The organism is Serratia rhizosphaerae (genome assembly GCF_009817885.1).
Lineage (GTDB): Bacteria > Pseudomonadota > Gammaproteobacteria > Enterobacterales > Enterobacteriaceae > Serratia_B > Serratia_B rhizosphaerae.
Map to the genome: position 1 here is coordinate 3547764 of NZ_CP041764.1, position 57671 is coordinate 3605434.

The window sequence follows — 57671 nt, forward strand, 5'->3', positions numbered from 1 at the left end:
GTATGACGCGTCGCATCCGCTGGGGCTTATCGCCGGTGGTGCGCTGGCCAATCCGTTGGATGACGGCGCCGATATTCTACAGGGCAATACGCATAAATCCTTCCCGGGCCCGCATCGCGCGATCATTGCGACCCGCAGCGCTGCCTTGGCGGCGCGTATTCGCGACGGGTTGGATGCGGGTCTGGTGTCTTCGCCCAATTTACCTTGCTTGCTGCAGCTCTTCGTCACCCTGCGGGAAATGGCGTGTTTTGGTGCCGACTATGCGCGGCAGATGTGTCGCAATGCTCAACTGCTCGGGGCGCAGCTGGCGGATCTGCCGGGATGGACGGTGCTGCCGACACAGACCCATATGTTACTGCTGCAGGGGGATCAGAGCGCAGAGGCGGCCGCCAGCCTTAATGAACTGGGCATCCGGGTAAATAACAAAATGCGCTTTGGGCATCCCTGTTTGCGGTTGGGGCTGCAGGAGGTAACCCGGCTGGGAATCAGCGATGAGCAACTGGGCGCGCTGTCGGAGATACTGCGTCAGGCGTTGCTTAATCCGGCGATTGGCAGGCTGCGCCCGCGGGTACAAGCGCTGGGCATGCAGCTGCGGCAGGTGCATTACAGTTTTGATACCGAGGGGCGATGATGAAGGGCAATGCGTGTTTGATTATCGGCAATGTGCGCGAGGGGGAGTATGAAGGTCTGCTGGCGGATGGCGTTGAGGTACTCCTGCTGGCGGATACCAAACCGACGGCGAAAATCGCTGATGCGGCCCGTCTGCGGCCGGTTGCCCGCTATGATTTCTCTCAGGGCTATGGCGAGGAGCTACGCCGGTTGGTGGCGGCGTTGCATATGGAGTACGCCTTTACCAGCGTGTTGAATTTTCGGGAAAGCTATGTGGCGATTAGCGAACAAATATGCCAGGGGCATCCGGCACTGCAACATTTGCAGCGTTATGTTACCCGCACGCTGGATAAGTTGCAGCAGCGCGCCCGTTTTAATGCCAGCACCAACAGCGATTTACATGTGGTCTCACGCCGCGTCACGATGGAGGCGCTGTTGCAGCAGGCTGATACGCTGATCTGGCCCTGCGTGCTGAAGCCGGCCAGTCTGTACAGCAGCCTGTTCGTCAAATGTTTACACAGTGCGCAGGATCTGGCGCGCTACGCGCTGGAGGAGTGGCCGGAACTGCAGGCGTATGTTGCGGGGAAAAGCCGGGAAACCAGTGAATTACTGCTTGAGGAGTACCTGAGCGGCTCCAACCACTCCATTGACTGCGCCATTACGCCGGACGGCGAGATAACCACCTTTCCGATTGTCGATGTGATCGCCGGCGTGGATATTCAGCGGCCGGATTTCCACCATTTTGCCCGCTATTCGCCTTCTACGCTGCAAAGTCATGAGGAGACGGTGGCGCGTTGCCATCGGCTGGCTCGGGATGCCGTCGCAGCTCTGGGGCTGCGCGGCACTTTTGCGCATGTGGAGTTTATCCTTACCACCGCCGGCCCGCGCATTCTGGAGGTGGGAGCGAGACCGGGGGGCAGCCGTATCTATGTGATTCGCCAAGCCTGGGGCATTGAGATGGATGCGTGCTATCACCGCGCGCTCTCTGGCCAGCCGTTAAACTTACCGGATACGCCAGCGAGCGCTTTTGGCATCGCCACGCCGTTTGCGCGCCACAATATTGTCTGGCAGACGCTGCAGCATGAAGAGCAGATACGCCGGATTGCCGGGTTTCAGCAGTGGTATGCCTGGGTCACGCCGGGAGAGACGATCGGCCCGGTCGGTAACGGTTTCCAGAATTATGTCTACATTGAGTTTCGTCGACCGGACACCGCGGCGTTGCGAGAGTCGCTGCTGCAGGTGGCCCAAATCGACGTATACGGTGAGCGACGGCGCCCGGCGGTGATTGTGGTTGGCGGGCGAGACTCATCGATCAATTGGCCCGGCAGCGAAGAGTTTGATATGACGCTGATTCAGACCCCGGCTCAATTAACCCCTTATCAACGCCAGCATGCAGACGTTTTGCTGACGGAACGGCTGGACGATCTGGCGCATTGGCTGCCTGTATTGCAGGAGCGGCATCGACAGCGCCCCTTTAGCGCAATTGTTTCTTTCAATGAGTTGGGCCTGATGCCGGCGGCGCTGGCCGGTGAGCAACTGGGCATCTGCCATAACCCGCGTCGCAGCGTCGCGCAGAGCCGTGACAAACTGCTGTTTCGGCAGTTGCTTGCCGACGGTCCCTGGGCGCTGCCTGCCAGCCGGGTTCACGATCGCGCACAGGCGCTGGCCTTTGTGCAACGTTATGGTGCGTCCATTATCAAACCGATCGCCGGCTCCGGCAGCCAGGGCATTTATGCGGTAAATACTGAGCAGGATTTACGCGACATTCCGTTTGATGGCAATCAGCAGATTGAGGTTTTTGCCCGCGGTGATGAGTTTAGCGTGGAGACGCTAAGCCTGGATGGGGCGCACCGCATATTGGGCATCACACGAAAATATACCACCGGTGCGCCTCACTATGTGGAAACCGGGCACGATTTTCCGGCGTTGTTGTCGCCAGAGGATGAACGGCGAATCGCCGAGGCGGTGCTGTGGCTGCTGCAGGCATTGGGACACCGCTGGGGCCCTGCGCATACCGAAGTGAAATTGGACGGGCAGCATTTACAGTTTATTGAAACCCAAACGCGTTTTGGCGGCGATCAAATTTGGGAAATGGTCTGGGGCGTGACCGGTATACACCAGGCCGCCGCAACCATTGCGGCGATGGCGAAGGTGACGCTGCCGGCGACGCCCGCCGCGTATCAACGGATGGCGATCCGATTTCCGATCGCGGCGGAAGGGGGCGAACCACCGTCGCCGCTGCCGGCTGGGTGGCTGCTCCGCGCCGGCCTTCAGCCGGAGAAGTTTGGCAGGCCGGTGCGTTGCTCTTCGGAGCGCCACGGCTATTGGCTGTTTGGCTGTCAGGCATCGGACGAAACGGCGTTTCTCGCCGCCTTGGCCGATATGAATGTTAACCCTCAATTCAGCGAGTATTCCGATGAGTGATGTTCTCTACCATATTGAAGGCGAAATGCATGAGGAGTTTCCCGTTATCTCCTTTTCGACCAACGTATATGATAATCCAGCGGATATTTTCGATTCTATCGAACGTCTGGCGCAGTACTTCCAGGCGGTAGAGTTTGAAATTGGCGAAGCCGCAGAGGAGGTCTTCTGGCAGCTGGATAGCGAACAGCGTTTGGCGTTGGCGGCGAAAATTAAGGCGTTTACCACAGATCGTGGCGTGACCTTTACCGTTCATGCGGGCTGGTGGGGGAGACAGTATAACCTGTGTTCGCCGGACGCCGGGGAGCAAGCGCAGGCGATCGCGTGCCTGGACGCCGCCGTGCGTTTTTCTTTGGCGGCGGGGGCGAGCAGCGTGACTTTCCATCCCGGCTACAAGGATAAGTATGACAACACCACCTTGCTGAACTGCCTGATTACGGCGGTGAATCGGTTACAGGAGCAGGTTGACTGTCGCGGTATTGCACTGTGTCTGGAAAATATGGGCGGAGAGCGGCCTAAGTATCCGGTGTTCAGCGTGGAAGAGCATCTGCGTTTTCATCGTGAAACAGGCTGTTATATCACCATCGACGTGACGCACCTGTGCTCGCTGTATCCATACGGCGAGGCGCTGTTCGACGCCATCGCCCGCCTGGCGCCGGTGACGCGTCATCTGCATATTGCTGATTTACGGGGTACGCATCATCAGCATCTGCCGCTGGGGGAAGGGGATTTGCCGTTGAGCGATGTCTTGAACCGTTTTGCGGCCGGCGGCTATCGCGGCGTAGCGGTGGTGGAGGAGTTTATTCCCAAATACAGCACTGCCTTTTATCTTGAGAAGGCGCGCGAATACCAACGACGGCTGGAGTCCATGCGGCATGTCCCTGCATGAACAGCCACTGACGCGCAGCGGCGGCAAGCATGATTTTTTACGGGGTCTGGCAGACGCATCACCCTTTGTGTTCTCGCTGCTGTTGTCATTTACCGTCATTGGTCTGCTGGGGTACCAGCAGGGGCTGAGCGGCATACACTCGGTGATTTTTAGCGGCGCGCTGATGTCGGCGCCGTTACAAATGACCCTGCTGGAAGCGCCGCAGCAGTCGCTCTCGCTGCTCACCGTGCTGCTTTCCGCGCTGAGTATCAACCTGCGTTTTCTGGTGTTTACCCTCAGCCTGCGCAGCAGCCTGCGCGATGGCCCACTGCGTGGCTATATTCCCGCATTATTGGTGATGGCCAACGCCGCCTTTACGCTGATGTCGCTGCGGCGCGAGAGCGCGCCGCTGACGCGGGCCTACTGCAACACCGTCAGTTTTACGCTCTACGCCGCCGCCCTGTGCGGCACCCTGCTGGGCTACCTGTTCGCTTCACTGGCCGATCGCCATCTGGTGGAGCATATATCGGTGATTATCGCGATTTTCATTGCCTCGTCGTTGGGCAAACTGGCGCGCGATTATCATCAGCTGCTGGCGCAGGCTGTGGCGCTGCTGGCCTGTTTCGCCAGCGTATGGCTGTTTGGTGCCATCAATCTGCTGGCGATCCTGGCCATTACGCTGTTGCTGAGTTATCTCTATGACCGATAACCATTATTTTTGGGCCTTCATCCTCTGCTGCGCGCTGATCTCGGCGCTGTGTCGGTTACTGCCGTTATTAATTAACGTCGAGGCGCTGCCTGCGTCGCTGCAGTCGTTTATTGCCCGGTTGGCGAAATACATTTCCGTGGCGCTGCTGGTGAATATTCTTGTGGCCGCGGTGTGGCAACTGGGACAGCAGCAGGGTATGCATTACTCGTGGATCATTCCGGTGGCGTTGGCATGGCTGCTGGGCCTGACTCCGCTGAAGTCGAGCTATGCCTTCCTGATCGCTCTGGTCTGCTGGGGCGGCCTGCTGTGGTGGTGAAGCGCCGGCGCCGTCCGCGGCTGAGGACATTGGATCACGGCTACCAACGCGCCACGGCTTTCCGCCTGACGGGGAGCAGCGTGAGCAGCGCCAGCGCGACAGGGAGCAGCGATCCCCACAATACGGCATTCCAGCCAAACAGATTCAGCAGTGCGCCGGAGGAGAAGGAACCGATGATCATCACGCTAAACACCACGAAATCGTTCAGCGACTGCACCTGGGTTTTCTCTTCCGGACGGTGAAAATCAATGATCTTCGTCGATGCGCCGGTAAAGCCGAAGTTCCAGCCGATGCCCAGCAGGATCAGGGAAAGCCAGTAATGGGCAATATCGGTGCCGCTCAGCCCGGCGACAACGGACAGCCCGGTCAGCATCAGCCCTGCGGCGGCGACGGGCATCGATCCGAAGCGGTTAATCAGCCTGCCGGTAAAGAAACTGGGGCCGAACATGGCAATGACATGCCATTGAATGCCCAGATTGGCCGCCTGCTGAGAGATGCCGTGCATATGCATCGAGAGCGGCGCGGCCGTCATCAGGAAGTTCATGATCATATAAGTGACGGCGCCGCTGAAAACCGTGCGCAGAAAGCCGGGCTGGCGCACAATTTCCCGCAAAGGGCGGCCGCCGCTTTTGGCGGCGGCAACCGGCTCGGCGCTTTTAACCCCTGTCAGCACCCAGGCGGAGAGCGCGGCGACCAGCGCCTGCGCAACAAAGGTAATGGCAAAGGTATGGGATGGCCAGAGATCCATGGTGCCGGTGACCAGCATCGGACCGATAACGCCGGCCGCGACGCCGCCGCCCATCACCAGCGACAGCGCCCGCGCCCGCCGCGCTTTGTCCACGCCATCCGTGGCGGCAAAGCGGAACGACAGCGCCACGGCGGCGTAGGCACCTCCCAGAAAGGCGGCGAGACAGAATAGGGTAAAGGAACCGATAACGACCGCCAGCGCGGCGGCCAGTCCGGTCATCACCCCGGCGCCGGTGCCGGCCATAAAGGCCGCCTTTCGTCCGTATTTGCGAGCTAGCCTGCCAAACGGCAGGATACAGGCCGCCATTCCTAGTACGAACATGGTGATGGGGAAGGTGGCAAGCGAAGCATTAGGCGCGATGGCATGGCCGACAATCGCACCGGTGGCGTAAAACACCACCGAGTTCGCACCGGCCAGCGCCTGGGCAGTCGCCAGGCGCAGGATATTACGCTGCTGGTCTTTGAGCGGCAATGTGCTCTCTGTATGCATAATTAACTATCCTGGTAGATTGCCGGAGCGGCCGGGTACGCACGCGGCCTGCCTTCAGTTTCCATTAAAAAACGGCTTGCTGCACGTGTTATCAGCATGTGCATGCCGGCGTGGTCAGTGGATGACTGCGTCAGCCATACTTCGGCCGGCAGCGAAGTATGGCCGGGTTCTTTGTTCCAGGATGTTTATCCTACGGAAAAAGGAGCCCGTTATGTTTGCTATTGCTATCAAAACCACCGTGTCCGCGCGTTGTCTTGCTGCCTGGTTATTATCGTCGGGAGAGCGACATCATGACGGATTTTGACACCGCCACGCTGCTGCTTAGCGGCGCGGTTTTTCTGCTGGCCGGGCTGGTGAAAGGCGTAACCGGCATGGGGTTACCGACCGTGGCGATGGGGCTGCTGGGCGCGATGATCTCCCCGGTGGCCGCGGCAGGCATGCTGCTGCTGCCCTCATTGGTCACCAATATCTTTCAGCTGGCGGGCGGCGGCAACACGGCGGTGCTGCTGCGCCGGCTGTGGCCGATGCTGCTGATGGTATCGGTTGCCACACTTGGTACCAGCGGCTGGATTGCTGCGGGCGACAGCAGCCGCACGCAGCTGGCGTTGGGCGTAGCGCTGATTATCTACGGGGTGTGGACGCTGGCAGGGCGCATTTACGCCGTCTCCGCCCGTGCTGAAAAATACGGTTCTCCGCTTATCGGTCTGGTTACCGGCATGCTGACCGGCGGAACCGGGGTGTTTGTGATGCCGGCAGTGCCCTGGCTGCAGGCGCTGGGGCTGGAAAAGGATGAGCTGGTGCAGGCGCTGGGCATCTCTTTTACCTGCTCGACCCTGGCACTGGCGGCGGGGTTATGGTGGCACGGAGCCTTTCAGGTCGGATCGTTAAATATGTCGGCGCTGGCGGTGCTGCCTGCAGTAGCAGGATTGTTTGTCGGGCAGAAGCTGCGCCGCGTGATCTCACCGCTGCTGTTCCGCCGCTGTTTTCTGTTTTGCCTGATCGTGCTGGGGGCGGAGATGACGCTGCGTGCGCTCTGAGTACGGCCGCTTTCCTGCGTTTATCCCCGTAGATAGCCCTCCAGACTGCGGGTATCGTCAGGGTTGACCCGGCGCGCCAGTACCGGGTCGAAGAATACGGTGTTGCCTTGCGGATCGCTGAGTTTCAACACGGTATGATTGTTCAGTTCGAACCTGGCGTTAGGCTTTACGCCGGGAATATCCGGGCTGTCGCCCATGGCGATGGACAGCGGCGTATCAATGGTATGCAGCTCAACCTGATGGTGGCCGGCACTTTTCGCCAGCGCCTGAAACAGTTTGTTGATGGAATCTGCGTCGGCCTGTTGTTCGAGCGCGATGTCATAGATATCGCGCTGGCTTTCCGTCGGGTTGAATTTTATTGTCTGGCTGCGCTTGTTTTCGTCCGCCAGCTTCTGCAGCAGGCTCAGGGTGCTTTCTTTGCTATGGGTATGTTTGAATAGCGGGGCAAATGCCCGCTGGATGTGCTGGCCTGCCTCGTGCCGTTTCGTTTCCAGCCCCGGTTCAGGGAAGGTGTTGATGCCCGCCCTCATCAGCGCATCCATAATGCCTCTGCCATACACGGCGGTTTCCTGCGGGTGGCGCTCACGAATGTAGGCGGTTTCGTCGCCGGCGAGGCGGGTGGTGTCCAGGTAGTTTCCCATACTGTCACTGCGAAAAGGATTAACCGTCCGGCCCAGCAACGGATCAAAATAACTGCTATTGCCGTTCTCGTCGCTGATCTTTAACACCGCATGCTCAGTCAGCGGATGCTGCTCGCCAGGCCGATTAGCCGCCGGTACGCTGAGGTTGCCGGCGACGGAAAAGGCATGCGTCTGCGCCTTGAAGCCCGCCGCCTGCGCCATCACCAGATAGAAACGGCAGGCCGCCTTAGCATCGCCGCGTTTTTCCTGCATGGCGGCCAGCATATTGCCCGGGAATGTCGGATCGAATCGAAAAGCCGCGGTTTTTTTATCTTCCGCATGGAGTTTGTGCAGCAGCTCTGCGGCGTTTTTTTCCTGACCCGTCACGTTGTTAAACAAGGGTGCCATATTGCGCTGAAAGGTCTGGCCCATTCTTGTCGCGCTGGCGGCATCGTGTGGGCAGGCGGCGCTGCCTTCCCGCATCAGCCCGTCAAACAGCTTGCGGCCAAACGCCTCCCGGGCGGCGGCCACTGCCGGATCCGGTCGTTCCAACGCTTCTATCGGGTCGTTATCTTCGGCTATTTCCGAGTGTGAAGCAGGAGCCGTACCGGCCGGGTGCCGGAGCGCGGCGTGGTTTGCCATTATCTCTGCTTGCTGCGGCGGCGATGGCGCGTGCGCCGCCGAAGGTGCTGACGTTTTTACTGTCGCCGCAGGTGTATCAACATGCGCTGCCGGCGGCGTGTTCCCTTGCGAAGATGGCGGCGTTGCCTTGGCGTCTGTCGGCCGCTGCGGTTCCGCGCCGCTTGCCGGCACAGGGTGGCTGACGCAGGCGGGGTCCTGCGTACCGAGCTGGTGCACAATCTCATCCACCACAATATTCAGCAGTTCGATCAGCGGCCCGCGCGGATGGTTTTTGCCCTGCAGGCTTTCATGCTGCGGTAATCCGGTCAGCCCTTCGAGTAGCGCCTGGAGCAGGGCGCGCCGTTTACTTAACGGCTGCTGCCCTTGTTCGGTGGTATAGCCGGGTGGTTTGCCGTTTAACACCTCAAGCAGTCGCTTCAGTCCCAGCGTCTTGGCGGATGACTGATGCGCCGGCGTGGTTGAGGCCGCCAGCGGATCGATCTGCCAGTGAGGGGGATGGGCGCCGAATCTGACCTCGTCGCGATAGGCATGATTAAACGCAGCGCGGAAGGTGGCGCTGTGGGCGTAAGCCTCCTGCAGGCCGCTGGTTACCGTATGATGCAGTGCACGCAGCGTGCTATTGCCCTGTTTGGCGGCGGAGAGAAGCATCTCCGACAGTTCGCCGGGACGGAACTTGTGCGTGACGTCGTTGAGTTTGGCCGAGAATGCGTGGCGCAACGGACTCGGCTGGGTAAATTGCCGCATCAGCGCCGGGGAGTGTGCACTCAGCAACCGGTCGTGCGCGCGTCCCGCCATCTGGGACAAGCTGGCTAAGCCATGGCGCTGGTGGTGCAAACTCTGACTGATACCTCTTGCCGCTGCGCCAAGCAGCGCAGGATTAAACCCGACCATCAATTACCTCCGTTCGCTCCGTCAACGCTTCATCATTGCTATCACAGTGAGTAATCATTGTGCGGGGAGGGTTCCCTCAATGGCGCATCTTTATAACTGGTTGCTTGATCATTCCGGTATCGAAGTGACTGAATTTACCGCTAGGCGGTGTTCTATCAGGCGTTGTTGTGTGAAGGACATTAGCTATCTGGCGGTGCTGTGCAGCAGGTAATAGGCTTCGTCACCTTCGCCTCCCTGGCTGATAATGCGCCAGCCGTGCCGCTGATAAAACATCAAAGCCGGTTCGTTCCTGACCAGACATTTCAACGCGCCGGTGGTGCGGAAGGTGGATTCTGCCTGTTTTAGCAGGGTACTGCCTACGCCGCGAGTTTGTTGAGCGGGGTCGACATACAGGTTATGGATAAAATCTTCGGCCCGGTGAATGGAAACAAAACCCAGCGGTATGCCGTTTTCTTCGGCTACCCAGATCTCTTCTCCCAGCGTAGCGCGATCGAAATCTCTCGGTTGGTAATTGGCGGTGTCCCGCCAGTGAAAGGCGATTTTACGCGCGGCCAAATATAAGCGGCGCAGAAAGGGGCGATCGGATTCTTGATATGGCCGTATTTTCATCATGCTCCCTTGGTGACGGACGCGCGGTGATCCTGCGGTGTGGCACCTGAGTATGTCGGAATACCATGCCGTTGGCGAGAGATAAGAAAAAAGAGCAAATAGATTATTTGCTCTTGAATACGGACACGTTACCGGGCGGCGAGCAAAGCGTCGCCGGCCCGGTAGAAAGTGACGACGTTACTTGGTGTAACGACCTTCCCAGAAACCACGGACAAGGTTAAATACGCCGTCGGTGAAGATTTTGCCTACGCCTTTGGCCGCGTTGGTAAAGCTGGCGAGGATGGATTCAGCACCTTTGGAGATGGAACCAACAACACCGCCTAAGAGTCCACCGAGGATACTGTCGAGACCGGCACCACCTGATACTTCATTGACTTCAACGTTAGATAATTCTCTCATGGTTTATCCTTAAATATTAAATGAGGTAGATAAAAGAGCGGGAAAATTATGATTGCGGCTTGGCAGGCGCGCACTCATTCAACTCAACAGGTTTGCTGGACGAGGTGACGTTGCCAAACTTGTCAACGCAGCCCACGGTCCGATAGCAAGTCACTCCTGAGGTGGATGGGGATAGGCTATGGCTGACTTTACAGCCCCACGCGCCACCAATAACATTCGTTGCTTTGCCTTGCGTTAATTTCTGCATAATTATTAATTATCCTTGTTGGTTACTCTACGGATGACTCAACGCTATCCGAGTTGGGCCATTAAGACTTAGCGGTTTCGGCTGGTGCTTCCGGAGCAGGCTTACTTGGGCGGAAAGCATTGATGAGGGAATCCAGGAAGCCCATGCCCAGACCAACAGCGGTGCCGATAGAGTTGGCGATATTACCGACGATATTGCCAGCGATGCCGGTCAGGGTATTAACGCCTGCGTTGATGATATCGCTGATAATACCACCGAAAAAGCCGCCTGAAACTGCTTCAACTTCAACGTTAGATAATTCTCTCATGACAAATTCCTTTTTTATTAAAAATAAAAGAGTATGGGGTTAAATAAAATGGTGACACCTTGGTATGGAAAGCCAAGGTGTTATTTAATATTACCCTCTTTTCTTATCTTATAAATACTGTTTGCAGAATTTCGTTCGTTTTAAGGATAATTCTTGCTGGCTTGAAATAGGCCGTCTGGCTTTATCCTAAATTCACCGTATTTATATTTTTATGGGTGATAATTGAAATTTTATTTTCTGAGTTTTTAATGTTTCCGGCCGCAGGACGCCATGCATAAATCATAAACATGACGATGAAAGATTTGAATCCCGCCGGGTGCGGAGTATGATGTGGCCGCAGTCGCTATCCCTGCGGGATGCGCTGTCTGAGACTCGGGGTGCCCTTCATGTATGTGAAGGCTGAGAAATACCCGTATTACCTGATCTGGATAATACCAGCGTAGGGAAGTCTTGGCGTCCTGACCGGCGCCCGCCTTCTTTAACGCCGGTTGGGAGAACTATGATCGCTCGACCTGATGAATTGCCCGGCGCAACGGCCGCGGCCAGCTTACAGCTGCTTAAACAACATTCCCCGCTGATTCACTGCCTGACCAACGACGTGGTGCAAACGCTGACGGCCAACGTTTTGCTGGCGCTGGGCGCTTCGCCGGCGATGGTGATTGAACCGTCCGAAGCGACGCAGTTCAGCCGCCTGGCCGATGGCGTGCTGATCAATATCGGCACGCTGACCGCCGCCCGCGCGGAATCGATGCTGGCGGCGGTGGAGGCGGCCAATCAGGCCGCGACGCCGTGGGTGCTGGACCCGGTGGCGGTCGGCGGACTGACCTTTCGTACCGAGTTTGCCAACCGGCTGCTGACGCTGCAGCCGGCGGCCATTCGCGGCAACGCGTCGGAAATTATGGCGCTGAGCGGGCTGCAGGCTTCGGGGCGCGGCGTCGACAGCACGGCGGACTCTCTGGCCGCGCTGCCGGCGGCGCAACAGCTGGCGCAGCGCAGCGGTGCGATTGTCGCGGTCACCGGCGCCACCGACTACATTACTGACGGGCAGCGCAGCTGGGCGGTCGGCGGCGGCGATCCGCTGATGACGCGGGTGGTGGGCACCGGCTGTGCCTTATCGGCGGTGGTGGCGGCGTTTTGCAGCCTGCCGGGCGAGCGGCTGGACCACGTCGCCGCCGCCTGCCGGGTGATGGCGCACTGCGGCGCGGCGGCCAGCAAACAGGCCGGCGGCCCCGGCAGCTTTACCCCCGCATTTCTCGACGCGCTGTACCGCTGGCAGGGAGATGAATAATCATGAAACGCATCAATGCATTGACCATCGCCGGTACCGATCCGAGCGGCGGCGCCGGCATTCAGGCGGATCTGAAAGCCTTCTCGGCGCTCGGCGCCTATGGCGCCAGCGTGATCACCGCGCTGGTGGCGCAAAACACGCGCGGCGTGCAGTCGGTGTACCAGATTGAGCCGACGTTCGTTGCCGCGCAGCTGGATTCCGTGCTGAGCGACGTGCGCATCGACAGCGTAAAAATCGGTATGCTGGCCAATGCCGACATCGTGCAGGCGGTGGCCGAGCGCTTGCGGCATTATCAGCCGCCGTTTGTGGTGCTGGATACGGTGATGCTGGCGAAAAGCGGCGATCCGCTGCTGGCGCCGGAGGCGGTGGCGTCGATCCGGCGTGAACTGTTGCCGCAGGTGTCGCTGATTACGCCTAACCTGCCGGAAGCGGCGGCGCTGCTGGCGTGTCCGCCGGCGGATAATGAGCAGCAGATGCGCGAGCAGGGACGGGCGCTGCTGGCAATGGGTTGCCAGGCGGTGCTGATGAAGGGCGGCCATCTCAGTGAAGAGGAAAGCCCGGACTGGCTGTTCAGCCGCGGTACGGAGCAGCGCTTCAGCGCGCCTCGTGTCGCCACGCGCCATACGCACGGCACCGGCTGCACCCTGTCTGCGGCGCTGGCCGCCCTGCGTCCGCGTTATGACGACTGGCCGCAGACGGTGGCGGCGGCGAAGGATTACCTGCAGCGCGCGCTGCAGCAGGCGGACAGCCTGGAAGTCGGCCAGGGCATCGGCCCGGTGCACCATTTCCATGCCTGGTGGTGAGCCAACTTTTTCGCGCGGCGATGGTCTGAGTAGATGCAATGTCTTTGTCTATTTTCGGAGGGAGAATCACCATGACAGGAATGCATAAACGTCGTTATATGCTGCTGGGCGCGTTGCTGGCCGTCAGCGCCGGCAGCTTTGCCCAGCAGGTGGTGACCACGGCGGATCTGGTTCAGCAGCCGGGTTATCAGAGCAGCTGGCAGCAGATGATGAAAGGTCAGGCCCGGCTGCCGGGCTGGGCGCGTAAGGGCAGCGGCACTTCGACGCCGGCGGAGACGATCGGCTGGCAGGGGCAGCAGTATCAGGTTGGCAATATCTGTAAGCCTCACGATTGCGGCAATAACTTTTTGATCGTCGCCTTCAAGGCGGACAAGTCGCAGGCCTGGGGCGTGCGGGTTGAGGTGGAAGACCGGCCGGAAGCGGTGGCGCACCCCAAAAAGTACGCCAAATATCAGTGGCTCGGCAAGCCGGACAGCAATATGCAGGCGCTGCTGCGTCAGCAGTTTGAAAACAGCCCGGACTGGAAGTAAACCGATGTTTGCAGGGACGGGCGCGCCCGTCCCTGATGGTCAGCCGATGCCGGCCTGATGCAGGTCGTGCAGGTTCAGCGCGCCGACCAGTTCCCCCTCAACGTTGACCACCGGCGCGGCGCTGATATGCTGCTCGTGCAGCGCCTCCAGCGCTTCTCCCGCGCGCCACTGTTCCGGCAGGCGATAGCCGGGGCGGGTAATCGCCGGGCTGAGCGGATCCTCCAGCTTGTGGCCCTGCACCAGCCAGCGGCGCAGATCGCCGTCGGTGAAGACGCCCACCACTTTTTGCTGCTCGTCGCACACCGCCACCAGTCCCAGGCCGGTGCGGCTCAGCTCCAGCATCGCCGCCATCACGTCGGCGCTTTCCTGCACCTTCGGCAGACGATCGCCGGTGCGCATCAGGTGATGCACGCGGTTAAGCAGACGCGCGCCGAGGCTGCCGCCCGGGTGTGAACGGGCGAAGTCTTCGGCGTTGAAGCCGCGCTGACGCATCAGCGCCATCGCCAGCGCATCGCCGATCATCAGAGTGTTGACCGCGCTGGAGGTCGGCGCCAGCCCCATCGGGCAGGCTTCGCGCTCGACGCTGATATCCAGCACGCAGGCGGCACCCTGCGCCAGCGGTGAGGCGGTGCCGCCGGTAATGGCGATCACCGGGATCCGGCTCTCGGCCAGCAGCGGCAGGATCAGGTCCAGCTCTTTGGCGCGGCCGGAGTATGAAATAAAGATCATCACGTCGTCCGGGCCGATCATGCCGAGATCGCCGTGCAGCGCTTCCGCCGGATGCAGGAAGAAGGCGGGCGTCCCGGTGCTGGCCAGCGAGGCGGCGATTTTCTTGCCGATATGGCCGGATTTGCCGATGCCGGAAATCACCGCCTTGCCGCGGCAGCTCAGCAGCAGCTCGCAGGCGCGGACAAAGTTGTCGTCCAGCCGCGCCAGCAGGCGCTGCGCTTCGGCCAGTTCAATCTCCAGCGTTTCGCGGGCGAAGGTGAGCAGGGTGCTCGCGTTATCCATCAGTCTCTCCTGCGGAATGAATCAAGGCGGAAATATAGTGTTATTTACCGGATGAAACACGCGACACGCCGGTTTTTTTTAAACGGATCACAGTTTGAGAAATCAGCCGGGAAGGCGTGCGGACGAGAAGCCGGGTGAAAAGCCCGGCTTCTGCGGCGGCGTCAGGCGATGGTGACGCTGCTGTCGAGATAGGTATCCTGCACGGCGTTAATCAGCGCCACGCCGTCCTTCATCGATTTTTTGAAGGCCTTACGCCCCAGAATCAGCCCCATGCCGCCGGCGCGTTTGTTGATCACTGCGGTGCGCACCGATTCCTGCAGATCGTTTTCCCCGGCGGCGCCGCCGGAGTTAATCAGGCCGGCGCGTCCCATATAGCAGTTGGCCAGCTGATAACGCACCAGATCGATCGGGTGATCGCTGGTCAGTTTGTCGTATACCCGGTCGTCGGTGTAGCCGAAGTTCACGGCGCGGTAGCCGCCGTTGTTTTCCGCCATTTTCTGTTTGACGATATCGGCGCCGATGGTGGCGGCGATATGGTTGGCCTGGCCGGTGAGATCGGCGCTGGAGTGGTAGTCGACGCCGTCTTTCTTGAATGCCGGGTTACGCAGATAGGCCCACAGCACGGTAACCATGCCCAGTTCGTGCGCGCGCTCGAAGGCGGCGGAAATCTCTTCAATCTGGCGGCGCGACTGCTCGGAACCGAAATAGATGGTGGCGCCGACCGCCACCGCGCCCATATCGAACGCCTGCTCAACGCTGGCGTACAGGGTCTGGTCGTACTGGGTCGGGTAGCTGAGGGTTTCGTTGTGGTTCAGTTTGACCAGGAACGGGATTTTGTGCGCATAGCGACGTGATACCGCCGCCAGCACGCCGTAGGTGGAGGCGACGCAGTTGCAGCCGGCTTCGAGCGCCAGTTCGACGATGTTTTTCGGGTCAAAATAGAGCGGGTTGGCGGCGAACGAGGCGCCGGCCGAGTGCTCAATGCCCTGGTCCACCGGCAGAATGGACAGATAGCCGGTGCCGGCCAACCGGCCGTGGTTGAACAGGGTCTGCATCGAGCGCAGCACGCTGTTGGGGCGGTTATTATCGATCATCACCCGATCGACAAAATCGTCGCCGGGCAGGTACAGATTCTCTGCGGGGATGGTGGTACAGCGGTGTTGCAACAGGTCTTCCGCTTCCTTACCTAACAACTGCGCAATATCAGTCATGGTGAACTCCCGTTAAAGCTAATCCCTAGGCCGGAAAGTCATACTGATGGTCACCGGCGTCGCGAAAAGCGGTGATTGAAGCCGTAAGCACGATACTACTGAAGTTGCATCGTCAGGGAGAAACAATAGATGCGATTGCGGGGAAATGCCATTTACGTCGTGTAAAGCGGCGGGGGCGGGCGCCCCCGAGTTATTCGACCTCGAACCAGCTGCTGTTTTGCAGGGCGATCGGCGTGATGGAGTAAATCATCTCCTGCAGATGGTCGTGAACGGCCCGCTCGGCGGCGTCCGGGTCGTGCGCCTTCAGCGCGTCGAAAATGCGGTAGTGCTGTTGGATCAGCGTTTCCGGCGGCGAGACTTCACTCAGGCTGAGAAAACGCACCCGGTCCATGGTGGCCTTGATGGTTTCGATGGTTTCCCAGGCCAGCGGACAGTTGGCGATCTGCGTCAGCAGGCGGTGGAACTCATCGTCCAGCAGCAGGAATTCCCGTATTTGCTGGCCGTTGGCCGCCAGCGCCTGACGCTGCAGGTTATGCTTCAGCAGCGCCAGCTGCGGCGGGGTAATGCCGGTGGCGGCCCGGCGGACGATGGCGCACTCCACCGCCTGGCGGATAAAACGGCCGTCCGCGACGCGTTTGGCGGAAATTTTCATCACGAAGGTGCCGCGCTGCGGCAGTATCTGCACCAGCCCCGCCTCGGCCAGTTTGATAAAGGCCTCACGCACCGGCTGGCGCGACACGCTGAAACGGCTGGAAATCTCCTTTTCCGACAGCAGGGTCCCCGGCGCAATAGTGCAGTCGACGATATCCTGCCGTAAAAAGCGGTAGATTTGCTGATTCACCGGTAATGTGTTGGTAAGGCTATAATTTTCAGACATGGCGCGATTGGTTATCTGGCAATGATTCAAATGCCACCATACTAGCAGATTATTGTTCAATGGCGGGGGGATAAATCCCCTCGCCAAGAGCGGCCATCAGTGGTGCCAGTCCTGATACTCCTGCTGTCGCCGCTGCGGGGCGGTTTCCGGCATCAGCCACAGGCCGACGGCGGAAATCACCCCCAGCACGATCATATAGCCCGCCAGACCGTAATAGTGGCCGCCGGTCATCTGCAGGATTTTCACCGCCAGCAGGCCGAGAATACCGCTGCCGACCAGCGAGCCGATCTGCCAGATCAGCGCGATGCCGCTGCAGCGCACGCGGGTCGGGAACAGTTCCGGGAAGTACGACGCCTGCGGGGCGTAACACATGCTGTGGCCAAGGGTCAGCACCACGATCATCGCCAGCTGGGTCAGCCAGAAGTTATCAGCGTTCAGCAGCATAAAGAACGGTACGATGCAGACCACCTGCAGCAGCGCGCCGGCGATGTAGACCGGTTTGCGCCCCAGCCGGTCGGAAAGGTGCCCCATCAGCGGGATGGCGAAAATCTCCAGCACCACCGCCACGATCATCGTCTCCAGCAGAATGCTTTCGCTCAGCTGGTTGGCCTTGCCGTAGGCCAGCACGATCACCGTGAACATGGCGAACGCGCAGGCTTCGATCAGTTTGGCGCACACGCCTTTGCCGATCAGGCCCGGATAGGCGCGCGCCACTTCCACCACCGGCCGGCTTTCCACCGCCTTGGTGGCGCGGATCTGGGCAAACACCGGCGACTCGTCGATCTTCAGGCGGATAAACAGCCCGACGATCACCAGCAGCAGGCTGAGCAGGAACGGAATGCGCCAGCCCCATTCGAGCATCTGCGCCGGCGACAGCAGGGCGGTCAGCAGGGCGAACAGGGCGGAGGGCAGTAAAAAGCCGGCCGGCGCGCCGATCTGCACCCAGCTGGCGTAGAAACCACGCCGGCGGGGAGGCGCGTATTCGGCGGTCATCAGTACCGCGCCGGCCTGTTCGCCGCCGACGCCGAAGCCCTGCAGCACGCGGATCAGGATCAGGGCGATCGGCGCCCAGATGCCGATCTTGTCGTAGGTGGGCAGCAGGCCGATGCAGAAGGTGCCGAGGCCGACGATCAGAATGGTGATCACCAGCGCCTTTTTGCGGCCGACTTTATCGCCGATATGGCCGAAGACAATGCCGCCCAGCGGGCGCGCCAGAAAGCCGACCGCGTAGGTGGCGAAGGCCGCCAGCGTGCCGACCAGCGGATCGGCGCTGGGGAAGAACAGCTGGCCGAAAAACAGCACCGCCGCGGTGCCGTAGGCGAAAAAGTCGTAGTATTCCGCCGCCGTGCCGATGGCGGAGGCGCTGGCGACGCGCTTTAACAGCGGCTGATGGTCGCCGGCGTCGGCGTCGTGCGTGGTGGTGGTCATCAGGTGCTCCGGAAGGGTAGGGTCAGTGGGCTGACGGCGTTGCGGGCGTTGCCGCCCGCGCCGTTCTGTTTAGGGTTTTAAGGTTTGCGGCTGCGCCAGCGGACGCGGCGCACGCACAACCAGCAGCACCAGCAGCGCGCCGAGCGCGGCGATGCCGCCGGCCAGGATAAAGGCGCTGTCGAACTTGCCGGTATGCTGCACGATGTAGCCGGTAACCACCGGGCCGACAATACCGGATACGCTGCCGACCAGGTGAATAAAGCCGCTGGCGCCGCCGACGCGGGATTTATGCACCACGTCCTGAATAATCGCCCAGTAGATCGCGCCGGTGATATACAGGAAGAAGATGGATACCGACATCAGCAGCACCGCCGGCATCACGCTGCTGACGGTGCCCGCCAGCGCTACGCACGCGGCGGCGGCCAGCAGGCTGACCACCAACACAATCTTGCGCGACAGCAGCAGTTTGCCGGTGATGTTGAAAATCTTATCGGAAATATAGCCGCCGAGCGCCAGGCCGACAAAACCGACGATCCACGGGATCACCGTCGTCAGGCTCATCTCTTTGATGTTCAGGTTGTGCGCCTGTACCAGATAGGCGGGGAACCAGCTGAGGAAGAAGAACAGGATGTAGTTGTAACAGAAGAAGGCGAAGGCGGTCGCCAGAATGATCGGCTGTTTCAGGTAGTAGCCCAGCCCGTGCGCGCTGCCGCTGAGCGCCTCTTCCGGGTGGTGGCCTTCGGCCTTCTGCGCATTGACCAGCGCCCGCTCTTCCTCGCTGACGCGCTTGCTTTTCTCCGGGTTGTCCGCCGCGATAAAGAACCAGACCAGCATCCAGACGATGCCGACCGAACAGATAATCATAAAGGCCGGTCGCCAGCCGAACGCCAGCGCCAGATAGCCGACGATCGGCCCCGCCACTGCGCCGCCAAGCGGCGAGCCGGCGCTGAGCAGCCCCATGGCGGTGGCCGCCTGTTTCTTCGGGAACCAGCCGTTGATCATTTTGTTGGCGGAGGCGCAGATCGGGCCTTCCGCCATGCCGAACAGCACGCGCAGGATCAGCATGGAGTAAAAGCCGCTGGCGAGCGCGGTCATGCCGCAGAAGATCGACCACAGCCCCACCGCCAGCCCCATCACCAGCGTCGGACCGAACCGGTCCACCGCCAGGCCGCCGATAAAGTTGAAGATCGCGTAGCCGAAGAAGAAGCTGCCGAAGATGATGCCGAACTGTTCGGCGTTGAGCAGCAGATCCTGTTCGATCATCGGCACGGTGATCGACAGCGCCACCCGATCGAGATAGTTGATCATGTAGACCAGGAACAGCAGGAATACGAGGGTCCAGCGTAAGTTCTTAACCATGGCAAACACTCCACTTGGTGTCGTTTTAATCGTGTGCGTTGTTGTCCATTTCGGTGTGTCAGGCATTATCAGCCGAACTGCAGCAGTACCTTGCAGCAGGTCTGGCGATCGTGTTCAAACAGATGCAGCGCCGCTTCAACGTCGTCCGCCGCCACGCTGTGGGTAATCAGCCGTTCCGGTGCGATCAGTCCCTCGGCCATCCAGTCAATCACCTGAGGGAAGCGGGCGCTGTTGAGGCGTGAGGAGAAAATCGACAGCTCCTTACTGGTGATGCTCTGTTGGTTGATCACGCACGGCTCGGCGGAAAAGCCCATGATGCCGATGCGCGCCGCCGGCGATGCCAGCTGAATGGCCTGCGGCAGAATATCGGGGTGGCAGGCGGCGTCGATAATCAGCGTCGGGCGGATATCGCGCTGCGCCAGCGCTTCCGGCAGCGACGTCTGCTGGTTATTGACCACCTCATCGGCGCCGTTGGCGAACGCCATTTCCAGCCGCGCGGCGATACGGTCGGCGACGATCACCTGCCGTACGCCGTACACGCCTTTCAGCACCTGGATCGCCGTCAGCCCCATCGGCCCCGCGCCGTAGATCAGCGCCACGTCGCGTGCGGTCGGCTGCAGGTGGGCGGTGATATTGGCGGCGATGGTGAACGGCTCCACCATTGCCGCCTGCCGATCGCTGAGCGCATCGGGGATGCGGTAGGCGTTGGCGGCCGGCACGCAGCTAAAATCGCTGAAGCCGCCGTCGCGGTGGACGCCGATCACCTGCAGCTGGTGGCAGACGTTCGGTCGGCCGACCGAGCAGGGGTAGCAGTGGCCGCAGCTGACCACCGGGTCGACGGCCACGCGCTCGCCGAGCCGGGCGGCGTCGACGTTTGCGCCGACGGCGTCAATCACGCCGCAGAACTCGTGGCCGATCACCCGCGGATAGCGGGCGAACGGGTTATGGCCGTGGTAGATATGCACGTCGGAACCACAGATGCCGGCGAGTTTGACCTTGACCCGCACTTCGTCGGCGGTGGGTTCCGGCAGCGGGCGTTGGGCTATCGTCAGCTGGCCCGGCTGTTCAATCACTACGCTTTTCATGCTGATATTCTCCGTTACCAGTTCCACAGGGTGCCGTCTTCCAGGCGCGCGACCGGCAGATAGGCCGGGTCGTAGGGGTATTTGGCCGCCAGCTTTTCGTCGAACTCGATGCCAATGCCCGGCTTGTCACCCGGATGCATATAGCCGTTATCGAAGGTCCAACTGTGGGGGAACACCTCCAGCATCTGTTCCGAATAGCCCATATACTCCTGCACACCGAAGTTCGGCACCCACAGGTCGAAGTGCAGCGCTGCCGCCATGCAGACCGGCGACAGATCGGAAGGGCCGTGCGAGCCGGTGCGCACCTGATACAGCGAGGCGAAATCGGCGATGCGCCGCATACCGGTGATGCCGCCGGCGTGGGTGAGCGTGGTGCGGATATAGTCGATCAGCTGCTCTTCGATCAGTTGCTTGCAGTCCCAGATGCTGTTGAACACTTCGCCGACGGCGATCGGCGTGACGGTGTGCTGGCGGATCAGGCGGAAACAGGCCTGGTTTTCCGCCGGCGTCGGGTCTTCCATCCAGAACAGGCGGTAAGGTTCGACGCTTTTACCGAAGCGGGCGGCCTCGATAGGCGTCAGCCGGTGGTGCATATCGTGCAGCAGATGCTGGTCGAAACCGAACCTGTCGCGCACCGCCTCAAACAGCTTCGGGGTGAAGTCGAGGTATTTCTCCGTCGACCACAGCTGCTCTTCCGGCCAGTGGCCTTTGGTCGCCGGCTCATAGGCCTGGCCTTTGCCTTTCGCCATGCCGTAGGTGGTTTTCATCCCCGGCACGCCGCACTGCACGCGGATCGCCTTAAAGCCCATTTCCTGGTGGCGGGCGTAATCGTCCAGTACCTCGTCGATGCTGTGGCCGGTGGTGTGGCAATAGACCATCACGCCGCTGCGCGAAGCGCCGCCAAGCAGCTGGTACAGCGGCATATTGGCCGCCTTGGCCTTGATATCCCACAGCGCCATATCAATGGCGGAAATGGCGGACATGGTCACCGGGCCGCGTCGCCAGTAGGCGCCCTTGTAAAAGAACTGCCAGATATCTTCGATCCGGTGCGCATCGCGGCCGATCAGCTGCGGACACAGGTGGTCGCGCAGGTAGGAGGCGACCGACAGTTCGCGGCCGTTGAGCGTGGCGTCACCCAGCCCGGTAATCCCTTCGTCGGTGGTGATTTTCAGGGTGACGAAATTCCTGCCGGGGCAGGTGACAAACACTTCTGCATTGATAATTTTCATCGCGTGCGCTTTCCGTTGTTCAGGCTGTATGATGGGCGAACATATGTCATGACCCAACTACCATACAAGTATGATTTGCGCATTTTGCGGGCGGCGATCACATTTCGACCGTGTTAAGACGGACGGGGAAAAGGGAAAGAGGGCGACGTAAATCGCCCTTCAGACGGTGAGGCGGGGGAGTTAACCGAGCAGTTGGCAGTTAGGCGGCAGGCGGCACAAAATGGCGTTCGGCAGCACCTCAATGCGGAAATGTTTGCCCTTCAGCGGTTCGCCGTCGAGGTTAAACGTCATCTCGTGCGGCGCGTCGATCTCCAGCCAGGGCAGCGCGGCGCTGACGATATTCTTGTTGTCGTCTTCATTAAACAGGCTGGCGACCAGGGCCGGAAGCAGTTCGCCGGCGATCAGCAACCGCAGCTGCAGCAGGCCGTCGTTGATCAGCGCATCCGGGCACAGCTGCTGGCCGCCGCCGGCCTGCTTGCCGTTACCGATGCCGATCACCAGCGCTTCGCCGCGCCAGGCGAAATCCGGCCCGCGGATTTCACAGCGGTCGGCCTTCAGGCTCTCCATGCGCAGCAGGCCGTGAATAAAGTAGGAGACGCCGCCCAGCGCCGCCTTGAGCCTTTCCGGCGTTTCGGTGGTGATACGCGTGCCGAAGCCGCCGGTGGCCATATTGATAAAGTAGCGTTCACCGTTGACGCAGGCCAGGTCGATCGGCACCGCACGGCCTTTAATCGCCAGATTCAGCGCCTGTTCCGGCACCAGCGGAATATTACAGGCGGTGGCAAAGTCGTTGGCGGTGCCGAGCGGCAGGATGCCCAGCACCGGGCGCTGCTCGGCCGGTATCAGCGCCAGCGCGGCGGCCACTTCGTTGATGGTGCCGTCGCCGCCGCCGGCGATCAGCGTGCCGACGCCGAGCTGCTGCGCTTCTTCTACGTAGCGGGCGGCATCGCCGCCCTCCCAGGTAACGCGCACGTGCAGAATGTCGCCGGCCGCCCGCAGCTTTTGCACCGCAGCGCGCACCAGCTCATCGCCGGCGCCTTTACCGTTAATGATAAGTAATGTTGGCGCGTGTTGACCCATGTCTGTTGTCCTGCCTTGCTAAAATCCGTTGGTTATCAACGATAGACCACTGGCAATGTGGAAGCCATAAGAATATTCAGTTAAGGATATCGCATAGTGAAACGCATTTTCCGGCTTTATCGTGCGTCGCTGGGATATTGTTTTTTTGTTGTAGTGAAAAGTGTTGGGAATATATTAATTAAAATCGCTGTTATATATATTTATATTGGACGAGGAATTTCCTGTAAATATATAAGATGAATTAATGGGGAACGGTATTAACCGGTGTCGGGGAGTGAAAAAGAAAAAGCCAGCCCAAGGGAGATTGGGCTGGCCAAGGAGGTGGTTCCTAGTATTGCTATGCAAATATTCTCGTTCTTTATTTTAGCGGTCTGATAGTAACGACTTTTCCCGCAGATTGGTGTGATCCAATTCTAATATTTGCACTTCTCTATGTTTTATTTCTGTGAACTCCCCTCATATTTAGGATTTTTCCCGTAAATTGAGGGGAGATTACCATTCAAATCTCGTGTGCGGCGCGTGTTATTTTTCCGCCGCGCCGTTGGCCTGCGGTAAATTACGAATCAGCAGGGCGTAGCTGAGGTCGACGTCCTGCGGGATCGGCAAATACACCAGATGGCCGTTGCCCGGCGCCACCGTTATCGCCTCATCTTTTTTATTGCGCATGCTGTCCAGCGTAAACTGGATGTTGCCGCCCGGCGTCATCAGCTCCACGCTGTCGCCGCAGGAGAATTTGTTTTTTACATCCACCTCGGCCCAGCCGTCACGGCGTACGCCGGTGAACTCGCCGACGAACTGCTGCCGCTCGGAAACGGAAGAGCCGTAGTCGTAGTTCTGATGCGCGTCGTGGGTGTGGCGGCGCAGGAAACCTTCGGTATAGCCGCGGTGCGCCAGGCCTTCCAGCGTGGTGAGCAGGCTGGCGTCGAACGGTTTGCCGGCGGCGGCATCATCGATGGCGCGGCGGTAGACCTGCGCGGTGCGGGCGCAGTAGTAGAAGGACTTGGTACGGCCTTCGATTTTCAGTGAATGCACGCCGAGCTGCGTCAGGCGCTCCACGTGCTGAATGGCGCGCAGATCCTTGGAGTTCATGATGTAGGTGCCGTGTTCGTCTTCGAACGCGCTCATATATTCGCCCGGCTTCTGCGCTTCGGACAGCATAAAGACCTTATCGGTCGGCGCGCCGATGCCGAGCGTCGGCTCAACGGTTTGCACCGCGATCGGTTCATGCAGGTGCACGATGTTGCCGGCGTCGTCTTCTTTGCCTTCCTCGGCCTTGTACTGCCAGCGGCAGGCGTTGGTGCAGGTGCCCTGATTCGGATCGCGTTTGTTGATATAGCCGGACAGCAGGCAGCGGCCGGAGTAGGCCATGCACAGGGCGCCGTGTACGAAGATTTCCAGCTCCATCTCCGGCACCTGGCTGCGGATCTCAGCGATCTCCTCCAGCGACAGTTCACGGGACAAGATGACGCGCGTCAGCCCCATCTGATGCCAGAACTTCACCGTGGCCCAGTTCACCGCATTGGCCTGCACCGACAGGTGGATCGCCATCTGCGGGAAGGCTTCGCGCACCAGCATAATCAGGCCTGGGTCGGACATGATCAGCGCGTCCGGCCCCATATCCACCACCGGCTTCAGGTCGCGCAGAAAGGTCTTCAGCTTGGCGTTGTGCGGCGCGATATTGACCACCACATAGAATTTTTTGCCCAGCGCGTGGGCTTCGTTGATGCCCTGCGCCAGGTTCTCGTGATTGAATTCGTTGTTGCGTACCCGCAGGCTGTAGCGCGGCTGGCCGGCGTAAACCGCATCGGCGCCGTAGGCGAAGGCGTAACGCATGTTCTTCAGCGTGCCGGCCGGGGAGAGGAGTTCCGGTGTAAACATAGTGATTCTCAGTCTGATTTCAAGTCAGCGTCGCGCCACCTGATGGCGCGGCGAAAGCGAGGAATTGTAGCGGCAGCGCGCGCGGAAATCAGCAAGTAACCGGAGTTTCTTAGTGGGAATTGATTTATATCATAGTGAGACGCGCAGCGCGGACGCTGCGCGGGGGAAATTAGCCGGCGCTGAGGTCGCGCACATCGGTGGTCGGGCCATTTTTGATCACCGACTGGATGCCGTTTTTCGCGGCGCTGTCTGAGCTGTACATCTGGCTGGTGCCGATTACCTGATGGTTTTTGGCCTTCAGCACAAAGTAGGGCTTGCCGCTGCTGCTGACTTTGCTTTCATACTGCGCTTCGTGCGGGGAGTTGGTCTGCACCGAGGCGATGCCGTTTTCCGCCGACGCCTTGCTGGTATACATTTCGCTGGAAAGAATGATCTCGCCGTTGCTGGCTTTTAACGTGAAGTGAAACTGTCCGTTGCTGCCGGATTTTTTTAGTTCATAGTGGCCGTTTGCCATGGGTCCTTCTCCTGTAGGTTCAGACATACGATGAGCCGCCGTCTTTCAGCGGTTGCAAGCGCGCCGCTGAAATATGCTGCTACTAAGTGTAGCCAATGCCTTGAATTTCGGAGCGTTGAAATCGCGTAAAAGGCGCAGTGCGGCGACAAAAGCCTGCCGCAGCGGGGATCACAGACCGTTGACCAGACGGCAGGGTTCGGCTTCCCAGCGGTAGCCGACGCCGTAGACGGAGCGGATAAACGCCTTGTCGCCGTCGAGCAGCTCCAGCTTGCGGCGCAGATTTTTAATGTGGCTGTCGATGGTGCGGTCGGTCACCACCCGGTAATCATCGTAGAGATTGTTCAGCAGCTGCTCGCGCGAGAACACATTGCCCGGCTGGCTGGCCAGGGTTTTCAGCAGGCGGAACTCCGCCGGCGTCAGATCCAGTATCTGGCCCTGATAGCTGGCCTGAAAGCGCGGTTCGTCGATATGCAGCAGCGCATCTTCCTGTCCCTGCGCATCGCCGGGGCGGTAACAGCGCCGCAGAATGGTTTTGACCCGCGCCACCACTTCCCGCGGGCTGTACGGCTTACAGATATAGTCGTCCGCGCCGATTTCCAGCCCCAGCAGACGATCGATCTCTTCAATTTTCGCCGTCACCATCATGATGGGAATATCGCTGAAACGTCGCAGTTCGCGGCAGACCGTCAGGCCGTCGCTGCCCGGCAGCATCAAATCCAGCAGAATCAGCGCCGGCGGCTGTTGCTGCACCGCCGGCACCACGTCGCTGCCGTTGGTCAGCCAGCGGGTGGCGTAGCCGGCGGCCTGCAGATAATCCACCAGCAGCTGGCCCAGTTTGGGTTCATCTTCCACGATCATGATCTGTAACGGTTGATTGAGCGTTTCCATCAGGATGCCTTGTTCTTCACTGGGGAGCTGGGATAGGGGAATTCTAGCGCAATGCGCACCCCGCCCAAAGGCGAGTGCTGCGCGTAAATACGCCCGCCGTGGGCTTCGGCGATATTCTGGCAGATTGACAGCCCAAGCCCGGAGCCGCCGCTGGCGCGGTTGCGCGAACCTTCGGTACGGTAAAAGCGCTCCAGGATGCGCGGCAATTGGTCGTCATGCACGCCGGGAGCGCTGTCCTGCCAGTACAGCAGCAGGCCGCCGGGCTTCACCTCGGCGCCGATCTCCAGCGTGCCGCCGGCGTCGGTATAGCGCAGGCTGTTTTCCAGCAGATTGTTAAACAGCTGGTGGAGACGATCCGGGTCGCCGAACAGCGGCGCGCGCTCCGGCAGGCGGGTGACGATGTCCAGCCCCTTGGCGTGGAAGCGCTCGCGGAAGGCGGCGACCGACACCTGCAGCAGATGGACGCAGTCTACCGGCGATTTGCGGTAGGCCAGCGCGCCGAGGTCGGACAGCGACAGCTGGTGCAAATCATCCACCAGCTTGGTCAGCGTGGCGACTTCTGCCTGCAGCGAGCCGATTGAATCCGGCGTCGGCTGGCGCACGCCGTCCTGCAGCGCCTCCAGTTCGCCGCGCAGCACCGCCAGCGGGGTGCGCAGCTCATGGGAGACGTCGGCCATAAATGCCCGGCGCATGCGTTCGTTTTTTTCCAGCGAGGTGGCGAGCTGGTTAAAGTCCTGCGCCAGACGTCCCAGCTCATCCTGGCTGCTGACCGCGACGCGGGCGCTGAAATCGCCGGCCGCCAGCCGGTGGGTGCCGGCCACCAGGCGTTTGACCGGCGCCAGCAGGCCGCGAGACATCAGCAGGGTGGCGGCGGCGGCCAGCAGCGCCGACAGTGCGGCAATCAGCCAACTGGTGCGTTTTTGCTGGCGGTCGAAGTTGATGTCGGCGTTACGCGTCAGCCGTTCCGGTGGCGTGGCGATCACCCAGCCGACGATCTGGTTGTTATAGCGGATCGGTTGCCGGGTGCCCTCTTTGGGGAGCGGGCCGGAGTGGCCCACCAGACGCCGGAACCGGCTGTCGACCACCCAGAACTGCGTACGCCAGCCCTTCGGCGGCAGGTTATGGCTGCTGTCGCTGCTCTGCTCAAATGAACGCATAATCTGATACACCACCCGATCGTTGTTGCGCAGAAACGCCCAGTTGCCGTGGCGGCTGTACTGATCTTCCAGCGCATCGCTCAGCATGGCGATGCGCTGCTCGTTGCTGTGCTTGATGTAGTCGATAAAACCGCGTTCGAAGCTGAGGCGCACGCCCCAGTGCATGGTGAGCAGCACCAGCATACAGGTGGCGAAGATGGCCAAAAACAGCTTGCCGGTAATGCCTATTTTCATTCAGTCCTCATTGCGTTTGTCTGGTGCGTTGCTCTGGGTTTGCGGCGGTGCGCTACTCCGGCAGCGGCTGCAGCTTTTTACCGCGCCGCAGGCGCGTCTGCAGACGGTCGAAATAGAGATAGACCACCGGCGTGGTGTACAGCGTCAGCAACTGGCTCATCAACAGCCCGCCGGCGATGGTGATCCCCAGCGGCTGACGCAGCTCTGCGCCGTCGCCGCTGGTCAGCACCAGCGGCAGCGCGCCGAACAGCGCCGCCAGCGTGGTCATCATGATCGGCCGAAAGCGCAGCAGGCTGGCCTGGAAAATCGCCTCGCGCGCGCTGATGCCGCCGCGGCGCTGCGCGTCGAGCGCAAAGTCGACCATCATGATGGCGTTCTTTTTCACGATGCCGATCAGCAGCATGATACCGATCAGCGCAATCAGGCTAAAGGCCGCGCCGAACAGCTCCAGCGCCAGCAGCGCGCCGACCCCGGCGGAGGGCAGGGTGGAGAGAATGGTCAGCGGGTGAATATAGCTTTCATACAGCACGCCGAGCACGATATACACCGTGGCGATCGCCGCCAGAATCAGGAACAGCTGCGAGCGCAGCGTCTCCTGATACACCTGCGCGGTGCCGGCAAAGGCGCCGCGCACCGTCGGCGGCACGCTGAGCGCGGTCATGGTGCGCTCGATGGCTGCGGTAGCGTCGGACAGGCTGCCGCCGTCCGGCAGGTTGAACGAAATGGTCGACGCCGCCGTCAGCCCCTGATGGTTCACCGACAGCGGCGCGTTGGCCGGCCGCCAGCTGGCGAAGTAGGAGAGCGGAATAGCTTTCCCTTCGTTATTGATGACGAACATCTTTTCCAGTGCGCTGACGTCCTGGGTATACGGCGGCGCCACTTCCATCACTACCTTGTACTGATTGAGCGGCTGATAGATGGTTGAGATCTGGCGCTGGCCGAAGGCGTTATTCAGCAGGTTATTGGCGTCGCTGACGGAAATGCCGAGGCGCGCCATGGTTTCGCGGTCGTAGACCAGATCCAGCTCGGAGCCTTTGTCCTGCTGATCGGAGTTAACGTCCGTCAGCGCCGGCAGTTTCGCCAGCGCGTCGCGGATCTTCGGCTCCCATTCGCGCAGCGCGCCGAGGTCGTCCGCCAGCAGCGTGTACTGGTAGCTGGCGTTGGCCTGACGGCCGCCGGCGCGGATATCCTGCACCGCCATCAGGAACAGGTTGGCACCCGGCTCTTTCGCCAGTTTGCCGCGCAGGCGGGCGATCACCTGCTGGGCGCTGCTGCTGCGTTCAGACAGCGGCTTCAGCGAGATAAACATTGAACCGGAGTTGGTGCGCGACCCGCCGGTAAAGCCGGTGACGTTATCCACGTCCGGGTCTTCCCGCACGATTTTCATAAAGTCTTCCAGCTTACTGCGCATTGCCTGGAAGGAGATGCTCTGGTCCGCCTGAATAAAGCCCATCAGCCGGCCGGTGTCCTGCTCCGGGAAGAAGGTCTTCGGGATGCTGACGTACAGCCAGACGTTGAGGGCGATGGTGGCGAGAAACAGCGCCAGCACCCAGCGCGCATGGCCCAGCACCCAGTTGAGCGAGCGGCCGTAGCCCTGCTGCAGCGCGTTAAGCAGCCGGCCGAAACCGCGGGTGCGGCGCTGGGCGCGCGCCGGCTGATGGCGCAGCAGATAGGCGCACATCATCGGCGTCAGCGTCAGCGAGATAATCAGCGACAGGCCGATGGAGACCGACAGCGTGACGGCGAACTCGCGGAACAGCCTGCCGGGCAGCCCCTCCATCAGCAGCAGCGGAATAAACACCGCCACCAGCGAGACGCTCATCGACAGCACGGTAAAGCCGACCTCGCGCACCCCCTGCAGCGCGGCGTTGATCGGTTTGACGCCGGCTTCAACGTGGCGCGAGATATTCTCCAGCACCACGATGGCGTCATCCACCACAAAGCCGGTGGCGATGGTCAGCGCCATCAGCGACAGGTTGTTCAGGCTGAAACCGCACAGGTACATGGCGGCGAAGGTGCCGATCAGCGACACCGGCACCGCCACCGCCGGGATCAGCGTGGCGCGGCCGGAGCGCAGGAAGATAAATACCACCAGAATCACCAGCGCGATGGCGATCGCCAGCGACTGCTCCACCTCCGCCAGCGAGGCGCGGATGGTCGGCGAGCGATCCTGCGCGATATTCAACTGGATTGACGCCGGGATATTCTCCTGCAGGTCCGGCAGCTCGGCGCGGATGCGGTCGATAGTGGCGATAATATTGGCGTCCGGCGCGCGGCTGACGGTCATAATGATCGCCGGTTTGGCGTTGGTCATGCCGGCGTTGCGCACGTTCTGCACCGAATCTTTCACCTCGGCTACGTCGCCGAGGCGCACCGCCGAACCGTTGTTGTAATGAATGATCAGCGGCTGATAGTCGGCGGCGGTTTTCAGCTCATCGTTGGTCTGCAGCTGCCAGCGCTGCTGCAGATTTTCCAGCGCGCCCTGCGGTTTGCGCACGTTGGCGCTGCTGATGGCCTGGCGCACGCTGTCGAGCGATACGCCCTGATTAAACAGCGCGCCGGGGTTGAGCTCCACCCGCACCGCCGGCAGCGAGCTGCCGCCCACCGATACGTCGCCGACCCCTTCGGTCTGGGCGATGCGCTGCGCCAGCTGGGTGGAGGCGAAATCATACAGCTGCCCCTGACTGTAGGTGTCGGAGGTCAGCGTCAGGATCATGATCGGCGCGTCGGACGGGTTGACCTTGCGGTAGCTGGGGCGGCTCGGCATGCCGCTGGGCAGCAGGCTCTGCGCCGCGTTAATCGCCGCCTGCACGTCGCGCGCCGCGCCGTTGATATCGCGATCCAGATCGAACTGCAAAATCACGCGGCTGCTGCCGAGTGAGCTCATCGAGGTCATTTCATTGACCCCGGCGATGCGTCCCAGCGCGCGCTCCAGCGGCGTTGCCACCGACGAGGCCATGGTTTCCGGCGAGGCGCCGGGCAGCGAGGCGCTGACCACGATCACCGGGAAATCCACCTGCGGCAGCGGTGATACCGGCAGCAGGCGAAAGCCCATCACGCCGGCAATGGCGATCGCCAGCGTCAGCAGCGTGGTGGCTACCGGGCGGTGGATAAATAGCGCAAAGAATCTCACGGCAGCTCCTGCGCGTCCGGCCGGCGGCGGGTGTTGCGCGCCAGTTTGTCAAACAGCAGATAAATCACCGGCGTGGTGAACAGCGTCAGGATCTGGCTCATGATCAGGCCGCCCACCATACAGACCCCCAGCGGCTGGCGCAGCTCCGCGCCGACGCCGGTGCTGAGCATCAACGGCAGCGCGCCGAGCAGCGCCGCCAGCGTGGTCATCAGGATCGGCCGAAAGCGCAGCAGACAGGCCTGATAAATGGCGTCGTACGGCGTCATGCCCTGTTCGCGCTCCGCCGCCAGCGCAAAGTCGATCATCATGATGGCGTTTTTCTTCACGATGCCGATCAGCAAGATGATGCCGATGATGGCGATCACGTCCAGATCGTTGCCCGCCATCATCAGCGCCAGCAGCGCGCCGACGCCGGCTGTCGGCAGCGTCGACAGAATGGTCACCGGGTGGATAAAGCTTTCATACAGCACGCCGAGCACGATATACATCGCCACGACCGCCGCCAGAATCAGCCACAGCGTGCTGCCGAGCGCCGCCTGGAACGCCAGCGTCGCGCCCTGGAAGCGGGTGCTGATATCCTTCGGCAGGTTGAGGCGTTCCTCCGCCTGGGTAATCGCGTCCACCGCCTCGCCGAGCGAGTAGCCGTCGTTAACGTTGAACGACACCGTCGCCGACGGGAACTGATCGAGATGGTTGATCGACAGCGGGCCGAAGCGTTCTTCAACCTTGGCGATGCTGCGCAGCGGCACCATGGCGCCGTCGCTGCCTGCGAGGCGGATATCATCCAGCGCTGCCAGGCCGGGGGTCTGGCTGACGTCATGCTCCAGCACGACGCGGTATTGGTTGGCCTGGGTATAGATGGTGGAGATCAGCCGCTGGCCGAAGGCGTTATACAGCGCGTTATCGACATCGCTCATGCTGACGCCGAGGCGCGTGGCCGAGTCGCGGTCGACGTTGACGTAGGCCACCAGTCCGCGGTCGAGCCAGTCGCTGGTGACGTCGGCCAGCTGCGGCGCCTGCTTCAGTTCACTCATCAACTGCGGCACCCACAGGCTCAGCTCATCCAGCGACATCGCCTGCAGCGTGACCTGATACTGGGTGCGGCTCACCTGGGTATCGATGGTCAGATCCTGCACCGGCTGCAGATAGAGCTTCACCCCGGGAATGTTGGCCGTTTGCTGCTGCAGACGGCTGATGATCGCCGGAATACGTTCGCTGCGTTCGCTGAGCGGCTTCAGGTTGATCTGCAGCCGGCCGCTGTTGAGCGTGGCGTTGCTGCCGTCGATGCCGACGAAGGAGGTCAGGCTTTCGACCGCCGGATCTTTCAGTATTTGCGCGGCGACCTGCTGCTGACGCTCGGCCATATTGCTGAAGGAGACGCTCTGCGGCGCTTCCAGCGTGCCCTGAATAATGCCGTTGTCCTGTACCGGGAAGAAGCCTTTCGGGATCAGCAGGTACAGCAGCACCGTCAGCGCCAGCGTGGCGAACGCCACGCCCAGCGTCAGCCACGGGTGATTAAGCACGCTTTTCAGCCACACGCCGTAGCGGGCGATCACCCGCTCGAAAAAGCGTTCGCTGGCGGCGGAAAAGCGGTTCTGTTTACGCAGCGATTCGTGGCTCAGCATGCGCACGCACATCATCGGCGTCAGCGTCAGCGACACCACGGCGGAGATCAGAATCGCCACCGCCAGCGTGACGGCGAACTCGCGGAACAGGCGACCGACGATATCGCCCATAAACAGCAGCGGAATCAGCACCGCCACCAGCGAGAAGGTGAGGGAGATAATGGTAAAGCCGATCTCGCCGGCGCCTTTCAGCGCGGCGTCCAGCGGCTTTTCGCCCTTTTCGATATAGCGCGAGATATTCTCGATCACCACGATAGCGTCATCGACCACAAAACCGGTGGCGATGGTCAGCGCCATCAGCGTCAGGTTGTTGACGGAAAAGCCGAGGAAATACATGGCGGCGAAGGTGCCGACCAGCGACAGCGGCACCGCCACGCTGGGAATAATGGTGGCCGGCACGTTGCGCAGGAAGACGTAAATCACCATCACCACCAGGGCGATCGCCAGCAACAGCTCGGACTGCACGTCGCTGACCGAGGCGCGGATGGTGGTGGTGCGGTCGGTCAGCACTTTCACATCCACCGATTTCGGCAGGCTTTTCACCAGCGTCGGCAGCATCTCGCGGATGCTGTCGGCGGTGGTGATGACGTTAACCCCCGGCTGGCGCTGAATATTCAGCACGATCGCCTGATCTTTATTGGCCCAGGCCGCCAGTTTGGTGTTCTCGGCGCCCTGTTCGACGGTGGCGATATCCCGCAGACGGATCGCCGCACCGTCTTTGTAGGCGACAATCAGCTGGCGGTAATCGTCGGCGGACTTCATCTGGTCGTTGGCCGACAGCGTTACCGAGCGGGTGGGGCCGTCCAGGCTGCCCTTGGCGGAGTTGACGTTGGCGTTGCTGATGGCGCTGCGCACCGTTTCGCTGTCCAGCCCGTAGGCCGCCACCGCCGCGGCGTTCAGCCTGACGCGCACCGCCGGGCGCTGCCCGCCGGACAGCGTCACCAGTCCGACGCCGGTGACCTGCGAGATTTTCTGTGCGACGCGGGTTTCCACCATATCTTCCACCTGCGTCATCGGCATGGCGCTGGAGGTGACCGCCAGCGTCATAATCGGCGGGTCGGCCGGGTTGACCTTGCTGTAAATCGGCGGGTAGGGCAGATCGTTCGGCAGCAGGTTGGTGGCCGAGTTGATGGCCGCCTGCACTTCCTGCTCGGCGACGTCCAGCGGCAGTTCGAGCTGGAACTGCAGCGTCACCACCGACGCGCCGCCGGAGCTTTGCGACGACATCTGTTTCAGCCCGGACATCTGGCCGAACTGCCGTTCCAGCGGCGCGGTGATAGCCGAGGTCACCACGTCAGGGCTGGCGCCGGGGTACAGCGTCACTACCTGAATGGTGGGGTAATCCACTTCCGGCAGGGCGGACACCGGCAGCGCGCGGTAGCCGATAATGCCCGCCAGCAGGATGGCCACCATCAGCAGTGTGGTGGCGACCGGACGCAGGATAAACAGGCGGGACGGCCCGCCGTTAGCCTTATGCGGCGTCGGCTGCATCAGGATTTCCCCTGCACTTGCGGCTGGCGGCGCGGCGTGGCTGCTGCCGGCGTCTCCTGCGGCGTCAGCACCTCGACCTGAATGCCATCGGTCAGACGGTCGATGCCGTCGGTGACCACCCGGTCACCGGCGCTCAGGCCGGCGCTGATCACCACCTGTTGGCTGTCCTGCACGCCGGTGGTGACGCGGTGTTTACTGACGGTATTGTCATCCCCCAGCGTCCAGACGAAGTTGCCCTCGTTATCCATCTGCAGCGCCGCCGTCGGGATCACTACCGCGTTGTGCAGGGTATCCACTTTCAGGCGCGCGTTGACAAACTGGTTGGGGAACAGCTCATCGTCCTGATTGCTAAAGCGCGCTTTGAGCTTGATGGTGCCGGTGGCGGTATCGATCTGGTTATCCAGGCTCAGCAGGCTGCCGGTCGCCAGCCGCTGTGAGTTGGTGCGGTCCCAGGCTTCGACCGCCACCGCACCGGCCTTCTGCGCCTTAAGCAGATCGGCGATATTGCCTTCCGGCAGGGTAAACACCACGTCGATCGGCCGGGTCTGGGTGATCATCACCAGCGGCGTGCTGCTGCCGCTGGTGATGTAGTTGCCGACGTCGACCTGCTTCAGCCCGACGCGGCCGTCAATCGGCGCGGTGATGCGGCTGTAGGTGATTTGCAGTTTGGCGCTGTCTACCGCGCCCCGATCGGCCTTGATCGCTCCTTCGGTCTGGCGCACCAGCGCCCGCTGCGCGTCCAGATCCTGGCGAGAGATCAGATTGGTTTTCACCAGTTGCTGATAGCGCGCCAAATCCTGTCTGGCGTTGGCCAGCGTCGCCTGGTCCTTCGCCAGCTGGCCTTCGGCCTGCGTCAGCTGCACCTGGAACGGACGCGGGTCAATCTCCGCCAGCAGATCGCCGGCCTTGACCTGTTGCCCTTCGGTAAAGTGAATGGCCATCAGCTGCCCGTCGACCCGGCTGGTGACGGTGACGGTATTCGCCGCGCTGGCGGTGCCCAGACCGGACAGATAGCGCGGCACGGTCTGCTGCATGGCGGTTGCCGCCTGTACCGGCGACATCGGCATCTTGCGCCGTCCGCCATTATTCGCCTGTTTGCCCGCCGCCTGGCGGGCGGACGGCAGCGGTTCGACGGGTGCGGCGGCGAAAAAATGTCGCCAAATCAACACGGCGGCGATAACCAACAGCGCGAGAACGACAAGGCGCAGGATCAAGGGGCGGCGTTGAGGTTTTGCATTCATGACGATGAAAATACTCCAAAGGCGGGCAACAAGCCGAAAGGCCAACTTCTTATAGGATACTAGTTTACCGGCCGTTACCGGGATAAAAATGGAGGAAAAATGGAGGAATCGTCAGTTTTCCATGAAGAGAAAGAGGGTTTACCGATAAGCGTCGCGTTTTTGGCGTTTGATTATATTTCAGGCTAATAATAATTACTCAAACCATTTGGCTGATAGAGGATGAGATGAGCAAGCGTGAATTGGGACGTAGCGGGATCAGGGTGCCGAAACTGACGTTTGGCGGCAATGTGTTCGGCTGGACGGCGGATCGGGCGACGTCTTTCAGCCTGCTGGACGCGCTGGTGGACAACCAACTGAATTTTATCGATACCGCCGATGTGTATTCCTACTGGGCGCCGGGCAATCAGGGCGGCGAGTCGGAAACGGTGATCGGCGAATGGCTGAAACAGAGCGGCAAGCGCGATCGGGTGATTATCGCCACCAAAGTGGGGAAAATGAACGATGCAGCCGGCAAACCGCAGCTGTCGGCCGGCTATATCCGCCAGGCGGTGGAGAATTCGCTGCGCCGTCTGCAGACGGACTATATCGATTTATACCAATCTCATGACGACGACCGCGACACCCCGCTGGCGGAAACCCTGACGACCTTTGACGCGTTGATCAAAGAGGGCAAGGTACGGGCGATCGGCGCATCCAACTATCAGGCCGATCGGCTGGAAGAGGCGCTGCGGGTCAGCGAGCAGCACGGGCTGGCGCGCTATGAAACCCTGCAGCCGGAATATAACCTCTATGCCCGGCAAGGCTATGAACAGGCGCTGGAAGGGGTTGCCGTCAGGCACGGGCTGGGGGTGATCAATTTCTGGGCGCTGGCCAGCGGTTTTCTTACCGGCAAGTACCGCAGCGCCGACGATATCGGCAAGAGTCAGCGTGGCGACACCATCGTGGCGCGCTATTTGAACGCGCGCGGTCTGCGCATTCTGGAGGCGCTGGATAGCGTGGCGCAGCGACATGCGATGACGCCGGCTCAGGTCTCGCTGGCCTGGCTGATGGCGCGGCCGAGCATTACCTCGCCGATTGCCAGCGCCACCTCGCTGGCCCAGTTGGACGAGTTGGTCGGCGCTACGCGGCTGTCGCTGAACGCGGAGGATATCCGCCAGCTGGATCAGGCCAGCGCGGAATAAGGCTTGGGCGTCAGTCAGCCTGCTCCCGCCACTGCTGCCGGTTCAGCCGGTACACCACATGGCGGCGCAGGCGGTGGCCCGGCGGCAGGCGCGGATGCTCAAAATACTCGTCAGCGCAGCGCATGCCGATGCGTTCCATCACCCGGCGTGAGGGATGGTTGACGGCGGCGGTAAACGACACCACCTCCGGCAGTTGCAGCTGTGAAAACGCATGGTTCAGCGCTGCCCGTGCGGCCTCGCTGGCGTAGCCGTGGCCCCAGTGGGCGGCGGCCAGCCGCCAGCCGATCTCCACGCAGGGAGCCAGCGGCAGATCGTCGCCGACCTGGGCCAGGCCGACAAAACCGATAAAGGGAACATGGCCCGGCAGTTCGACGGCCCATAATCCCCAACCGTGCTGCTGCATAAACTGGCGGATCGCGGCGGCCTGCGTTTCGCTGGCGGCGGCGGACAGCGGGGCGGGGAAGTAACGCATCACCTGCGGATCGGCGTTCAGCGCGGCGAAAGCGGCCAGATCGCTGTCTTGCCAGGCGCGCAGGCGTAAACGTCCGGTATTCAGCGTAGCGATAGGCATGGTGTCCACCTCGTTCTGTAACGGGGCGCGACCTTGGCGTCGCGCCCGATGCCCCGTGGCGGGGTTAACGGAACAGCGTCTGCGCCCAGCGCGCCAGCCCGGCGGTGACCGAGCCGAAGTCATTGCCGCCGACGATCGGAATGCCGGGCAGCTGCTGTTGCAGCGCCGCGCGCAGCAGCGGCGAGCGGGCGCTGCCGCCGGTCAGGTAGATCACGTCCGGCTGCGTCTGGCTGGTGGCCAGCGCGGCGGTGACCTGCTCCTGGATGCGCTGCAGCGGCTGGGAAATGGCATCCGCCAGCTGTCCCTGACTGATGCGTTCAGCCAGCTCCGGCTGGACAAACGCCAGCGGTACGCGGGTGGTTTCCTCGCCGGAGAGGGCGATTTTACTCTCTTCCGCCGCGCGCACCAGCCGGTAGCTCAGACGTTGCCGATACACCTGCAGCAGGCGCCGTACTTTTTCCGGCTCCGCCGCGTCGCGAATCAGGTCGTTCAGCAGTCTGGCATTGGCGCTGCTGTAAAATTCATTCTGCGCCGGCACGTCGTTGGTGGCGACCGCGTTCCAGTACGGCAGCGCCGGCAGGGCGATGCCTTTTGCGGTTTCACCGCCCATGCCGAACAGCGGCATCAGTTGCTTGAACGCCAGCATGATATCGAGGTCGTTGCCGCCGACGCGGCAGCCGCTGTGGCCGATCAGGCTCTGTTGGCGATCGGCGCTGTCGCGCCACTGCGGCCCCATCAAAAGCACCGAGCAGTCGGTGGTGCCGCCGCCGATATCGACCACCAGCACAGTTTTCTCTTCCTGCAGCGTGGCTTCGAAATCCAGCCCGGCGGCCACCGGCTCAAACTGGAATTCGATCTGCTTAAATCCGGCGCGCTGGGCGGCGCGCAGCAGAATGCCCTGCGCCTGGCTGTTGGCCTCTTCGCCGCCGGTGCCCTGGAAGTTGATCGGCCGGCCGATCACCGTCTGCTCGATCTGCTGTTGCAGCACGCCTTCCGCCTGGCGCTTGATATGGAACATCATCGCGCAGACCAGGTCTTCAAACAGCGCGATTTGCTGCGACTTCAGCCCGTTGGCGCCGAGGAATGATTTCGGCGAGCGGACGAAGTACACCTCTTCCGGGTCTTCAACATAGTTCGCCAGCGCCTGCAGACCAAAGTGCAGGCTGTCGGCGTTGACCGGAATATCCTCTTCGCGGTTGTAGCTGACGGCGCGCCGCAGCAGCTGCTGGTTTTCCTCGCTGCCGGTCGGCACCTGCCAGTGGCGGTGCAGACATTCGCTGACCGCTTCGCGGCTCGGCGCGCACAGCATCGACGGCAGATACGGTTCATTGTTTTCCAACGCCAGCAGCTCCGGGCCGTTTTCCCGCATCACCGCAACGGAACAGTTGGCCGTTCCGTAGTCGAATCCTATAAACATTTTCTATCCCCATGCCAATGAAGGGGGGCGACTTTACCCGAGAGCGGGCGTCTGGGCAATGCAGCGCGTGCCGGACGGCGAAAATTTTAGCGGCGGCGTTAAGGAGATGCTTAACTAAGCCTATCTTGATGTCCGAATTCCGCACGTCAGCCCGCAGTCTGAGCGCCATAATGATGAAAAAACCGACACCGAGCGTTGCCATGAGTGAACACCAGGCGTTATATGCCGCGCTGCGCGCGCGGGATCGCAAATTTGACGGCCGTTTCTTTGTCGGCGTGTCGTCGACCGGCATCTACTGCCGGCCGGTGTGCAGCGCCCGCACGCCGAAAAGCGAGAACTGCAGCTTCTACCCCAGCGCCGCCGCCGCCGAACAGGCGGGCTTTCGCCCCTGCCTGAAGTGCCGGCCGGAACTGGCGCCGGGCCTGGCGCTGATTGACCTGGGCAACCGCTATGCGCAGGTGGCGGTGCAGCTGATTGAACAGGGCTACCTGTCCGAACACGGCTGTGAGGCGCTGGCGGCGCGGCTGGGGATTTCCGACCGCCATCTGCGGCGTATCTTCGCCGAACAGTTCGGCGCTTCGCCCATCGATTATGCGCAGTCGCACCGGCTGCTGCAGGCCAAGCGCCTGCTGGCGGATACCGATATGCCGCTCAGCGAGGTGGCGTTCGCCGCGGGATTTGGCAGCCTGCGGCGCTTTAATGAACTGTTTAAACAGCGCTACCGGCTGAGCCCGTCGGCGCTGCGTGAAAGCAGCGGCCGGCAGGCGCGCGCCGCCGCCAGCGGGCTGGTGTTTCATCTGGGCTATCGCCCGCCGTACGACTGGCCGCGCATGCTGAATTTTTTACAGGCGCGTGCGGTCAGCGGCGTAGAGAGCGTGCAGGACGGGCGTTATTACCGCTCCATCGCGGTGACGCTCGGCGGCGAGACGTATCAGGGCTGGGTCAGCGTGCAGCCGGAAACGGCGCGCGATCGGGTGCGGGTGGAGATTGCGCCTTCGCTGAGCCGGGTGACGACCGACGTGCTGCGGCGCGTGCGCCAGCTGTTCGATCTGGATGCGGCGCCGGACGTCATCGCCGCCGCGCTGGGGCCGCTGGTGACCGACCCCGGTCTGCGCCTGCCCGGCTGTGTCAACAGCTTCGAACAGGCGACGCGCGCGGTGCTGGGGCAACTGGTCAGCGTGAAGATGGCCGCAGTGTTCGCCGGGCGAATGGCGGAGCGTTGGGGAACACCGCTGGCGCAGCCGCACGCCGGTATCACCCATGAGTTTCCGCAGGCCGGGCAGATTGCCGCGCTGCAGCCGGAGATGCTGAGGCCGCTCGGTATTCAGCTCAAGCGCGGCGCGGCGCTGATCGCGTTGGCGCGCGCGCTGGAAGCAGGACGGCTGGCGCTGGATAATGTGCTGGATATTGAGCAGGGCATCAAGGCGCTGACCGCGCTGCCGGGCATCGGCGACTGGACGGCGAGCTATATTGCGATGCGCGCCTGGTCATGGCCGGACGTATTTCTGAGCGGCGATTACCTGATTAAACAGCGCTTTCCCGGCATGACGCCGCGCCAGATTGAGCGCTATGCCGAACGCTGGCGGCCGTGGCGCTCTTACGCCACTTTGCATCTGTGGCATCACGACGGCTGGCAGCCTGAGCGATAGAAATACGGGCCGGCGCAGGCCAGCCCGGAAGGTCAAAGCAGGAACAGGCTGGCCAGGCCGAGGAAGATGAAAAAGCCGCCGGTATCGGTCAGGGCGGTGATCAGCACGCTGGAGCCGACCGCCGGGTCGCGGCCCATCTTCAGCATTACCATCGGGATCACTACGCCCATCAACGCAGCGACCAGCAGGTTGAGGATCATGGCCAGCGTCATCACGCCGCCCAGCGCCCAGTCGTCGTACAGCAAATAGGTGACCATGCCCATAATGCCGCCCCACACCAGGCCGTTGATGATCGCAACGCCCAGCTCTCTGAGCAGCAGACGGGAAATATTGCCTTCTTCAATCTGGTGCAGCGCCAGCGCGCGGACGATCATGGTGATGGTCTGGTTGCCGGTATTGCCGCCGATGCCGGCGACGATCGGCATCAGCGCGGCCAGCGCCACCAGCTGCGAGATGGTGTGCTCAAACAGGCCGATCACCCGCGAGGCGATAAAGGCGGTGCACAGGTTGATGGCCAGCCAGGCCCAGCGGGTTTTCACCGCCTTGCCGACCGGCGCGAACACGTCCTCTTCCGGGCTTAAGCCCCCCATGCGGCGCAGGTTGCTTTCGCTCTCTTCATTGACCACGTCGACGATCTCTTCGATGGTCAGACGCCCCATCAGTTTGCCCTGCGCGTCGATCACCGGGGCGCTGATCAGGTCATAACGTTCAAACGCGCCGGCCGCCGCTTCGGCCTTGTCTTCCGGCTGGAAGCTGGTGGGGTCGCTGTCCATCACGCTGGCGACCTGCGTTTGCGGATCGTTCAGCAGCACCGCCGTCAGCGGCAGTTCGCCAAGCAGGGTGTTTTTGCGGTCGGTGACAAAGATTTTATCGGTGGCGTCCGGGATGGTTTTACGCTGGCGCAAAAAGCGGTGCACCGCGCCCAGCGTAACATCGGGCCGCACCGTGACCAGCTCGAAGTCCATCATCCAGCCGACGGTCTCTTTGCCGTAGTGCATCATCTCGCGCACCTGCGCGCGCTGCCCCGGTTCCAGCGAGGTCAGCAGGCGGCCCATCAGGTTACGCGGCAGGAACTGCGCCAGATAGGCCTGTTCATCGATATCCAGCGTTTTGATCGCCTTGAGCAGGTCTTTATCGCTCATCTCTTCGATCAGGCTGTCCCACACCGGTTCAGCGACTTCCACCAGCGTTTGGCCGCGGCGCGGCGGATCCACCAGCCGCCACAGCGCCAGACGCTCATCCTGCGGCAGCGCTTCCAGCAGGTCGGCGAGGTCGGCGGCGTGCATCTCTTCCACCAGCGCGTGAATTTCGGCGGTCTGGTCCATCAGCGCCTGGCGGCTGAGCTGCTGCTCTTCGTCCGGCCGGCCGAGAATGCCGTCGACCAGCGCTTTGTTGTTCAGTAACAGGGACAGGATATGCTGACGGTGTTCAGCCACCTTTTTGACATTATGTGTTGCGGCAGACATGGTATTCCTTAACGCTTGGCACGCAGAGCTCCTGAGTCATAACTTGTACAAGATAGAACATCGCAGAGTATGGCGTCATTTTTATGATAGGGACGATACGCAGCCAGGAATGGGTAAAGCGTCTGTGGACAGACGGCTTACCCATTCGGCGGCACGCGGGCAGGCCCACGCGGTTACTGCGTTTCAGAGGCGTTGTCCCGTGGTGAATTAAGCGGTTGACGGATGTGCTGTTCCTGAGCGGAAAGCTGTTTTTCCTGATGGTGGGGAATGGCGGCGATAGCGGTATACAGCAAACGGCCTATCAAAATGATAAAGCTTACCAGCAGCACGATTTTGGTCATTTGTCCGGTGGTTCTTTTACGCATAGTTTGTCCGCAGGTATCGGTTCCTTATGGCGCAGCCTGTGGCCAGGCCTGTTATTTCCCCTTGGGTGTGGTAATTTTAGTGGCGGTCGGCAAAACTTGTCCATGTATTTCACCGGAGCGGAAAACTATCCTGCCGTTGGTTTAATTTTGGTTTGACTTTCTCCGGTAGTGCGGAGCGCTGTTTTTATCGCATCAATGTTATGATTCTTTTTAACCGACATTGATCTATTAATTGATATAAATCAATTTTTAACCCGCCGTTGCGCATAGAATTCGTGACCAGCTGTAAATTTGCTGATTTTTTCATCACTATTACCCTGGCCATCGGAGATGAGCGGACGCCGCTTACTGACAGGCCGCCAAAGTCTGGATGATAAATAGCTTCGCGCGTCGGCGAAGATACTCACTTCATAATGGTTAAATTGAAACTCTGGAATAATTTACGCCACCATTGGTGGGGCCAGCCCTTAATCTGGAGCCTGGTGTTTATCCCGCTGGCCGGCTGGCTGTCTCCGCGCATTATGTTGCCGGAAGGGAAGGTGTACCTGGTTTATCTGCCGCTGGCGGTATGTATTTCGCTATTGATGGTGTACGACTGGATGGCGATTCCCGGTATTGCCGTCGCCATCATGATCCGCTACAGCGCTCGGCTGGGGCCGGAAATCGGCGCTATCATGACGCTGCTGTATCTGTTCTGCCTTGGCGTCTGCTGGCTGGGCTACCGCTGCCAGACGCAGCGTAACTGGTGCGCCCGCATTAATTTTCTGGGGTTTACGCCACCGCGGCTTATCTGGCTGCTGGCGTTTCCGCCGCTGCTGTTTATCCTCAGCCTGCAGCTGATGATTGGCATGGGGCTGCTGCCGGATGAGATGGGCATGGTGTTCGGCAGAGCCAATCTGATGCATACGCTGGTGAATTTTCATGCGCTGCTGATCGCCGGCCTTTCTTCCACGCCGCTGTTTTATTTTGTATTGCGCATGCTGAATAATCCGCGCTTTATGCGGACGCTGCGGTGCCGTTTCCGCCTGGAAGTCGCACCGGGGGTGAAAGCCAGAGAGACCTTGCTCTGGCTGTTGCTGCTGGCCGGTATGGTGTTTGCGCTGTGCTACCCCACCGGCGTCGGGAAGAAGGAGTTCTGGATCGACTACAGCCTGACGCTGCTGCTGCCGCTGATGCTGTATGGCGCCGTGCGTTTCGGTTATCACCTTAACTGCATCGCCTGGTCGATTGCGCTGCTGGCGCTGTTTTTCAACTATCGCAGCTATGTGCGGGTGGATGGCCGCCTGCACGATCTGGCCGTGGTCTCCTCGATGATGCTGGTGTTCACCCTCAGCGTGTTTCTGCTGTCGGCGATCAATTCCCGCCAGCTGGCGCTGTTCGCCAAAATGAAGCGCGCTTCGCTGCAGGATCCGATGGTCGGTCTGCCTAACCTGCGCGCCCTGAAGCGGGATTTGGCGCAGGCACCGCGTTCCACGCTGTGTTTTCTGCGTATTGCCGAGCTGGACTTGCTGAGCCGCCATTACGGCATGCAGCTGCGTATCCGCTTCAAACAGCACCTGGCCAGCACCCTGCGTAAAGTGATGGCGGCGGACGAAGACGTGTATCAACTGCCGGGCTACGATCTGGTGCTGCGGCTGAACGGTTATGATGACGAGGCCAAGGTGGCGGCGGTGCACGCCACGCTGGAGAATTTCCGCCTGGTCTGGAACGGGCTGCCGATCCACCCGCCGCTGGGCGTCAGTTACTGCGGCATCGCCGGGGAGGTGGAGCACCTGCATCTGCTGCTGGGGGAACTGAGCTCGCTGGCTGAGCTTTCGCTGAGCAGCGGCGAACCGGAGAGTATCCGCAACGATCATCAGGACGTGCAGAACGAGGTGAAGCACAAGGTGCGTTTGCTGCACCGGGTACAGCGGGCGCTGGACAGCGATGGCTTTATCCTGATGGCGCAGCCGATACACGGCGTGCGCGGTGACCGCTACCATGAGATCCTGCTGCGCCTGCCCGATGACAAAGGTGGTACGCTGCCGCCGAACGAGTTTTTGCCGGTGGTGCATGAATTCGGCCTGGCGTATCAGCTGGATCTATGGGTGCTGAACAATACGCTAATGTTTATGGACCGCCACCGCGATACGTTGCCGAGCGCGCGCTTTGCGGTGAATATTTCGCCGCCGACGCTGTGCCGCCCGACGCTGAGTCGCGACGTACGGCAGGCGTTGCAGCAGTATGCGATTGAGCCGTATCAGCTGATTCTGGAAATCACCGAATCGCACCTGATGCAGGATATTCACTATGCGGCCACCACCCTGCGTGAGCTGCGCGAACTGGGCTGCCGCATTGCGATTGACGATTTCGGCACCGGCTATGCCAGCTATAACCGCCTGCGGATGTTGGAAGTGGATACGCTGAAGATCGACGGCAGCTTCGTGCGTGATATGCTGAACGACCCGGTGGATCACCTGATTATTGCGTCTATCTGCAAGGTAGCGCTAATGAAGCGGTTACATATCGTGGCGGAATATGTCGAAAGCGAAGAGCAGCAGATGGCGCTGCGGGCGTTGGGAGTCGATTATATGCAAGGCTACCATATTGGCCGGCCGGTACCGCTGACGTCGCTGGTGAACGACGCGCAGGCCGAACCGTCGTGACGGCATGCGGCCTCCCGCGCGTGCGGAGGGCCGCAGAGTACGGCGTCAGGCGAGGCGCTGCTCGTCCTGCTGCGTATCTTCTTCCTCAATTATCAGCTTCCAGCCGACAACATCTTTCCAGTACTCCTGCTCGCGCTCCAGATCCAGCTGCACCAGCGTATTCTGCATCAGGTAGCCGGCCGGGAAGCGCAGCGTCCAGTGATTGTCATCGGTGGACAGGCGCAGGGTTTCCGGTGTGGTGGTGGACTGACGCTGATTGTTCAGCAGCGCACTCAGGCGCAATAGCTGTATCAGCGGCAGATAGTGCTTTTTCTTGAATAGATTCAGGCGCGGCAGCTCTTCCAACTTGATGGCTTTACGGTGGAAACGCACCAGCGCCGCCAGCAGCAACTGCTGTTCCTGATTAAAGCCCGGCAGGTTGGTGTTTTGCAGGATATAGGCGGAATGCCGGTGCATGGCGCTGTGGTTGATGCTCAGCCCGACCTCGTGCAGCATGGCGGCCCATTTCAGCAGCGCTTCCAGCTGCGGGTTGACCAGCTTGGTGTTTTGCGCCATCCATTGGGCGTACAGCAGCTCGGTGGTTGCCAGTACCCGGCTGGCCTGGTCGCGATCGATATTGTAGTGCTCGGCCAGGCTTTTGGCTGTACGGCTGCGAATATCCTGATGGCGGAAGCGGCCCTCCATCTCATACAGCACGCCTTCGCGCAGCGCACCGTCGGACAGGCGTAAATCGCGGATTGCCAGCGCGTCGAACACGCCGCATAAAATGGCCAGCCCCGGTACAAATACCGCCTGACGCTCCTCCGACAGTCCCGGCAGGCTGAGAGCGCTGAAGTTCTTGAACTGCAGCACCTGTTCGCTCAGCATCTCCAGCCGTTCGAGGGTGATCAGGCCGTCTTTTTCTCCCATCGCGACCAGCACTTCATGCGCCGCCTTGATCGAGCCGGAGGCGCCCAGCGCGTATTGCCAGCCCTGGATGCGGTATTGCCAGGCCAGGGTTTCCAGTTTTTGCGCCGCCGCCAGCCGGGCGCGGCGGAAGTTGGCGCGGTTGATTTCACCGTCAGGGAAAAAGAGGTGGGCGAAGCTGACGCAGCCCATGCGGCGGCTTTCCGCCAGCAGCGGTTCGAAATCTTCGCCGATCACCAGTTCCGTTGATCCGCCGCCGATGTCGATGACCAGCTTGCGGCCCTTTTCCGGCTGGGTGTGCTCCACGCCCATAAAGATCAGGCGCGCCTCTTCCTGCCCGGAGATAATTTCGATCGGGTAGGGGATCACGTCGGCGGCGCGCTTCAGGAAGGCTTCGGCATTCACCGCCTGACGCAGCGTATGCGTACCGACGATGGTGACGTTTTCCGCCGGGAAGCCCTGCAGCCGTTCAGCAAACAGGGCCAGGCAGGCCAGACCGCGTTCTATCGCTTCTTCACTGAGCACATTATTGGCATCCAGGCCATCGGCAAGGTGTACCCGCTGTTTTAAGCGGCCCAATACCTGCAGGGCGCCGTTGACGACGCGGGCAATAACCATATGGAAGCTGTTCGAGCCCAGATCGATGGCGGCGATTTCCAATGGTTTATGAGTAGCAGTGCTGTTTAGCGGCATAGTTACTGGCCTAATTTCCTGGTTGTTCCAGAGCTTTTAAATAATCGTAAATGGCAATTTGCGAACGGACCTTACGGCGGTTGCCGCGCGGCACGTACTGGTTGCTCAGCTCTTTATCAATATAACGGGCTTTGACGGTGTCGCTGAATTGGATCGCCAGAATATCCAGCACGCGCTGTTTCAGCGCCGGATCCAGCAGCGGCGCCGCCACTTCGATACGATAATCTATATTGCGGGTCATCCAGTCGGCGGACGACAGATAGACCTTGGTGTCACCTTGATTTTCGAAAACGTAAACGCGGTCATGCTCCAGATAGCGATCAACAATGCTGATGGCCTGAATATTGTCGCTGATCCCCGGCAGATTAGGAATCAGCGAACACATGCCGCGCACCAGCAGGCGTACCTTTACGCCGGCGCCGGAAGCGGTATATAACCGATCCACCAGCCCTTTATCCACCAGATTATTCAATTTCAGCGTAATGCCGGCCGGTTTGCCCGCCAGCGCGCTGGCGATCTCATGGTCGATCAGATCGTACAGCATGCGGCGCGAGTTCTGCGGCGACACCATCAGGTAGTCGAAATGCACCGGACGGTAGGGGTTTTCAATAAAGTTGAATACCCGGCGCACTTCGTTGGTGATGCGCGCATCGGCGGTCAGCAGAGAGTAGTCGGTGTAAACGCGCGCGGTTTTTTCGTTGAAGTTGCCGGTGCCGATATGGGCATAGCGCACAATGGCGTCGCCTTCGCGGCGCGAAATCAGAAACAGCTTGGCGTGAATTTTCAGACCGGGGGCGGAGAAGATCACGTGCACGCCGGCTTCCGTCAGGCGTTTGGCCCAGTGAATGTTGGCCTCTTCGTCAAAGCGCGCCTGCAGCTCGACCACCACCGTCACTTTCTTGCCGTTATGCGCCGCATGGATCATCGATTCGATAATGCGTGAATCTTTCGCTACGCGGTAAATATTGATTTTTATTGCCAGAACGCTGGGGTCGAACGACGCCTGCCGCAGCCATTCCAGCACGTGCTCGAAGGTGTGGTACGGATAGTACAGCAGCACGTCTTTTTCCCGGATGGCGTCAAAGCCGTTGCGGAACTTGTCGAACCAGGTATGACGCAGGCGCGGCAGCGGCCGGTTGACCAGGTTGCTTTTGCCGACGTTGGGGAAGCCGATAAAGTCCTTGAAGTTGTGGTAGCGGCCGCCGGCGATCACCGAGTCGTAGTTGGAGATGCCCAGCTTTTCGCGCAGCAGCTCCACCATTTTGTTCGGCATATCGCGCTGGTACACAAAGCGCACCGGCTCGGCGGTCAGGCGCTGTTTCAGGCTGGAAGACATCAGTTCCAGCAGGCTGGACTCCATTTCCGTCACCAGATCGTATTCCGCATCGCGCGTCATCTTCATTGAATAGGCGTTGAGCGCGTCGTAGTCGAAGAAGCCCTTAAAAATATCATCCAGGCAGTAGCGCAGAATATTGTCCAGCAGGATCATCGGTTTGCGCCGGCGCGGTGCCTCCGGCGGCAGATTGACGAAGCGTGGCACCTTATCAGACGGAATCTCCAGCAGCGCATAGTCGATATGGGTACCGCGGATGATCTCCACCGCCAGATAGGTGTAGTCGTCCTTCAGAAACTGCACCAGATTGGTGTCGTGATTGATCAGGATCGGCGTAATGTGCTGGCGCAGATGCTGCTTGAAGTACTGGCGCAGCCAGATTTGCTGGTTCTCGGAGACCTGACGCTCATTGATCAGAAAGATTTGATTGCGCGCCATCTCCAGCAGCAAATCGTTATACAGGGTGTCGAACTCTTGGTCGGTTTTTAACACCTTGGCCTGAATTTTCTTCAGTAAATGACGTGATGAGCCGGCGGAGCCCTGTTCTTCGCTGATCAGTATCCGACGTTTCAGATCGGCAAAGCGGACTTGGTAAAACTCGTCGAGGTTATTGGAGTAAATACCCAGAAAGCGCATGCGTTCAATCAGGGGATTGCTCTTATCTGCGGCTTCCTGCAACACGCGTTCATTAAAGGATAACCAGCTTAGTTCTTTCTCGATGTAGAGCTTTTCCTGACCCATTATTACTCCGGTTAAATCATGGGAAAAATCGAATGGCATTCCCCTATGCCGGCCCAGACTGCCTGCCGTGCAGGCGGGTGAGAGGTGCCGTAGCCCGTTGCTCATGCTGCCTGGATGCCGCTCTAATGTCCTACAACATTATTGCGAGAGATTGACAGTAATGTCCAACAGATCTGCCGGCCGGCGGCGGTAAACTTTGTCATGCAAACGACATTAATCTGACATAAGATGCCCGGTTATCTTTTGGCGTAAGCCGGACCAGCAATAAAGACAGAGGCAGATGGTACAGACAACGGCAAATCAACTTCCCCGCGATCGGCGGCGCGCGCGCATCGATCGTGGCGTACGGGCCATGGTGACCGTCAGTGGCCTGCTGGTGCTGATGATGCTGATGTTAATCTTCGTCTACCTGCTGTTCGCCGTATTGCCGCTGTTTAAGCCGGCCTCCGTCGACGCGTCGCCGGCGCTGACGCTGAACCACGCCTCGCCGGCCATGGCGCTCGGGATGGATGTGCAGCAACGGGTGGGCTATCGCATTGACCGGCAGGGGGAAGGGCGGTTTTACCGGCTGACGGCGCGGCAGGGGCAAGCGGCCGGCACGCTGCTGGCCAGCCAACGCCTGCTGCCGGCGCCGACGCTGCTGGCTCAGGCGGTAGGGACGCGCGACCTGTTTGCACTGGCGCAGGCCGACGGGCGTTTTATTATTGTGCAGGCGGATTTCGCCGCCGCGCCGCAGGAAAAACCACAGTGGACTTTACCGCTGGGCGCACAGCCGCAGGCCCTGCAGCCGCACGCAGGAGCGCTGACGCAGCTGGCACTGGCGCCGGCGCGCGAGGCCGGCGAGTATCTGGTGGCGGCGGTGACCGAGCGGCGACAGTTGCTGTTTGCCCGCGTTGCCGCGCAGCGGCCGGCGACGGTAAGTCGTGTCGCGCTGGATGCTGACGTCCAGCAACTGGTACTGGCGCCGGATGGCCGCCAGCTCTATCTGCTGAGCGGCAACCGGCTGGCGCGCTATCAAATTGACGGGACGCAGCTGCGGCTGCAGGAAACGCAAACGCTGGGTGAACAGACGCCTTACCGTCTGACGGCGCTGCCGGGCGGCAGCGCGCTGATTGTGCATGCCGCCGACGGCACGCTGCAAGAGTGGTTCGACGTGGAGAAAAACCAGCGCTGGCGCCTGACCTCGGCGCAGCAGTTCGCGCCACAGCCGGCTGCGGACGCTACGGTGATTACCGAACCGTTCCGTCGGGTGTTCGCCACCGTGCAGCCGGACGGTGCGTTTGCGCTCTACGCCAGCATTCAGTCCCGGCCTTTGCTGAGCACCCGGCTGGCCGCCGGCGTGCAACAGGCGGCGTTTGCGCCGCGCGGCGACGGCCTATTGCTGGAGACCGCGCAAGGTTGGCAGCGCTATCGCCTGAATAATGATTACCCTGACGTTACCTGGCGCGCGCTGTGGCAGAAGGTCTGGTACGAGAACTATCCGCAGCCGGCGCTGGTCTGGCAGTCCACCTCCGGGGAAGACAGCTATCAGGCCAAGTTCAGCCTGGCGCCGGTGATTTTCGGCACCCTGAAGGCCGCCGGCTACGCCATGCTGTTTGCCATTCCGCTGGCGCTGGGCGGCGCTGTCTATACGGCCTGCTTTATGTCACCGGCGCTGCGGCGGCTGGTGAAACCGGCGATCGAAGTGATGGGGGCGTTGCCGACGGTGGTCATCGGACTGGTGGCGGGCATCTGGTTGGCGCCGGTTATCGAGCGTCATTTACTGGCGATACTGGCGTTGCCGCTGTTGCTGGCCGGCGCGGTGATGGTGTGCGGTATTGCGCAGCAGCGTTGGTGGCCGGGGCGGCTGCGTCCGGGCGGTGATTTACTGTTGCTGTTGCCGGTGATGACGCTGACCGTCTGGCTGGCGATGGCCCTCGGCCCCTGGCTGGAGACGCTGCTGTTCGGCCAGCCGATGCACGTCTGGCTGGGCGATGACTTTGACCAGCGCAATGCGCTGGTGGTCGGCGTGGCGATGGGCTTTGCACTGGTGCCGGTGATTTTCTCTCTGGCGGAGGATGCGCTGTTCAGCGTGCCGGCCGTGCTTACCCAAGGCTCGCTGGCGCTGGGCGCCACGCCGTGGCAGACGGTAGCGCGGGTGACGCTGCCTGCCGCCAGCGCCGGCATTTTTTCGGCGCTGATGATCGGCTTCGGCCGGGCGGTGGGGGAAACCATGATCGTACTGATGGCTACCGGCAATACGCCGATTATCGACGGCAGCCTGTTTCAGGGGCTGCGCGCGCTGGCGGCGAATATCGCTATTGAAATGCCGGAGGCGGTGTTCGCCAGCAGTCACTATCGGGTGCTGTTCCTGACCGCGCTGGTGCTGTTCGTATTTACCTTTATCGTTAACACGCTGGCCGAGGCGATTCGTCAGCGCCTGCGAGAGCGCTATAGCCAGAATCAGGAGGCGCCATGAGATCCTGGCTAAAGTCGGGTTCCCCTTGGGTATGGCTGACCGCCGGTTCGGTCAGCGTCAGCCTGCTGGCGCTGCTCGGTATTTTGCTGCTGCTGGCGGGTCAGGGGATGCGCTATTTTTGGCCCAGCCCGGTGTACCAGTTTGAGCTGAACCAGGCGGCGGCCGGCCCGGTAACGCTGATTGGCGAGCTGTATCAGCAGCAGACGATTTCACGCCAGCAACTGCAGGAGGCGGGCGTGACGCCACCGGGAGAGGCGACGCAGGTCACCCGTTATCTGATCAAGGTCGGCAACCGCGAAAGCGAGGGGCAGGATTTCCGTACGCTGCTGGCCAGCGATGTTCGCCGCCAGAGCGCGCCGCGCGATCTGATGGTGCTGGAGCGCAACAGCAACGGCACTGCCTATGGATTTCTGGCCGGCCTGCTGGAGGACGGACAGCCGCTGACCGGGCGCGATCTGAATCAGGCGTTGCAGCAGCGCCTGCCGCAAATAGCGGCGTTGTCGCGCCAGGCGCATGATATTCAGATTCATGAGATGGCGCGGATTAATGAGCAGTTCGCGGCGCTTAATCTGCGTGAGAAAAAGCTCCGGCGTGACAACCGGTTTGATGCCCGCGCCCAGGCGCAGATGAAAGCCGAGCGTCTGGAACTGCAGCGCCAGTACCACCAGTTGGCGGACCGGCTGGACGGACTGAACCGCGATCGTCAGCGCGATGCGCTGTTGCTGCGGGATATGCGCGGCCAGATACATACCATTCCCCTGAGTCAGATACGCGATGCCTGGTATCCCAATGCGATGAGCCTGGGCCAGAAAGCGGCGCACTGGGGCGAACAGGTGAAGAAGTTTCTGAGCGACAGCCCGCGTGAGGCCAATACCGAGGGCGGCGTTTTCCCGGCAATTTTCGGCACCGTGCTGATGGTGGTGCTGATGTCGGTGGTGGTGATGCCGTTCGGGGTGATTGCCGCCGTTTATTTGCATGAATATGCCGGTAAAAACCTGCTGACGCGGCTGATCCGCATTGCGGTGGTCAATCTGGCCGGGGTACCGTCGATCGTCTACGGCGTATTTGGCCTGGGATTTTTCGTCTATCTGGTCGGCGGCAGTATCGATCGGCTGTTTTATGCCGAATCTCTGCCTAACCCGACCTTCGGCACGCCCGGCGTGCTGTGGGCCGCGCTGACGCTGGCGCTGTTGACGCTGCCGGTGGTGATTGTCTCGACCGAAGAGGGGCTGTCGCGCATACCGGCCTCGCTGCGTCAGGGCTCGCTGGCGCTGGGCGCCAGCCGGGCGGAAACCCTGTGGCGCATTGTGCTGCCGATGGCGGCGCCGGCCATGATGACCGGCCTGATTTTGGCGATTGCACGTGCGGCGGGTGAGACCGCGCCGCTGATGCTGGTCGGCGTGGTGAAGTCAGCGCCGGTGCTGCCGGTGGACAATATTTTTCCGTATTTACATCTGGAGCGTAAATTTATGCATCTGAGCTTCCAGATTTACGATATGGCGTTCCAAAGTCCCAGCGTCGAAGCGGCCAGGCCGCTGGTGTTCGCCACCGCTTTCCTGCTGGTGGCGATCGTCGTCGGGTTGAACCTGGCGGCGATGGGGATCCGCCATTCGCTCCGGGAGCGTTACCGGGTATGGGAGCAGTAACTGTGATAATGAGTTTGTGGAGCGCTTCATGGGATTAAAAACGCCGGGCAGTTTGCCCAGGCTGGATGTGCAGCAACTGGGTGACCAGGATACGGCGCTGGCGGCCGACGGGCTGCAGCTGTTTTACGGCGACAAACAGGTGCTGCATGATATTTCGCTGCGTATTCCGAAGCACCGGGTCACGGCGCTGATCGGCCCCTCCGGCTGCGGAAAATCCACGCTGCTGCGCTGCTTTAACCGCATGAACGATCTGGCGGACAACTGCCGTATTGACGGCGAGCTGCAGCTGAACGGCGAGCTGATTTCCGGCGCGGAGATTGACGTGGCGGCGCTGCGGCGGCGGGTGGGGATGGTGTTCCAACGTCCTAATCCGTTCCCGAAATCCATTTACGAAAACGTGGTGTACGGCCTGCGCCTGCAGGGCGTTCGCGAGCGGCGGGTGCTGGATGAGGCGGTGGAGCGTTCGCTGCGCGCGGCGGCGCTGTGGCATGAGGTGAAGGATCGGCTGCGGGAAAACGCCCTGCGGCTGTCCAGCGGCCAGCAACAGCGGCTGGTGATTGCCCGCGCCATCGCCATTGAGCCGGAGGTGCTGCTGCTCGATGAGCCGACGTCGGCGCTGGATCCGATCTCCACCCTGACCATTGAAGAGCTTATTTCGACGCTGAAACAGCGCTACACGGTGGTGCTGGTGACGCACAATATGCAGCAGGCGGCGCGCGTTTCGGACTATACGGCGTTTATCCACCAGGGACGCCTGGTGGAATATAACGATACCGACGCCATTTTTACCTCGCCCCGTCAGCGGCGCACGGAGGATTACATCACGGGCCGCTATGGCTGAGGCTATTTGGCCTGCTGTGGTTCCTGCAGCTGCGGGGCCGCATCGGCAGGGGCGGGACGCGCCGGTTTCAGCGCCGTGACCTTGCCGGCGCCGGCGACCGTTTGCGGCATCAGCTGAGACTGTCCGACAAACACGCCGCCTTTCTCAATGGAAAACTCATCGGTAAAAATATCGCCGCGCATATGGCCTTTCGGCTGAATGGTCAGGCTGTCGGCGTGGCAACTGCCCTCGACGGAGCCGTTGATCATAATATGTTGGGCGTGGATTTCACCTTTCACATGGCCGGTCGGTTCGATGCGAACCTGGTGGGAGCTGGTCAGGCTGCCTTCAATCACGCCTTCGACAATAATGTTGCCCTGACCTTCAATGGTGCCGGTCAGCTGGGTGCCCTGCGAGACAAAAGTGTCCTTGATGGCCTTGACCGGTTTGGTGCTTTCCATCAGTTCCGGTAATGGCGGCGGCGCGGGAGCAGCTTTGACCGGCTCTTTCACTTCATGGAGCGAGGACTTGTCGTCATCCGTTTTTCTAGTGCGCTTCTCTGTGGGATTTTTCTTGGATTTATTAAATATCTGCATGGGGTCCTTCCTGTATATGCTATATATTGCTTGAAAAATAAGTAATGAACAGAATACGGCAATCGCCACCACTATCGGATTTATCTCGTTATTTAAAAGAGTATCCCAAGATAACCAGATAATGATTAGCAGTGCCCATAAAATCCAGACATACCAAAGTATATTGTATTTTCGCATCTTTCCTGATTAAGATAATCCATTCTTAAGTAACGTTTATTAATAATCGGCAACGAAGAACTGTAATATCGATGTTGTCATTATAATTGATGACGGTCAATAATGAATAACGCCTGATGCCAGCGGATTATTCACGAATCTGACGGCTGTTATTATGTCTGGTGATTTATTGCCGAAATCTATTTACATTAAATTTAGATTATCGGCAATGTTTACATTTTATTTAGCTAATTTTTCACTCTTGGGCGCAGCTTTGAACTTTGCCAGGTATTGCGGCTGGAAAATGCACATGCGCAATACGGTGCGGTATTCGCCGTTAACGAAGAATTCGTTAATCAGTTCCCCCTCCACTTCAAAACCCAGTTTGCTGTAGATATGGATCGCTTTGGGGTTTTCTTTGTCGACAATCAGGTACAGCTTATACAGGTTCAGAACGGAGAAGCCGTAGTCCATCGCCAGTTTGGCGGCGGTGCTGGCGTAGCCTTTACCCTGATGCGTCGGGTCGATAATAATCTGGAACTCCGCCCGACGGTGAATATGGTCGATCTCCACCAGCTCGACCAGGCCGACCTTCGCCCCTTCGTGCTCAATGATAAAGCGACGTTCGCTCTGATCGTGGATATGTTTATCGTACAGGTCGGACAGTTCGACAAAGGCTTCATAAGGCTCTTCGAACCAGTAGCGCATGACGCTGGCGTTATTGTCCATCTGATGGACAAAGGTTAAATCATCCCGCTCCAGTGGGCGTAAGCGGACGCTGGCGGAACCAGGCATGTGTATTCTCCTATGTGACTGACATACGGGGAAGTATAGCGTTGAGTCGGCCAGAAGAGGTAAAAAAAACGGCGCCGGAGGACGCCGTTGAGGATTGGTTTAGAAAGTACGCTCAGTCGGCGGCGTGCCCCTGTTCGGGCAGGCGTTCGCCGTCCAGCCAGGCGGCGTTGTCGCGCATCGCCAGACGGCCATCGACGAACCAGCCGACCACCAGCGGATAGAGGGTATGCTCCTGCACCTGTACCCGCTCAACCACCTCATCTTCTTCGTCGCCGGGGAAGATCGGCACTTTGGCCTGCAGAATAACCGGCCCGCCGTCGAGCTGCTCGGTGACGAAGTGCACCGAAGTGCCGTGCTCGTCATCGCCGTTGTCGATCGCCTGGCGATGGGTATGCAGACCCGGATATTTCGGCAGCAGAGAAGGGTGGATATTCAGCATCCGGCCGGCATAGCGCTGGACGAACGGCGCGCTGAGAATGCGCATATAGCCGGCCAGCACCACCAGATCCGGCTGGTACTGGTCGATGGCGTCCGCCAGCGCGTCGTCAAACGCCTGGCGGTCGGCAAAGGCTTTGGCATCCAGCGCGTGGGCGGCAATGCCTGCCGCCTCGGCGCGTTGCAGACCATAGGCCTGCGCCTTGTTGCTGAATACTGCGACGATCTCGGCGGCGATCCGCCCCTGCTGGCAGGCGTCGATCAGCGCCTGGAGATTACTCCCCTGGCCGGAGATCAACACCACAATCTTTTTCATCACTGAATGACCACTTGCTGTTCGTCGGAAGATGCAGTGAGTTTACCGATTTTCCAGGCTTTTTCACCTGCCGCGTTCAGCAGGGCGATGGCGGCCTCTACTTCGCTTTCCGGCAGGGCAATCAGCATCCCGACGCCGCAGTTAAAGGTGCGGTACATTTCGTGACGGCTGACGTTACCCGCCTGCTGCAGCCAGTTGAACACCGCCGGCCACTGCCAGCTGGATTCATCGATCACCGCCTGCATGCCTTCCGGCAGTACGCGCGGGATATTTTCCCAGAAGCCGCCGCCGGTCAGGTGGGCGATGGCGTGCACCTCGCGGTTGGCGATCAGTTCCAGTACCGATTTCACGTAGATTTTAGTCGGCGCCAGCAGGTGGTCGGCCAGCGGTTTGCCGTCCAGCTGAGTGGTGGTCGGGTCGGTATTGCTGACCTCGAGGATTTTACGCACCAGCGAGTAGCCGTTGGAGTGCGGGCCGGAAGCGCCCAGCGCGATCAGCGCGTCGCCGGCCTGCACCTTGCTGCCGTCGATGATTTCAGACTTTTCGACCACGCCGACGCAGAAGCCGGCCACGTCATAGTCGTCGCCGTGGTACATGCCCGGCATTTCAGCGGTTTCGCCGCCTACCAGCGCGCAGCCGGACTGTTTACAGCCTTCGGCGATGCCGGTTATGACGCTGGCGGCGGTGTCGACGTCCAGCTTGCCGGTGGCGTAGTAATCCAGGAAGAACAGCGGCTCTGCGCCCTGTACCACCAGGTCGTTGACGCACATGGCCACCAGATCGATGCCGATGGTGTCGTGACGCTTCAGATCCATGGCCAGACGCAGTTTGGTGCCCACGCCGTCAGTGCCGGAAACCAGCACCGGTTCGCGGTATTTCTGCGGCAACGCGCACAGCGCGCCAAAACCGCCCAACCCTCCCATCACTTCCGGGCGACGGGTCTGTTTTACTACACCTTTGATACGGTCTACCAATGCATTGCCAGCATCGATATCGACACCTGCGTCTTTATAGCTGAGAGAGGTTTTGTCGGTCACTGCGCGATCCCCACGACGGTTTGCGGATTGAAAAACGGGGCTTCCGGCCTTTGCTTCCGGAACCCGGCGCGGCAATTCTAACAGTGCAGGCAAACGTTTGCGAGCGGCTTGTGAGGCCGATCTACATTTTCATCCCCTATACTGATAATCATACTTTTGTTGATCCCGATCGGGCCATTGTGGGTGGCGCAGCGGGAAAAAGGCGGTATAATCCCGCGATTTTTTTGGCCGTCAACCACCTTAATAGGAGAAAAATGATGAAGATCGTTGAGGTGAAACACCCGCTGGTAAAACACAAGCTTGGCCTGATGCGCGATCACGAAATCAGCACCAAACGCTTTCGTGAGCTGGCTTCTGAAGTGGGGAGTTTGTTGACCTATGAAGCGACCGCCGATCTGGCTACCGAGACGGTCACGATTGAAGGCTGGTGCGGGCCGGTTGAAGTTGAACAGATTAAAGGGAAAAAAATTACCGTAGTGCCGATCCTGCGTGCCGGTCTCGGCATGATGGAAGGGGTACTGGAGCACGTGCCTAGCGCGCGCATCAGCGTGGTCGGCGTTTATCGCGACGAAGAAACCCTGGAGCCGGTGCCGTATTTCCAGAAGCTGGTGTCCAATATTGAAGAGCGCATGGCGCTGGTGGTTGACCCGATGCTGGCGACCGGCGGCTCGATGATCGCCACGATCGATCTGTTGAAGAAGGCCGGCTGCAGTAGCATTAAGGTGCTGGTATTGGTGGCGGCGCCGGAAGGGATCAAAGCGCTGGAAAAAGCGCACCCTGACGTTGAGCTGTATACCGCGTCCATCGATCAGTGCCTGAATGAGCACGGTTACATCGTGCCGGGGCTGGGTGATGCCGGCGACAAGATATTTGGTACCAAATAAGATAATTAGCCGACTTAACGAGTCGGCTTTTTTTTGGCTTACAACTTATAAAATCAATAAGCACGAGGAAAAACACCCATGACCCGTCGCGCCATTGGCGTCAGCGAGCGCCCGCCGCTGCTGCAGACCATTCCGCTCAGCCTTCAGCATCTGTTCGCCATGTTTGGCGCCACCGTGCTGGTGCCGATCCTGTTCAAGATTAACCCGGCCACGGTGCTGCTGTTTAACGGCGTCGGCACGTTGCTGTATCTGTTTATCTGTAAAGGCAAGATTCCGGCCTATCTGGGATCCAGCTTTGCCTTTATTTCACCGGTGCTGCTGCTGTTGCCGCTGGGTTATGAACTGGCGCTCGGCGGCTTTATCGTCTGCGGCCTGCTGTTTTGTCTGGTGGCGCTGATCGTCAAGAAAGCCGGCACCGGCTGGCTCGACGTGATGTTCCCGCCGGCGGCGATGGGGGCGATTGTTGCGGTTATCGGTCTTGAACTGGCGGGTGTGGCGGCCAATATGGCAGGGCTGCTGCCGGCGGACGGCGCAGCAGCGGACGGCACCACCATCACCATTTCGCTGGTGACGCTGGGTGTCACCAT

General features: G+C 60.5%; 47 protein-coding genes and 1 riboswitch (2 of these 48 cut by a window edge). Of the genes, 17 read left to right on the forward strand and 30 right to left on the reverse strand.

The window, feature by feature from the left end:
- The 5 genes in view from FO014_RS16500 to FO014_RS16520 are tightly spaced (each overlapping or abutting the next) and all read left to right on the forward strand, a layout consistent with a single transcriptional unit that may run on beyond the window.
- Positions 1 to 631: the 3' portion of a PLP-dependent aminotransferase family protein gene (locus tag FO014_RS16500; RefSeq protein WP_160030304.1), read on the forward strand. It extends 638 nt beyond the left edge of the window; only the last 631 of its 1269 coding nucleotides appear in the window; the start codon falls outside the window, past its left edge; it ends in the stop codon at positions 629 to 631.
- Complete coding sequence (locus FO014_RS16505) at positions 628 to 3033, forward strand: ATP-grasp domain-containing protein (protein WP_160030305.1); 2406 nt, start codon at positions 628 to 630, stop codon at positions 3031 to 3033. The genes FO014_RS16500 and FO014_RS16505 overlap by 4 nt, the downstream gene beginning before the upstream one ends.
- Complete coding sequence (locus tag FO014_RS16510; RefSeq protein ID WP_160030306.1) at positions 3026 to 3919, forward strand: sugar phosphate isomerase/epimerase family protein; 894 nt, start codon at positions 3026 to 3028, stop codon at positions 3917 to 3919. The genes FO014_RS16505 and FO014_RS16510 overlap by 8 nt, the downstream gene beginning before the upstream one ends.
- On the forward strand, positions 3906 to 4607 hold the full coding sequence (locus tag FO014_RS16515; RefSeq protein ID WP_160030307.1) for an AzlC family ABC transporter permease: 702 nt from the start codon (positions 3906 to 3908) through the stop codon (positions 4605 to 4607). The genes FO014_RS16510 and FO014_RS16515 overlap by 14 nt, the downstream gene beginning before the upstream one ends.
- Positions 4597 to 4923, forward strand: coding sequence for an AzlD domain-containing protein (locus FO014_RS16520; RefSeq protein ID WP_160030308.1), 327 nt, complete (start codon positions 4597 to 4599; stop codon positions 4921 to 4923). The genes FO014_RS16515 and FO014_RS16520 overlap by 11 nt, the downstream gene beginning before the upstream one ends.
- A gap of 40 nt (positions 4924 to 4963) precedes the next feature.
- On the opposite strand, the gene FO014_RS16525 is transcribed toward FO014_RS16520, so the two are convergent.
- Positions 4964 to 6160 (reverse strand): MFS transporter, encoded by a 1197-nt coding sequence (locus FO014_RS16525; protein ID WP_160030309.1) that lies wholly within the window; start codon positions 6158 to 6160, stop codon positions 4964 to 4966.
- 290 nt (positions 6161 to 6450) lie between these two features.
- Between FO014_RS16525 and FO014_RS16530 the strand changes: the two genes are divergently transcribed.
- Positions 6451 to 7197, forward strand: a complete 747-nt coding sequence (locus FO014_RS16530; RefSeq protein ID WP_160030310.1) for a sulfite exporter TauE/SafE family protein — start codon at positions 6451 to 6453, stop codon at positions 7195 to 7197.
- 20 nt (positions 7198 to 7217) lie between these two features.
- On the opposite strand, the gene FO014_RS16535 is transcribed toward FO014_RS16530, so the two are convergent.
- The 4 genes from FO014_RS16535 to FO014_RS16555 form a co-directional block, all read right to left on the reverse strand.
- Positions 7218 to 9350: a PipA/GogA/GtgA family type III secretion system effector gene (locus FO014_RS16535; protein WP_160030311.1), complete on the reverse strand. Its 2133-nt coding sequence runs from the start codon at positions 9348 to 9350 to the stop codon at positions 7218 to 7220.
- Positions 9351 to 9533: 183 nt separating this feature from the next.
- On the reverse strand, positions 9534 to 9959 hold the full coding sequence (locus tag FO014_RS16540; RefSeq protein ID WP_160031429.1) for a GNAT family N-acetyltransferase: 426 nt from the start codon (positions 9957 to 9959) through the stop codon (positions 9534 to 9536).
- A 177-nt stretch (positions 9960 to 10136) separates the two neighbouring features.
- Positions 10137 to 10358, reverse strand: coding sequence for a hypothetical protein (locus tag FO014_RS16545; RefSeq protein WP_160030312.1), 222 nt, complete (start codon positions 10356 to 10358; stop codon positions 10137 to 10139).
- A gap of 308 nt (positions 10359 to 10666) precedes the next feature.
- A complete protein-coding gene (locus tag FO014_RS16555) occupies positions 10667 to 10912 on the reverse strand; it encodes a hypothetical protein (RefSeq protein ID WP_160030314.1) in 246 nt (81 codons plus the stop codon).
- 363 nt (positions 10913 to 11275) lie between these two features.
- Positions 11276 to 11375, forward strand: a riboswitch (TPP riboswitch).
- 36 nt (positions 11376 to 11411) lie between these two features.
- Here FO014_RS16555 and thiM point away from each other — a divergent pair.
- From thiM to FO014_RS16570, 3 genes are all read left to right on the forward strand, one after another.
- Positions 11412 to 12200 carry a hydroxyethylthiazole kinase gene (gene thiM, locus FO014_RS16560; protein WP_160030315.1) on the forward strand — a complete coding sequence of 263 codons (789 nt, stop codon included), beginning with the start codon at positions 11412 to 11414 and terminating at the stop codon, positions 12198 to 12200.
- A 2-nt stretch (positions 12201 to 12202) separates the two neighbouring features.
- Positions 12203 to 13003 (forward strand): bifunctional hydroxymethylpyrimidine kinase/phosphomethylpyrimidine kinase, encoded by an 801-nt coding sequence (gene thiD / locus FO014_RS16565; protein ID WP_160030316.1) that lies wholly within the window; start codon positions 12203 to 12205, stop codon positions 13001 to 13003.
- A gap of 71 nt (positions 13004 to 13074) precedes the next feature.
- Positions 13075 to 13533, forward strand: a complete 459-nt coding sequence (locus FO014_RS16570; RefSeq protein WP_105232137.1) for an inhibitor of vertebrate lysozyme family protein — start codon at positions 13075 to 13077, stop codon at positions 13531 to 13533.
- A gap of 39 nt (positions 13534 to 13572) precedes the next feature.
- Here the strand turns inward: FO014_RS16570 and gutQ are convergent, their stop codons facing one another.
- The 15 genes from gutQ to FO014_RS16645 all read right to left on the reverse strand — a co-directional run bounded on the left by gutQ (position 13573) and on the right by FO014_RS16645 (position 34974).
- Complete coding sequence (gene gutQ / locus FO014_RS16575) at positions 13573 to 14544, reverse strand: arabinose-5-phosphate isomerase GutQ (RefSeq protein WP_160030317.1); 972 nt, start codon at positions 14542 to 14544, stop codon at positions 13573 to 13575.
- A gap of 161 nt (positions 14545 to 14705) precedes the next feature.
- Positions 14706 to 15755, reverse strand: a complete 1050-nt coding sequence (gene fbaB, locus FO014_RS16580) for a class I fructose-bisphosphate aldolase (protein ID WP_160030318.1) — start codon at positions 15753 to 15755, stop codon at positions 14706 to 14708.
- 190 nt (positions 15756 to 15945) lie between these two features.
- Positions 15946 to 16632, reverse strand: a complete 687-nt coding sequence (locus FO014_RS16585) for a GntR family transcriptional regulator (RefSeq protein ID WP_160030319.1) — start codon at positions 16630 to 16632, stop codon at positions 15946 to 15948.
- Between the two features lie 96 nt (positions 16633 to 16728).
- The gene (locus tag FO014_RS16590) at positions 16729 to 18060 is read right to left on the reverse strand and encodes an MFS transporter (protein ID WP_160030320.1); all 1332 of its coding nucleotides are present in this window, start codon (positions 18058 to 18060) and stop codon (positions 16729 to 16731) included.
- Positions 18061 to 18129: 69 nt separating this feature from the next.
- Positions 18130 to 19419, reverse strand: a complete 1290-nt coding sequence (locus tag FO014_RS16595) for an MFS transporter (RefSeq protein ID WP_105232132.1) — start codon at positions 19417 to 19419, stop codon at positions 18130 to 18132.
- A gap of 68 nt (positions 19420 to 19487) precedes the next feature.
- The gene (locus FO014_RS16600) at positions 19488 to 20504 is read right to left on the reverse strand and encodes a Zn-dependent oxidoreductase (RefSeq protein WP_160030321.1); all 1017 of its coding nucleotides are present in this window, start codon (positions 20502 to 20504) and stop codon (positions 19488 to 19490) included.
- 14 nt (positions 20505 to 20518) lie between these two features.
- Positions 20519 to 21733 (reverse strand): D-mannonate dehydratase ManD, encoded by a 1215-nt coding sequence (gene manD / locus FO014_RS16605; RefSeq protein WP_105232131.1) that lies wholly within the window; start codon positions 21731 to 21733, stop codon positions 20519 to 20521.
- A gap of 180 nt (positions 21734 to 21913) precedes the next feature.
- A complete protein-coding gene (gene yegS / locus FO014_RS16610; RefSeq protein ID WP_160030322.1) occupies positions 21914 to 22813 on the reverse strand; it encodes a lipid kinase YegS in 900 nt (299 codons plus the stop codon).
- Positions 22814 to 23335: 522 nt separating this feature from the next.
- A complete protein-coding gene (gene trhP / locus FO014_RS16615) occupies positions 23336 to 24691 on the reverse strand; it encodes a prephenate-dependent tRNA uridine(34) hydroxylase TrhP (protein ID WP_160030323.1) in 1356 nt (451 codons plus the stop codon).
- Between the two features lie 169 nt (positions 24692 to 24860).
- Positions 24861 to 25205, reverse strand: a complete 345-nt coding sequence (locus FO014_RS16620) for a YegP family protein (protein ID WP_105232128.1) — start codon at positions 25203 to 25205, stop codon at positions 24861 to 24863.
- Between the two features lie 168 nt (positions 25206 to 25373).
- On the reverse strand, positions 25374 to 26093 hold the full coding sequence (gene baeR / locus FO014_RS16625) for an envelope stress response regulator BaeR (protein WP_105232127.1): 720 nt from the start codon (positions 26091 to 26093) through the stop codon (positions 25374 to 25376).
- Positions 26093 to 27484 carry an envelope stress sensor histidine kinase BaeS gene (gene baeS, locus FO014_RS16630; RefSeq protein ID WP_160030324.1) on the reverse strand — a complete coding sequence of 464 codons (1392 nt, stop codon included), beginning with the start codon at positions 27482 to 27484 and terminating at the stop codon, positions 26093 to 26095. The genes baeR and baeS overlap by 1 nt, the downstream gene beginning before the upstream one ends.
- A 52-nt stretch (positions 27485 to 27536) precedes the next feature.
- On the reverse strand, positions 27537 to 30617 hold the full coding sequence (gene mdtC / locus FO014_RS16635; protein WP_160030325.1) for a multidrug efflux RND transporter permease subunit MdtC: 3081 nt from the start codon (positions 30615 to 30617) through the stop codon (positions 27537 to 27539).
- Entirely contained in the window at positions 30614 to 33733 is a 3120-nt protein-coding gene (locus FO014_RS16640) for an MdtB/MuxB family multidrug efflux RND transporter permease subunit (protein WP_160030326.1), read from the reverse strand. The genes mdtC and FO014_RS16640 overlap by 4 nt, the downstream gene beginning before the upstream one ends.
- Entirely contained in the window at positions 33733 to 34974 is a 1242-nt protein-coding gene (locus FO014_RS16645; RefSeq protein WP_160030327.1) for an MdtA/MuxA family multidrug efflux RND transporter periplasmic adaptor subunit, read from the reverse strand. Before FO014_RS16645 ends, FO014_RS16640 begins: the two co-directional genes overlap by 1 nt.
- Before the next feature lie 224 nt (positions 34975 to 35198).
- Here FO014_RS16645 and FO014_RS16650 point away from each other — a divergent pair, with 224 nt between their 5' ends.
- Entirely contained in the window at positions 35199 to 36155 is a 957-nt protein-coding gene (locus FO014_RS16650) for an aldo/keto reductase (RefSeq protein ID WP_160030328.1), read from the forward strand.
- Between the two features lie 10 nt (positions 36156 to 36165).
- Here FO014_RS16650 and FO014_RS16655 read toward each other — a convergent pair whose 3' ends face one another.
- The gene (locus tag FO014_RS16655; RefSeq protein WP_160030329.1) at positions 36166 to 36726 is read right to left on the reverse strand and encodes a GNAT family N-acetyltransferase; all 561 of its coding nucleotides are present in this window, start codon (positions 36724 to 36726) and stop codon (positions 36166 to 36168) included.
- A gap of 64 nt (positions 36727 to 36790) precedes the next feature.
- Complete coding sequence (gene yegD / locus FO014_RS16660) at positions 36791 to 38143, reverse strand: molecular chaperone (RefSeq protein WP_160030330.1); 1353 nt, start codon at positions 38141 to 38143, stop codon at positions 36791 to 36793.
- Positions 38144 to 38313: 170 nt separating this feature from the next.
- Between yegD and alkA the strand changes: the two genes are divergently transcribed.
- Positions 38314 to 39792 carry a DNA-3-methyladenine glycosylase 2 gene (alkA, locus tag FO014_RS16665; protein WP_160030331.1) on the forward strand — a complete coding sequence of 493 codons (1479 nt, stop codon included), beginning with the start codon at positions 38314 to 38316 and terminating at the stop codon, positions 39790 to 39792.
- A gap of 32 nt (positions 39793 to 39824) precedes the next feature.
- Here the strand turns inward: alkA and mgtE are convergent, their stop codons facing one another.
- Both mgtE and FO014_RS16675 read right to left on the reverse strand, forming a co-directional pair.
- The gene (mgtE, locus tag FO014_RS16670; RefSeq protein WP_160030332.1) at positions 39825 to 41258 is read right to left on the reverse strand and encodes a magnesium transporter; all 1434 of its coding nucleotides are present in this window, start codon (positions 41256 to 41258) and stop codon (positions 39825 to 39827) included.
- Positions 41259 to 41431: 173 nt separating this feature from the next.
- The gene (locus FO014_RS16675; protein WP_160030333.1) at positions 41432 to 41623 is read right to left on the reverse strand and encodes a YfgG family protein; all 192 of its coding nucleotides are present in this window, start codon (positions 41621 to 41623) and stop codon (positions 41432 to 41434) included.
- A 413-nt stretch (positions 41624 to 42036) separates the two neighbouring features.
- Between FO014_RS16675 and FO014_RS16680 the strand changes: the two genes are divergently transcribed.
- Positions 42037 to 44268 (forward strand): EAL domain-containing protein, encoded by a 2232-nt coding sequence (locus tag FO014_RS16680; protein ID WP_160030334.1) that lies wholly within the window; start codon positions 42037 to 42039, stop codon positions 44266 to 44268.
- 45 nt (positions 44269 to 44313) lie between these two features.
- On the opposite strand, the gene ppx is transcribed toward FO014_RS16680, so the two are convergent.
- Positions 44314 to 45867, reverse strand: coding sequence for an exopolyphosphatase (ppx, locus tag FO014_RS16685; RefSeq protein WP_160030335.1), 1554 nt, complete (start codon positions 45865 to 45867; stop codon positions 44314 to 44316).
- A gap of 10 nt (positions 45868 to 45877) precedes the next feature.
- The gene (ppk1, locus tag FO014_RS16690) at positions 45878 to 47941 is read right to left on the reverse strand and encodes a polyphosphate kinase 1 (protein WP_160030336.1); all 2064 of its coding nucleotides are present in this window, start codon (positions 47939 to 47941) and stop codon (positions 45878 to 45880) included.
- 280 nt (positions 47942 to 48221) lie between these two features.
- Here ppk1 and FO014_RS16695 point away from each other — a divergent pair, with 280 nt between their 5' ends.
- Genes FO014_RS16695 through pstB form a run of 3 tightly spaced genes read left to right on the forward strand, consistent with a single transcriptional unit; the run spans position 48222 to position 52886 of the window.
- The gene (locus FO014_RS16695) at positions 48222 to 50399 is read left to right on the forward strand and encodes an ABC transporter permease subunit (RefSeq protein ID WP_160030337.1); all 2178 of its coding nucleotides are present in this window, start codon (positions 48222 to 48224) and stop codon (positions 50397 to 50399) included.
- A complete protein-coding gene (pstA, locus tag FO014_RS16700) occupies positions 50396 to 52045 on the forward strand; it encodes a phosphate ABC transporter permease PstA (RefSeq protein ID WP_160030338.1) in 1650 nt (549 codons plus the stop codon). The genes FO014_RS16695 and pstA overlap by 4 nt, the downstream gene beginning before the upstream one ends.
- Positions 52046 to 52073: 28 nt before the next feature.
- Positions 52074 to 52886: a phosphate ABC transporter ATP-binding protein PstB gene (pstB, locus tag FO014_RS16705; protein ID WP_160030339.1), complete on the forward strand. Its 813-nt coding sequence runs from the start codon at positions 52074 to 52076 to the stop codon at positions 52884 to 52886.
- 2 nt (positions 52887 to 52888) lie between these two features.
- Here the strand turns inward: pstB and FO014_RS16710 are convergent, their stop codons facing one another.
- From FO014_RS16710 to purM, 4 genes are all read right to left on the reverse strand, one after another.
- On the reverse strand, positions 52889 to 53461 hold the full coding sequence (locus FO014_RS16710; RefSeq protein WP_160030340.1) for a bactofilin family protein: 573 nt from the start codon (positions 53459 to 53461) through the stop codon (positions 52889 to 52891).
- 396 nt (positions 53462 to 53857) lie between these two features.
- Positions 53858 to 54412, reverse strand: a complete 555-nt coding sequence (gene speG / locus FO014_RS16715) for a spermidine N1-acetyltransferase (RefSeq protein WP_105232111.1) — start codon at positions 54410 to 54412, stop codon at positions 53858 to 53860.
- Positions 54413 to 54524: 112 nt separating this feature from the next.
- Positions 54525 to 55163, reverse strand: coding sequence for a phosphoribosylglycinamide formyltransferase (gene purN, locus FO014_RS16720; protein ID WP_160030341.1), 639 nt, complete (start codon positions 55161 to 55163; stop codon positions 54525 to 54527).
- On the reverse strand, positions 55163 to 56200 hold the full coding sequence (gene purM, locus FO014_RS16725) for a phosphoribosylformylglycinamidine cyclo-ligase (RefSeq protein WP_105232109.1): 1038 nt from the start codon (positions 56198 to 56200) through the stop codon (positions 55163 to 55165). Before purM ends, purN begins: the two co-directional genes overlap by 1 nt.
- A gap of 257 nt (positions 56201 to 56457) precedes the next feature.
- On the opposite strand from purM, the gene upp reads away from it, so the two are divergent.
- Together upp and uraA are read left to right on the forward strand one after the other, a co-directional pair.
- Positions 56458 to 57084 carry a uracil phosphoribosyltransferase gene (gene upp / locus FO014_RS16730; protein WP_015673345.1) on the forward strand — a complete coding sequence of 209 codons (627 nt, stop codon included), beginning with the start codon at positions 56458 to 56460 and terminating at the stop codon, positions 57082 to 57084.
- Between the two features lie 78 nt (positions 57085 to 57162).
- A protein-coding gene (gene uraA / locus FO014_RS16735) for a uracil permease (RefSeq protein WP_105232107.1) crosses the window boundary here: on the forward strand, positions 57163 to 57671 show its start. Its footprint extends 778 nt past the window's final position; only the first 509 of its 1287 coding nucleotides appear in the window; its start codon is at positions 57163 to 57165; the stop codon falls past the right edge of the window.

Bases quoted from the DNA above. Each gene is read 5' to 3' on its own strand.
- FO014_RS16505 (WP_160030305.1), top strand. From the start codon at position 628: ATGATGAAGGGCAATGCGTGTTTGATTATCGGCAATGTGCGCGAGGGG.
- FO014_RS16510 (WP_160030306.1), top strand. From the start codon at position 3,026: ATGAGTGATGTTCTCTACCATATTGAAGGCGAAATGCATGAGGAGTTT.
- FO014_RS16515 (WP_160030307.1), top strand. From the start codon at position 3,906: ATGTCCCTGCATGAACAGCCACTGACGCGCAGCGGCGGCAAGCATGAT.
- FO014_RS16520 (WP_160030308.1), top strand. From the start codon at position 4,597: ATGACCGATAACCATTATTTTTGGGCCTTCATCCTCTGCTGCGCGCTG.
- FO014_RS16525 (WP_160030309.1), bottom strand. From the start codon at position 6,160: ATGCATACAGAGAGCACATTGCCGCTCAAAGACCAGCAGCGTAATATC.
- FO014_RS16530 (WP_160030310.1), top strand. From the start codon at position 6,451: ATGACGGATTTTGACACCGCCACGCTGCTGCTTAGCGGCGCGGTTTTT.
- FO014_RS16535 (WP_160030311.1), bottom strand. From the start codon at position 9,350: ATGGTCGGGTTTAATCCTGCGCTGCTTGGCGCAGCGGCAAGAGGTATC.
- FO014_RS16540 (WP_160031429.1), bottom strand. From the start codon at position 9,959: ATGAAAATACGGCCATATCAAGAATCCGATCGCCCCTTTCTGCGCCGC.
- FO014_RS16545 (WP_160030312.1), bottom strand. From the start codon at position 10,358: ATGAGAGAATTATCTAACGTTGAAGTCAATGAAGTATCAGGTGGTGCC.
- FO014_RS16555 (WP_160030314.1), bottom strand. From the start codon at position 10,912: ATGAGAGAATTATCTAACGTTGAAGTTGAAGCAGTTTCAGGCGGCTTT.
- thiM (WP_160030315.1), top strand. From the start codon at position 11,412: ATGATCGCTCGACCTGATGAATTGCCCGGCGCAACGGCCGCGGCCAGC.
- thiD (WP_160030316.1), top strand. From the start codon at position 12,203: ATGAAACGCATCAATGCATTGACCATCGCCGGTACCGATCCGAGCGGC.
- FO014_RS16570 (WP_105232137.1), top strand. From the start codon at position 13,075: ATGACAGGAATGCATAAACGTCGTTATATGCTGCTGGGCGCGTTGCTG.
- gutQ (WP_160030317.1), bottom strand. From the start codon at position 14,544: ATGGATAACGCGAGCACCCTGCTCACCTTCGCCCGCGAAACGCTGGAG.
- fbaB (WP_160030318.1), bottom strand. From the start codon at position 15,755: ATGACTGATATTGCGCAGTTGTTAGGTAAGGAAGCGGAAGACCTGTTG.
- FO014_RS16585 (WP_160030319.1), bottom strand. From the start codon at position 16,632: ATGTCTGAAAATTATAGCCTTACCAACACATTACCGGTGAATCAGCAA.
- FO014_RS16590 (WP_160030320.1), bottom strand. From the start codon at position 18,060: ATGACCACCACCACGCACGACGCCGACGCCGGCGACCATCAGCCGCTG.
- FO014_RS16595 (WP_105232132.1), bottom strand. From the start codon at position 19,419: ATGGTTAAGAACTTACGCTGGACCCTCGTATTCCTGCTGTTCCTGGTC.
- FO014_RS16600 (WP_160030321.1), bottom strand. From the start codon at position 20,504: ATGAAAAGCGTAGTGATTGAACAGCCGGGCCAGCTGACGATAGCCCAA.
- manD (WP_105232131.1), bottom strand. From the start codon at position 21,733: ATGAAAATTATCAATGCAGAAGTGTTTGTCACCTGCCCCGGCAGGAAT.
- yegS (WP_160030322.1), bottom strand. From the start codon at position 22,813: ATGGGTCAACACGCGCCAACATTACTTATCATTAACGGTAAAGGCGCC.
- trhP (WP_160030323.1), bottom strand. From the start codon at position 24,691: ATGTTTACACCGGAACTCCTCTCCCCGGCCGGCACGCTGAAGAACATG.
- FO014_RS16620 (WP_105232128.1), bottom strand. From the start codon at position 25,205: ATGGCAAACGGCCACTATGAACTAAAAAAATCCGGCAGCAACGGACAG.
- baeR (WP_105232127.1), bottom strand. From the start codon at position 26,093: ATGGAAACGCTCAATCAACCGTTACAGATCATGATCGTGGAAGATGAA.
- baeS (WP_160030324.1), bottom strand. From the start codon at position 27,484: ATGAAAATAGGCATTACCGGCAAGCTGTTTTTGGCCATCTTCGCCACC.
- FO014_RS16640 (WP_160030326.1), bottom strand. From the start codon at position 33,733: ATGCAGCCGACGCCGCATAAGGCTAACGGCGGGCCGTCCCGCCTGTTT.
- FO014_RS16645 (WP_160030327.1), bottom strand. From the start codon at position 34,974: ATGAATGCAAAACCTCAACGCCGCCCCTTGATCCTGCGCCTTGTCGTT.
- FO014_RS16650 (WP_160030328.1), top strand. From the start codon at position 35,199: ATGAGCAAGCGTGAATTGGGACGTAGCGGGATCAGGGTGCCGAAACTG.
- FO014_RS16655 (WP_160030329.1), bottom strand. From the start codon at position 36,726: ATGCCTATCGCTACGCTGAATACCGGACGTTTACGCCTGCGCGCCTGG.
- yegD (WP_160030330.1), bottom strand. From the start codon at position 38,143: ATGTTTATAGGATTCGACTACGGAACGGCCAACTGTTCCGTTGCGGTG.
- alkA (WP_160030331.1), top strand. From the start codon at position 38,314: ATGATGAAAAAACCGACACCGAGCGTTGCCATGAGTGAACACCAGGCG.
- mgtE (WP_160030332.1), bottom strand. From the start codon at position 41,258: ATGTCTGCCGCAACACATAATGTCAAAAAGGTGGCTGAACACCGTCAG.
- FO014_RS16675 (WP_160030333.1), bottom strand. From the start codon at position 41,623: ATGCGTAAAAGAACCACCGGACAAATGACCAAAATCGTGCTGCTGGTA.
- FO014_RS16680 (WP_160030334.1), top strand. From the start codon at position 42,037: ATGGTTAAATTGAAACTCTGGAATAATTTACGCCACCATTGGTGGGGC.
- ppx (WP_160030335.1), bottom strand. From the start codon at position 45,867: ATGCCGCTAAACAGCACTGCTACTCATAAACCATTGGAAATCGCCGCC.
- ppk1 (WP_160030336.1), bottom strand. From the start codon at position 47,941: ATGGGTCAGGAAAAGCTCTACATCGAGAAAGAACTAAGCTGGTTATCC.
- FO014_RS16695 (WP_160030337.1), top strand. From the start codon at position 48,222: ATGGTACAGACAACGGCAAATCAACTTCCCCGCGATCGGCGGCGCGCG.
- pstA (WP_160030338.1), top strand. From the start codon at position 50,396: ATGAGATCCTGGCTAAAGTCGGGTTCCCCTTGGGTATGGCTGACCGCC.
- pstB (WP_160030339.1), top strand. From the start codon at position 52,074: ATGGGATTAAAAACGCCGGGCAGTTTGCCCAGGCTGGATGTGCAGCAA.
- FO014_RS16710 (WP_160030340.1), bottom strand. From the start codon at position 53,461: ATGCAGATATTTAATAAATCCAAGAAAAATCCCACAGAGAAGCGCACT.
- speG (WP_105232111.1), bottom strand. From the start codon at position 54,412: ATGCCTGGTTCCGCCAGCGTCCGCTTACGCCCACTGGAGCGGGATGAT.
- purN (WP_160030341.1), bottom strand. From the start codon at position 55,163: ATGAAAAAGATTGTGGTGTTGATCTCCGGCCAGGGGAGTAATCTCCAG.
- upp (WP_015673345.1), top strand. From the start codon at position 56,458: ATGAAGATCGTTGAGGTGAAACACCCGCTGGTAAAACACAAGCTTGGC.